At 38.4% G+C, this 50,699-nt stretch carries 38 protein-coding genes, 1 tRNA gene and 1 CRISPR repeat array (1 of these 40 only partly in view); of the genes, 23 read left to right on the top strand and 16 right to left on the bottom strand.

What is annotated here, in order from left to right:
* The 3 genes from ACM5QX_RS17630 to ACM5QX_RS17620 form a co-directional block, all read right to left on the bottom strand.
* Positions 1 to 1,973: hypothetical protein (locus tag ACM5QX_RS17630; RefSeq protein WP_414754712.1), on the bottom strand; the 1,973-nt coding region annotated here is incomplete at its 3' end.
* A gap of 1 nt (position 1,974) precedes the next feature.
* On the bottom strand, positions 1,975 to 3,540 hold the full coding sequence (locus tag ACM5QX_RS17625; protein ID WP_414754711.1) for an AAA family ATPase: 1,566 nt from the start codon (positions 3,538 to 3,540) through the stop codon (positions 1,975 to 1,977).
* A gap of 489 nt (positions 3,541 to 4,029) precedes the next feature.
* Positions 4,030 to 4,332: a hypothetical protein gene (locus tag ACM5QX_RS17620; RefSeq protein ID WP_414754710.1), complete on the bottom strand. Its 303-nt coding sequence runs from the start codon at positions 4,330 to 4,332 to the stop codon at positions 4,030 to 4,032.
* Here ACM5QX_RS17620 and ACM5QX_RS17615 point away from each other — a divergent pair, their 5' ends adjacent.
* From ACM5QX_RS17615 to ACM5QX_RS17595, 5 genes are all read left to right on the top strand, one after another.
* On the top strand, positions 4,333 to 4,518 hold the full coding sequence (locus ACM5QX_RS17615; protein WP_414754709.1) for a helix-turn-helix domain-containing protein: 186 nt from the start codon (positions 4,333 to 4,335) through the stop codon (positions 4,516 to 4,518).
* Positions 4,472 to 4,669 carry a hypothetical protein gene (locus ACM5QX_RS17610; protein ID WP_414754708.1) on the top strand — a complete coding sequence of 66 codons (198 nt, stop codon included), beginning with the start codon at positions 4,472 to 4,474 and terminating at the stop codon, positions 4,667 to 4,669. Before ACM5QX_RS17615 ends, ACM5QX_RS17610 begins: the two co-directional genes overlap by 47 nt.
* Positions 4,670 to 4,672: 3 nt before the next feature.
* Positions 4,673 to 4,807 carry a hypothetical protein gene (locus ACM5QX_RS17605; RefSeq protein WP_414754707.1) on the top strand — a complete coding sequence of 45 codons (135 nt, stop codon included), beginning with the start codon at positions 4,673 to 4,675 and terminating at the stop codon, positions 4,805 to 4,807.
* 302 nt (positions 4,808 to 5,109) lie between these two features.
* A complete protein-coding gene (locus ACM5QX_RS17600) occupies positions 5,110 to 6,120 on the top strand; it encodes an AAA family ATPase (protein WP_414754705.1) in 1,011 nt (336 codons plus the stop codon).
* 19 nt (positions 6,121 to 6,139) lie between these two features.
* Positions 6,140 to 8,656 (top strand): S8 family peptidase, encoded by a 2,517-nt coding sequence (locus ACM5QX_RS17595; RefSeq protein WP_414754704.1) that lies wholly within the window; start codon positions 6,140 to 6,142, stop codon positions 8,654 to 8,656.
* Positions 8,657 to 8,867: 211 nt separating this feature from the next.
* On the opposite strand, the gene ACM5QX_RS17590 is transcribed toward ACM5QX_RS17595, so the two are convergent.
* From ACM5QX_RS17590 to hsdR, 8 genes are all read right to left on the bottom strand, one after another.
* On the bottom strand, positions 8,868 to 9,461 hold the full coding sequence (locus tag ACM5QX_RS17590) for a hypothetical protein (RefSeq protein ID WP_414754703.1): 594 nt from the start codon (positions 9,459 to 9,461) through the stop codon (positions 8,868 to 8,870).
* A 6-nt stretch (positions 9,462 to 9,467) separates the two neighbouring features.
* The gene (locus ACM5QX_RS17585) at positions 9,468 to 12,515 is read right to left on the bottom strand and encodes a dynamin family protein (protein WP_414754702.1); all 3,048 of its coding nucleotides are present in this window, start codon (positions 12,513 to 12,515) and stop codon (positions 9,468 to 9,470) included.
* A gap of 224 nt (positions 12,516 to 12,739) precedes the next feature.
* Positions 12,740 to 14,602 (bottom strand): RNA-binding domain-containing protein, encoded by a 1,863-nt coding sequence (locus ACM5QX_RS17580; RefSeq protein WP_414754701.1) that lies wholly within the window; start codon positions 14,600 to 14,602, stop codon positions 12,740 to 12,742.
* An 85-nt stretch (positions 14,603 to 14,687) separates the two neighbouring features.
* Positions 14,688 to 16,055 carry a restriction endonuclease subunit S gene (locus ACM5QX_RS17575; protein ID WP_414754700.1) on the bottom strand — a complete coding sequence of 456 codons (1,368 nt, stop codon included), beginning with the start codon at positions 16,053 to 16,055 and terminating at the stop codon, positions 14,688 to 14,690.
* Complete coding sequence (locus ACM5QX_RS17570; protein WP_414754699.1) at positions 16,052 to 17,857, bottom strand: N-6 DNA methylase; 1,806 nt, start codon at positions 17,855 to 17,857, stop codon at positions 16,052 to 16,054. Before ACM5QX_RS17570 ends, ACM5QX_RS17575 begins: the two co-directional genes overlap by 4 nt.
* A 5-nt stretch (positions 17,858 to 17,862) precedes the next feature.
* Positions 17,863 to 18,537, bottom strand: coding sequence for a hypothetical protein (locus ACM5QX_RS17565; protein WP_414754698.1), 675 nt, complete (start codon positions 18,535 to 18,537; stop codon positions 17,863 to 17,865).
* The gene (locus ACM5QX_RS17560) at positions 18,537 to 18,986 is read right to left on the bottom strand and encodes a hypothetical protein (protein WP_414754697.1); all 450 of its coding nucleotides are present in this window, start codon (positions 18,984 to 18,986) and stop codon (positions 18,537 to 18,539) included. The genes ACM5QX_RS17565 and ACM5QX_RS17560 overlap by 1 nt, the downstream gene beginning before the upstream one ends.
* A 9-nt stretch (positions 18,987 to 18,995) precedes the next feature.
* Complete coding sequence (hsdR, locus tag ACM5QX_RS17555) at positions 18,996 to 21,389, bottom strand: EcoAI/FtnUII family type I restriction enzme subunit R (RefSeq protein WP_414754696.1); 2,394 nt, start codon at positions 21,387 to 21,389, stop codon at positions 18,996 to 18,998.
* 212 nt (positions 21,390 to 21,601) lie between these two features.
* On the opposite strand from hsdR, the gene ACM5QX_RS17550 reads away from it, so the two are divergent.
* From ACM5QX_RS17550 to ACM5QX_RS17540, 3 genes are all read left to right on the top strand, one after another.
* A complete protein-coding gene (locus ACM5QX_RS17550; protein WP_414754695.1) occupies positions 21,602 to 21,919 on the top strand; it encodes a hypothetical protein in 318 nt (105 codons plus the stop codon).
* Between the two features lie 157 nt (positions 21,920 to 22,076).
* Entirely contained in the window at positions 22,077 to 22,391 is a 315-nt protein-coding gene (locus tag ACM5QX_RS17545) for a hypothetical protein (protein ID WP_414754694.1), read from the top strand.
* A 142-nt stretch (positions 22,392 to 22,533) separates the two neighbouring features.
* On the top strand, positions 22,534 to 24,384 hold the full coding sequence (locus ACM5QX_RS17540; RefSeq protein ID WP_414754693.1) for a DUF262 domain-containing protein: 1,851 nt from the start codon (positions 22,534 to 22,536) through the stop codon (positions 24,382 to 24,384).
* Positions 24,385 to 24,479: 95 nt separating this feature from the next.
* Here the strand turns inward: ACM5QX_RS17540 and ACM5QX_RS17535 are convergent, their stop codons facing one another.
* Complete coding sequence (locus tag ACM5QX_RS17535) at positions 24,480 to 24,635, bottom strand: hypothetical protein (protein ID WP_414754692.1); 156 nt, start codon at positions 24,633 to 24,635, stop codon at positions 24,480 to 24,482.
* A 158-nt stretch (positions 24,636 to 24,793) separates the two neighbouring features.
* Here ACM5QX_RS17535 and cas12k point away from each other — a divergent pair, with 158 nt between their 5' ends.
* Positions 24,794 to 26,701, top strand: a complete 1,908-nt coding sequence (cas12k, locus tag ACM5QX_RS17530; RefSeq protein ID WP_414754691.1) for a type V CRISPR-associated protein Cas12k — start codon at positions 24,794 to 24,796, stop codon at positions 26,699 to 26,701.
* A gap of 1,326 nt (positions 26,702 to 28,027) precedes the next feature.
* On the opposite strand, the gene ACM5QX_RS17525 is transcribed toward cas12k, so the two are convergent.
* Positions 28,028 to 28,099, bottom strand: a tRNA-Gly gene (locus ACM5QX_RS17525).
* 743 nt (positions 28,100 to 28,842) lie between these two features.
* Between ACM5QX_RS17525 and ACM5QX_RS17520 the strand changes: the two genes are divergently transcribed.
* Positions 28,843 to 29,718, top strand: coding sequence for an Npun_R2479 family HD domain-containing metalloprotein (locus ACM5QX_RS17520; protein WP_010995724.1), 876 nt, complete (start codon positions 28,843 to 28,845; stop codon positions 29,716 to 29,718).
* Positions 29,719 to 29,791: 73 nt separating this feature from the next.
* On the top strand, positions 29,792 to 30,910 hold the full coding sequence (locus ACM5QX_RS17515; protein WP_414754690.1) for an ABC transporter permease: 1,119 nt from the start codon (positions 29,792 to 29,794) through the stop codon (positions 30,908 to 30,910).
* 71 nt (positions 30,911 to 30,981) lie between these two features.
* On the opposite strand, the gene ACM5QX_RS17510 is transcribed toward ACM5QX_RS17515, so the two are convergent.
* On the bottom strand, positions 30,982 to 31,848 hold the full coding sequence (locus ACM5QX_RS17510; protein WP_414754689.1) for a WYL domain-containing protein: 867 nt from the start codon (positions 31,846 to 31,848) through the stop codon (positions 30,982 to 30,984).
* Positions 31,849 to 32,230: 382 nt separating this feature from the next.
* On the opposite strand from ACM5QX_RS17510, the gene cas3 reads away from it, so the two are divergent.
* From cas3 to cas2, 9 genes are all read left to right on the top strand, one after another.
* A complete protein-coding gene (gene cas3 / locus ACM5QX_RS17505) occupies positions 32,231 to 34,225 on the top strand; it encodes a type I-D CRISPR-associated helicase Cas3' (protein WP_414754687.1) in 1,995 nt (664 codons plus the stop codon).
* A gap of 3 nt (positions 34,226 to 34,228) precedes the next feature.
* Positions 34,229 to 37,219, top strand: a complete 2,991-nt coding sequence (gene cas10d, locus ACM5QX_RS17500; protein ID WP_414754686.1) for a type I-D CRISPR-associated protein Cas10d/Csc3 — start codon at positions 34,229 to 34,231, stop codon at positions 37,217 to 37,219.
* Complete coding sequence (gene cas7d / locus ACM5QX_RS17495) at positions 37,219 to 38,271, top strand: type I-D CRISPR-associated protein Cas7/Csc2 (RefSeq protein WP_414754685.1); 1,053 nt, start codon at positions 37,219 to 37,221, stop codon at positions 38,269 to 38,271. The genes cas10d and cas7d overlap by 1 nt, the downstream gene beginning before the upstream one ends.
* Positions 38,272 to 38,274: 3 nt before the next feature.
* On the top strand, positions 38,275 to 38,940 hold the full coding sequence (cas5d, locus tag ACM5QX_RS17490; protein ID WP_414754684.1) for a type I-D CRISPR-associated protein Cas5/Csc1: 666 nt from the start codon (positions 38,275 to 38,277) through the stop codon (positions 38,938 to 38,940).
* Between the two features lie 95 nt (positions 38,941 to 39,035).
* A complete protein-coding gene (locus ACM5QX_RS17485) occupies positions 39,036 to 39,647 on the top strand; it encodes a 2OG-Fe(II) oxygenase (RefSeq protein WP_414754683.1) in 612 nt (203 codons plus the stop codon).
* A 28-nt stretch (positions 39,648 to 39,675) separates the two neighbouring features.
* Positions 39,676 to 40,548 carry a CRISPR-associated endoribonuclease Cas6 gene (cas6, locus tag ACM5QX_RS17480; RefSeq protein ID WP_414754682.1) on the top strand — a complete coding sequence of 291 codons (873 nt, stop codon included), beginning with the start codon at positions 39,676 to 39,678 and terminating at the stop codon, positions 40,546 to 40,548.
* Positions 40,549 to 40,734: 186 nt separating this feature from the next.
* Entirely contained in the window at positions 40,735 to 41,325 is a 591-nt protein-coding gene (gene cas4 / locus ACM5QX_RS17475) for a CRISPR-associated protein Cas4 (RefSeq protein ID WP_414754681.1), read from the top strand.
* Positions 41,326 to 41,448: 123 nt separating this feature from the next.
* Positions 41,449 to 42,450 carry a type I-D CRISPR-associated endonuclease Cas1d gene (cas1d, locus tag ACM5QX_RS17470; protein WP_414754680.1) on the top strand — a complete coding sequence of 334 codons (1,002 nt, stop codon included), beginning with the start codon at positions 41,449 to 41,451 and terminating at the stop codon, positions 42,448 to 42,450.
* 29 nt (positions 42,451 to 42,479) lie between these two features.
* Entirely contained in the window at positions 42,480 to 42,752 is a 273-nt protein-coding gene (cas2, locus tag ACM5QX_RS17465) for a CRISPR-associated endonuclease Cas2 (protein WP_011320858.1), read from the top strand.
* Between the two features lie 254 nt (positions 42,753 to 43,006).
* Positions 43,007 to 44,119: direct repeats of the CRISPR family, unit length 37 nt; unit sequence GTTTCTATTAACACAAATCCCTATCAGGGATTGAAAC.
* A 377-nt stretch (positions 44,120 to 44,496) separates the two neighbouring features.
* Here cas2 and ACM5QX_RS17460 read toward each other — a convergent pair.
* Positions 44,497 to 45,081 carry a DUF4231 domain-containing protein gene (locus ACM5QX_RS17460; protein WP_414754679.1) on the bottom strand — a complete coding sequence of 195 codons (585 nt, stop codon included), beginning with the start codon at positions 45,079 to 45,081 and terminating at the stop codon, positions 44,497 to 44,499.
* A gap of 9 nt (positions 45,082 to 45,090) precedes the next feature.
* The gene (locus ACM5QX_RS17455; protein WP_414754678.1) at positions 45,091 to 45,828 is read right to left on the bottom strand and encodes a hypothetical protein; all 738 of its coding nucleotides are present in this window, start codon (positions 45,826 to 45,828) and stop codon (positions 45,091 to 45,093) included.
* Between the two features lie 382 nt (positions 45,829 to 46,210).
* On the opposite strand from ACM5QX_RS17455, the gene ACM5QX_RS17450 reads away from it, so the two are divergent.
* From ACM5QX_RS17450 to ACM5QX_RS17440, 3 genes are all read left to right on the top strand, one after another.
* The gene (locus ACM5QX_RS17450) at positions 46,211 to 48,559 is read left to right on the top strand and encodes a filamentous hemagglutinin N-terminal domain-containing protein (RefSeq protein WP_414754676.1); all 2,349 of its coding nucleotides are present in this window, start codon (positions 46,211 to 46,213) and stop codon (positions 48,557 to 48,559) included.
* The gene (locus tag ACM5QX_RS17445; protein ID WP_414754675.1) at positions 48,556 to 50,385 is read left to right on the top strand and encodes a ShlB/FhaC/HecB family hemolysin secretion/activation protein; all 1,830 of its coding nucleotides are present in this window, start codon (positions 48,556 to 48,558) and stop codon (positions 50,383 to 50,385) included. The genes ACM5QX_RS17450 and ACM5QX_RS17445 overlap by 4 nt, the downstream gene beginning before the upstream one ends.
* Before the next feature lie 114 nt (positions 50,386 to 50,499).
* A protein-coding gene (locus ACM5QX_RS17440; protein ID WP_414754674.1) for a CHAT domain-containing protein crosses the window boundary here: on the top strand, positions 50,500 to 50,699 show its 5' end (the start). Its footprint extends 2,365 nt past the window's final position; the window shows 200 of its 2,565 coding nt (coding positions 1–200); its start codon is at positions 50,500 to 50,502; its stop codon lies off the right edge, out of view.

Below are 50,699 nucleotides of genomic sequence, written 5' to 3'. Positions count from 1 at the left end.
ATAACACTACCATATCTAAATATGTAAAGTTTTATTACGACATTCAACATTTCTGTATTGATTACAATAATACGCTGATTTTCTTGCAAGAAAATCTTTTTAAGATTGTTAGATAAAGATGGTATATTTCGAGTAAAAATTATTTTTTTTACTTCATCACGATATATTTTTTGTAGTTCTTTCCTTGAAGTAAACCAAGTTCTTTTTTTTGATATATTACTAATATAAAATAATTCTAAAACATCCTCATATAACGATTTATCACTTTCTAAATGAATAACGTTTTCTCTTTCTTCACTTTTATCTGGAAAATGTTTTTTTTGAGAAACAAGTTCATAAACAATCACAAAAGGAATGAAAGGAGTAATCAATATAGCTAAAAATATAGCTTGTGTAACAAAAAATAAATAATTTGTAATTAGCCATAATACTCTTATTACCACGACTATAATATTTTTAGATTCTTGTTCATTGATACTAGAAATTTCTTTTATATCTTCCAAATCCCAGACTTTAAGTGTATTACCTTCTAAACTAAAAATTGCATATTTGCCATCTAAGCTGATAGCACTTGCATAGACAGAATTTCTATAATGATTAGGACTAGTATCTTCTTCAGATTCAAGAGATTCAAGACTCCAAACTTTTAGCGTTTTGTCTTTTGAACCAGAAATTAACCACTTGCCGTTAAGGGTAACTGCGGCAGCATATAGTGAGTCATTATGTCCAGTAATGGTAAAAAGTTCTTTACCAGACTCTAAATCCCAGACTTTGAGCGTTTTGTCTAGTGACGCAGAAATTAATTGTTTACTATCAGATGTAACAGCGACAGCAACTATCGGAGCAGTATGACCTAATAGGACGAAAAGTAGTTTTTCCGTTTCTAAATTCCAAACTCTAACAGCATTTGTACTTGAACCAGCAATTAGTAACTTGCTATTGGGACTAATTGCAACTGCATATACTTCATCTGGGTACACCTCATCTGCAAATTGTCCTTCTCGTGGTTCTTTATCTATATTATTAAAGCTAAAATGTTCCCTACCAGTTTTTAAATCACAAACCTTAATAGTCTTATCATCTGAGCCAGATATAAAAAATTTGCTATCTGGATAAGCCACAATTGACCTGATTAAATCACTATGAGGAAAAACGGTAAACTTTTCTTTTCCTGATTCCAAATCCCAGACTTTAATAATATTGGGTACTGAAGCAGAAATCACCCACTTGCTATCAGGAGTCACTGTTAAAGCAACTACTTGAGTACGATGACCAGAAAAAGTAAAAAGTTCATTACCTGTTGCTAAATCCCAGATTTTGAGAGTATGGTCAGAGGAACCAGAAATTACTCGCTTACCATCAGGGGTAACTGCGATAGCATTTACGGACTCAGTGTGACCTATTAAAGTGAATTGTTCTTCTCCAGTTTCTAGATTCCAAACTTTAAGAGTGTTGTCTTTAGAACCAGAAATTACCTGTTTACCATTAGGAGTCACAGCTACTGCTTTTACCCAGTCACTATGACCTACAAGAGTGCGTACCAAGCGTCTGCCTGGTGGTATTAAACTTGGGGTTAAAGAATGCAAGCAAGTATAAGTTTGGCTTTGCTTGACCTTCTCTAAGAATGTCTGAATTTCAGGTATTTCTTCAAAGCCCAGTAATCGTCCTTGTAATTGGCTGGCTAATTGTTTCTTATCTTCTGCTAAAATATGTGCTGATAGTCGCAGGGTTTGTTGAATCAATTGCAGTAATTTAATTTGATTGTTGTCGTCCAGTAAATCATAATCTTCAATTAGTGATTGCACTCCAAACTCAGGATGATTAATCTTCGTGACTATAAAATCGAAATCTGTCAGGGTTTGGTAATACTTTTCTAAATTTCCCGACTTCACTAAATTTGGAGCTAAACTACCCAAGTAAGCACGTTGAAAAGCGGGACTTTGTGCCGCTAATTTGTCTGCAAATTCTCCCATATCACTCCATCTTCGTTACAAGGTAGTCTGCAATGCCTTGATTAACCTCTTGAAATAGCTTCCGTTTAGAATCCAAAACCCGTTTTGCTTTCAAAAAGTCTAAAAAACTAGCGTGATAAATGCTATAGCAGATTTCTCCTTTTATATCCTGCTGCTTCAAATACTCAACCCACTCTTCTAAAACTAATTGCACATCATATTCATCTTCTTTGGCAATAGCTGCTATCATCTCATAAGGAATTGGTGTACCAATCTCCACTAAAATAAACAGGATAAATACTTTTACTTCTTGGGGCTTTGCATCCATCCCCATACGTTCCCAATGAACTTGATAATATTCCTTAAGACCATTGGGTAATTGCTTTAAACTCAGGTCTTGATAGTCACCTTTAGCAATTCCTGGCAAGACATAGCGCAGGTACATGAAATTATTTTCACTCTTAGTTGCTACCTGCTCAACAAAATCATTCTCATCAATTTTGCGGTCTTGAATCCATTGTCTAAGTGCCTTCTTATGGTCTTCATCGACATTCAAAAATAACCCAATATACTTTTTGATATCTTCACGGCTCAAATTAACATAGTCATTTGCCCTTAAATCTAGCTCCTCCATCGGGACATCTGGTGCAGACAAGCGTTTTTTATCTATAGTATATGGTCGTCTAGTCAGCAGAAAATAGACACGTTCTGGTAGCGCCGTTGGTAAATCTAAAAGATTTCCCCCAGCTTCTTGCTCCACTTCATCCAAAGCATCAACTACAATTACCAGACGTTCGCTAACAGGAATTTTTTTACTAACTTGTTCTAGTAAATCAGCTAAATTAGCCTTCTCGACATTCTGCAACTGGTAACGCTTACTTAATTGCTGGCGAATACTTTCAAGAAATAGCTCCGCTCGATTGCTACTAGTTTGGCGAATATTAAAATAGCATGGCGATTTATTGTCCGAGACGTATTTAGCAGCAATGGTACTCTTCCCCATCCCCGCATCACCCACTACTGTAAAATAACCACTGCGATTTTTATTGCAAAATTGCTTAAATGCGTCAAAAACAAACTGACGACCACAAAACGAGCGAATTTTTTCTCTAATTAACGACTTAAATTCTGTTGGATACTCGTCTAAATTCCATTTAGGAAAAGGCTGAAACTCTATTGATTTACTTCTTTTAGCAACCTTAATAAATATTTCCCCGAACTCCTCCAACTCCGATTGCAGTTCAATTTTCATCAATCGGATATCAAATTCTGAATCCTTCCCCTGCAAAAACTTTTCTACTTCCTTGTAAAAACCCAAAGGATCGTTTGAAGTATAAGCACTCCAAAAAGCATTTTTAATTTCTCTTGCTCGAAAAAGATTCAGCAGTACTTCGGGCTTATCTACACCATACTCAATTAAAGAATAAACATAGACACCATCAACATCTTTAGGCGGTTGCACTGGGTCAAAATTGAATTGTTTTAAGGTTCTAACTACAGTTTCATTGCGTTGAGCTTGATTAATAACCAGAGAAGCCGCAGGTTTAGCAATACTTTTAAGTGCATTAACTACAAGGTCAATATTCATCTTCGCTACCAGTAGAAATAATTTTTACACCTATAATTTATCCTAACGACAGATGCCAAAATTAAGCAAATATACAGTCTTATTATAGCGATCGCTCTTTCTTAGATCGTATTTCACGTAAATGAAGTACACGGGTAGGGGTACCACATGTTCCCTAAGATTATCTCCATCTCATTCATTTGCAATCTGCTGTAACCTCTTCCTCAGCCTTCTTTCTCTCTACCTCTGCGATTTGATTTTTATAATCATTTGATAAAGTACGTAGGGCGTAGCACAGCACATCGTAGACATCGCTTTTTGTCATTGATACCTAAAAACATCGCGTATTCGCATAGCTGTTCTAAGTACTAAACTCGCAGTTTAAGATTCAAAAATGCAACTTTCACTCTTAAGTTTAATATTTTGCAATTTTACACAAAACTTTAAATGAGAAAAAGACGTGAGTTTAACCACGTCTCTAGGTAATGGAAAAATAATTTATGCCAGTTTTTACGCTACATCCGCTACTAGCAAACCGTTGACAGCAACAATGAAAATCTGTGCTAACTCAGGAGTGTTACAACAAGGTCTTTCATCCCTATTACAGGGTTGTGCTACCCATTTGCCCTCAAAATTTTGATAAAAAGTTCCTAGAAGCTGAGAACCATACCAAACTCGGTACATTTCTCCCAGATCATCTGGTACTGAGTCGATTTCAATTTCTGGTGCTACTGCATCAGCTAACTCCTCAACGTATTCCTCGAACTCGGATTGTGCCAAACTTCGGTTATCAAATACTTCTTGTGTAATCATGTGAATGACCTCATCAATGGGGTTGCACAAAAGGCGATCGCAGTCTTTCGCAAGGTTGATAAAATACCTCGATTAACCCCAGAAAGGTTAAACGGTATTTGCAAGGCATTGAATTGTCAACCCGGTGAGCTTTTGGAATATGAGCCAGATGACGGCGATCGCAGCGAAGTTTCTCTTGTTGATTGAGCATGAGTGCGATCGCCACAATTTACGCTTGTTAACGAAGTGTGCTAACTGTGAAACTCCATTCCCGATTCCCGCAGAGTGGGTACAAGGTGAATGTCCTCACTGTTTCCTGCCGTTTGCAACAATGGCGAAGCGTCAGAAGCATTGCTAAGAAATGCCATCACTTGCGGGGATAGATTTCTGTCTAATCGGCTTTTTCGACGGCAGTGAAAAGTTTGAAGAATTTTGGCTATACTTGTTGTCTGTAGATGGTATGAGATGTGATTTGCTGAAGTGGACAGAAGGCTAGAATATATTCGAGTGTAAACAGCTTTTTATTCTGAACAGCTTTGTTACGGAATTTTAGTAGCGGTCTAAAATGGTGTCGAGGCGATTGCTATTCAGTTAGTTGAGAATAGTAGCTATAGTGTAAAGCAACCCATTTATTTACCCAGTATAAAAGTAAGTCTTAGCTATATAACTTGAGGAATGATTCCTGCCAAGTGTAATATTTCAGTGCTATGGTAAATAGCTTTTTGCATTCTTCACTTTGATAGTGCAAATGTACTATAAAATTAGGGTACACCGAGTATCCGGTTTCGGTTATAAAATATGGCACGCGGCGAAATTCTCAGAAAACTCTTCAGAAGCTTCTCTCGCAATGAGAGAGAAGAGTTTTTAGCTGCCGCTAAGGAACTAATCGAAGAAGAAAGAAATAAAAATCATATATTGCTTGCTAGGGATCTGGAAAAACTGCTTCAAAACGGGAATGGATACACAAAACCCCTAGCTGCTAACCCTAGCCCTTGGAGTCAGTTTCCTGAACCGCCCAAAGACAAGGATACTGGGCTGGCTTTACTTGAGGTAAAACAATTCGATCTAACCTGGGATCACATTGTCCTCAGCGAAACAATTTTTGATATTCTGCAAGAAATTGTCCTCGAAAACCGTAAGCAAGACATACTCGCAGCTTACAATCTCAAACCCAAAAACAAATTACTATTCTGCGGGCCACCTGGCTGTGGTAAAACCCAAACCGCAAAAGTTCTCTCCAGCGCACTTGGTCTGCCCCTTGTTTACGTGAACCTAACGGCAGTATTCTCTTCTTACTTAGGTGAAACAGCAACGAATCTTCAGAAAATTTTTACCTACATTGAAAAGGGTGAATGGCTTGTTTTGTTCGATGAGTTTGATGCGATCGCCCGCGATCGGGATAATTTCAATGAACATGGTGAAGTAAAACGGTTAGTGAATAGCCTGCTACAACTCATCGATAACGCAACTAATCAAAGTATATTTGTTGCAGCTACTAATCACGAAAAACTCCTAGACAGTGCTGTTTGGCGACGTTTTGATGAAGTGATTTTTTTTGATAACCCGTCGGTTGAACTGCGGACGGCTCTTTTGAGTCGTTATTTATCTGCTATTCGTTATACTGCTATTGATTTGTTTGCTTTTGCTACTCGGCTTGAGAATGCTACTGGAGCAGATATAGAGCGTATATGCTCTGACGCTATTAAAGCTGTGATTCTAAGGGGTGAACGTACCTTGACTGCTGATGATTTAGAAGTAGCAATAGGCCGTTTTGTCACAAGACAAAGTATAATAGCAAACTCAAGATAACTATTTACGTCTAATCACGATGGGTAGTCAGTTTGAACACCTGAAATTACCGAGAATAATAAGCATTGAATTACCTCGGCGATCAACTGGTGGTTTTGGGGGTACAAAACGTACTAATGTCAGTGAACACGGTAAGCTGCTATTAGATCAAATTTCTACCCTAATTGAGCCTGTTAAGCAAAAAACTAGCCCTTTTCGTCTCGACCCAAAACTAATTTTTAAGATAAAAGTTGCTGAAAAACATTCTTTTTCGGACGACTTGGTAACTCAGATAGGACTAAATGTCTTAGCACGAGAACCTAGTAAAGCTATTGTTGTATTTTCATCTGACAATGAGCTAACTGAATTCAAAAAGCGGTTAGAGAGTTACAGCCAGATTAAAGATGGCCCCAAATATGAATACTTAGGGGCAATTGATGAGCTAGTTCCCCTCGAACCACAGGATCGCATTGGTCGTTTGTTACAACTAAAGCCTGTACAACCAGATGAACTTGCAGCCTTAGATTTGGAACTCTGGCATACAGGCTATCCCAAAGAAATGCGAAAGTATTTAGATGGTTTTGCCAAAGATATAGAGGGCTTATCCAGCGATACTGCTCCTATGAGAATGACTGATAGCTACGTTGGCGAATACCTCTGTATTGCTCGAATTAAAGTTACTCAAGAAGTTTTAGAGCTTTTACTAGAATTGCCCATAGTCAAAGAAATTGATCGCCCACCCCAACCTGCTTTTGAAACAACTGCTGACTATAATCTGCCAATTTCTGCTTTTCCCGAAGTTGTTTCCCCACCTGAAGATAATTGCGGTATTCTGGTTATCGACTCTGGTGTACAGCGTGGACATCCTTTAATTGCTCCTGCACTGGGTGAGGCTGAAGTATTTCCAGATGCAAAACGGCAATTCATAAAAGGTGGCCCGGACGATGTACATGGACATGGTACAAGTGTTGCGGGCATTGCTATCTATGGAAATGTTGACAACTGCATTCAACAGCGTTCTTTTGATCCAACAGCTTGGTTATTTTCTGCTCGTGTAACAGATGAGAATAACAAATATGATGAGGATCTTCTTATAGAAACTCAACTTCATGAAGCCATTCGTGCTTTTGTTGAACAGTATCCTAATTGCAAAGTCATAAATATCTCGCTAGGTAACGATGAACAAATTTACCGAGACGGTATGAAGCAGTTTCGATTAGCTGCAAAGATAGATGAAATTGCTTACCAGTACCAAAATAAAAATATTGTTTTTGTGGTTTCAGCAGGGAATACGGAACCACCTCATAAAGAGGCAAAATCAGATGAGCAACTACAGACTGACTACCCAAATTATCTCCTGAACGAAGATGCTCGAATTATCGACCCTGCAACTTCAGCAATTGCACTAACTGTAGGTTCTGTATCATTTGGTCGGGGTAGTATTACAGAACCTTCTGATGTTCGTCGTCAGGCGATCGCCAATTTACCAGGATACCCCTCTCCCTTTACGAGAACTGGTTTTGGAGTGGATGGGATGATAAAGCCAGATGTTGTGGACTTTGGCGGAGATGTTGTATTAGACCTCAAATATCGAGAAGGACTGGATTTACCTAAAGCTAAATTGCGACTCCCAGATACCGTAGCTGGTGTTTCTGTTGTTACCCTCTCCAAAGATTTTAATAGTTCTTTATTTCATATCTGTAGTGGTACGAGCTTTGCTGCACCCCGTGTTGCTAACCTTGCTGCTCAACTTTTTACAAAATATCCAGAAGCTAGTTCTAATTTGATTCGGGCCCTTATTGTTAACTCTGCGGTTATTCCCAAGGAAATCCCGCCTGAATTTCAATGTCACAGTCACCAATCTCAGAGTCAAAAGACAAAGCAAATTGAGAACCAACTAGCTATCTATGGTTATGGACAGAGTGATTTGGAACGTGCAATGTATTCTGCTGAGAATTACGTTGTTTTATCAGAAGACAACATTTTAATTCCAGTAGGCAAGTTTCATATTTATGAAATTCCTCAATTACCGCCCGAATTTTTTGAAGTAAAAGGTACTCGCATACTCTCAATCACCTTGGCATTTGACCCACCAACTCGTCCTACTCGTGGAGACTCATATTTGGGAGTCACAATGGAATTCAATCTTTTCAAGGGTCTTGACCATACAAGTATTGTGAATGCTTATGTAGATGCTAGGAAAACAAATGAGCCTGATAAATTTACAGAAATATCTCTAGATATTTTGAAGAAAAATCATGGTTCTGGCATCTCGGTTGATTTATCTCCAGGTTCTAACCTTCGGAAGAAAGGAACGGTACAAAGGGGACAAGTAAAAATATTTCCTCAGTCCACAAAATATGAGCAAGGGAACATGACTCTGGTTGTGAGCTGTAACCGTAAATGGGCAAACCCAGATGAAATAGAAATGCAACGTTATGCCTTAGTTGCTTCAATTAGCCATTCTGATACTCAAGTTAATTTATACAATCGTATGAGGCTCCAGATTAACCAGAGAAGTGAAAGAGAGCAAGAGCGACAAAGAGCAAGAGTTTAATTGAGAATGAAGTAGAGTAAGCGCATCATTCTTGACGAAAAAAAGTAATTGAAGCTTGGCTTGTTTTTCATGATGCGATAGCGTTTTTCAAGATAAACCTTACAGCATCAAGCTATCCTTCCTAAATTTTTATTCCTAGTATTTGCTTCATCAATAAAGCACATCAAGATATCAGATAAGTATTTTATCTGTATTTAACAGATATTTAAATCTATATATTTTCAAAACCTTCCAATAATTTGAACGTATCCACTCCTAATAAATGCTTAAATTCCTCTTTTATAGAAATTACTTTAATTCCGCTTTTTGCAGCTAGTTCCTCAGCTTGTTTAACCAAAAAGTTATTATTATCAATAATACTTTTCTTGTTATATTCAAAATTCTCATAGACAATTGACTTAAATTTTTCTTGATCAGCTTCATCCAATTCTTTAGCTCTATTTAGAAAATAATTAAGTTGTCTTATCTGCTCATTATTTAAGTCACAAATCTCTTTTCTTTTTGCTAATAGCCAATCGCCAATTTGCATACTTATGGCTGTTTCGCTTCTTTTTGCTAGTATATTTAACTCAACATCAGTTTTTACTATATTTTGCAGGATTTCAAGTATTCCCTTCATTATCAATAAATTATTCTCTTTAGTCTGTCTATCAATTTCTGATATAAGTTGGAGCTTTTCCATTTCTAATCGAGCTTGCTTTTCATATTCAATAATTGCTAACTTTTGTTGTTCGCGGTTATTAAATCCGTTTATCAAGCCACTAATAATATCAAGCCCTGTATTGATAATTGGTAAAAACCACATAAATAGTTACCCTAGCTCTTTGTAATAGTTTTTAGTGACTTGAAGTAGTACATCAAGCGTATTTAGTTTTTCGTCAACTTCTTCAATTTCTAACTCTAATCTGACAATTTCATCTTGAACATTAAAACCTATGGTTTTCTGTTTATTAATAGCTTCATTTAGATTTTGAGTTAGCTTTTTAATTTGAATATTGATTTGATCATCTAAATATCTTATTATTTCTTCTATACCTTCTTCCGTTAACAGAAGTATTTTCTTTTTAGCTTCTTTAACAGCATTTTTAATATTTTCTTTTGATGATTTTTGCAATTGATCTAATCTAACAGAATAAACTGTTTTAGGACTACTACAGCAACCACCCCCAGTTTTCCTAGAATTATATAGAGATTCTACTTTATCTATTACAGAATCTAATTGAATTTTTGGGAATACAAAATTTTGAGTATTTAGTTTTATGTTTAATGTATCGCCAATTTTTCGATTTAAATCGGTAATAATTTTGTTTGCATCATTATATGCTTCATCAAAAATCTTTTGGCGTTCTGCGCTAGCAAATAATTTAAGTTCTACTTCAAACTTCGTAGCCATTTCTCTAGTTGTTTCTGTGAGTATGTCATTGTATGTTTTTAGTACTTTATTTATTTCGTTTTCATTCTTATTATCACCTAAATTTATAATACTGCCAGCAATATTAACAAGTATTTGAAATCTGTCTTGAAGGCTTTTATCCAATTTTAGAAAATTTATAATAAAACTAGATACTGAACCTAATGATTGCGTAATAAGTTCCCAAACACCATCAAATTTATTATTAATTTTGGCAATATCAAAGATTTTATCTATTAAAATAGACAATTCTTCTCCAAAGTTATTGTATTTTTTAATTAGGGAACCTCTAAACTTTTTTTTAGATAGGTCTATTTTTTGATTCAAAACATTTTTATCAGCTTCTGCTTCTTTGAGCCATTGTTTCAGTCTAATAACTATCTCTTCTAACTCATTTAAAGTTTTCTGAGAGTATCCTAAACTTTCCTGTAAGGAACGTTTATAATCTTGAATATATATATTAGCTCTATTGATTGCATCAGTAATTAAGTCTTTAGTTTGATTACTATTTTGCAAATAGCTGATGATAGCATTATCTAATGCTTGAATATTCGAGCTTAAGATAACTTGATTTTTAGCTTGAATTACCGATTCAGGTGTCACATCATCTAAATCTAAAAAAGGAGCAAAAAATTTTTGAAACTCTTTTTTTCTTTCTTTATCTGATAAGCCTTGCTCGTCAATTCTATACAATAACGCAGGTTTGGCTGCAACACCTATAATATGCTTGTCAGGAACTTTATAGCCGTAACCGTTTTGAATACGATGGCGAATGTCTTGTAATTTATCTTCTAAAGTTGCACCTTTGTAAGATTCGTGCATATCAATTTTATTGATCACAAAAAAGAATTTTTCATAAAATTCAGGGTTGAATCTTTCTCTTTGCCTTTTAATTTCTTGTAATAATTCATCTTCACCAGAAATATCAAACTTTGTGAAGTCAATCACATAAATAACTACATTTGCTTTATCAATAAAATTGTATGTTATGCGTTTATGGTCAGTATGGGCTGCTGAATTAGGACCTGGTGTATCTACAAGTTGAATACCATCAAGCTTAATATGATTTTTGAGATAGCGTATTGGCGTATCTATTTTTAGCTCTTGTACATACTTATTATTAATAAAACTTCCTAATTCTACTGCATCAATGTTTTTGATAGATATTACACTCTCTCTTAAAAATAGACGAGCTTGATTAGCATGAATATCGAAGTTTTCGTCAATTTCTTCAAAAGGATTACTAATATAAGTTATAGACTCAATATCTTCTATAACTTCTGAGCAATAAACTTCAGCATTTGTAATTAAGCCACTCTCTAGGTATCTGTTTAAATATTTTTTTAAACTACTTACATCTCTATAAGAAATCACTAAAGTTTTATCTTTAACACTGATATGAGCAACAGTTTCTCCATCACAATGATTTATAAAGGTTAGTCTGCCAGTACAAGATTTTTCTAAGGATGGTAGTAGTTCAAAGCCTAATATTGCATTAATTAAGCTTGATTTACCAGCCTTCATTGTTGCAATAAAAGCAATTTGATATGTATTTTCTTCTATTTTGCTTAGTTCTCTTTGCAATCCATTAGCTGCATCAGTAATTCCTTTTTCGGTTAGAAATATAATTGTTTTTTTTAGTTCTGTAGTTAAATTAATACGAACATCATCCCAAGTTTGTATATTATTCATGATTTCCTCATTCTTAATTTCTGTGATAATTTCTTGATTACGTTCATTAAGCTGCTGGTCTAGATGATTTTCTAAGACTTTAGACGTAAGTTTTAGTAAGTGTTTTTTATACTGTAAATATTTATCTAATTTATCTAATTCTGATTGAATATGTTTTTTTGCTAATCTTTCAGTTTTAACAATTCTTGCGTATTTTTCTAAATCTTGATCATTATACTGAGATGAGGGCTTTAGATTAATATTAGTAAGCAAACTCAAAATTACAAAACGTAATTCTGGATATTGATGAGCTAGTTCTAAAAGTCTTGCTTCAGTTTCTTCCTCAAAAAGTTCCAGGTAGCTTCTAATATTACTTAAGGTGGCAGTTTCGCTGTTTTCCCTATAAAGATTTTGATTAATAATTAAATATAAGTCATTAATAAAGAATGCTTTTTTCTTTTTTATTTCTAAAATAAGAGTATCAACTACTAAATCAAAGACTGCCATTTTGGCAGTAATACAGCCAAATTCAGCCATTTCAGCTATCAAGCTTGTAACTTGCCAAATTTTATTTAGTCCAATATCTATTTCTATCTTACTAATGCTTAAAAAGTAGCTAATGTTTGTTTTATTTAGTAATTTTGAGTTAAGCTGTTGTCTACAATCTTTTAAAAAATCTTTTACTTGACCTCTATATCTAATTAATTCATCATGATTACAAGTTAGATAATCAAAAAGCTGTGGGTATTCCTGGGAAATTTTTCCAAGGTTAATCATATAAAGATTATCGCTTCAGGTTATTTTATTGGCATTTAGTTTAAGTCTTTGCTTATTCTTCCCAGCCCTAAACTATAAATAACTACTATAGAAAAAATATTTGTTAAGTTAAAACATAGCTCATAGTTGCGATCGCACCTCCCAAGCCAAACTCCACTAGTTCAGGCGATCGCCTCCTGAATTGGGCTTCCTAGTACCTGCTTCAATAATAAAGTTACGGTTGACTACGGTTGGTCTATGTTTAGGGAAGATGCCGTTATGTATGCCTGCTGAGGATGACTCAGTTGTTCAGGGTATCGCAGCTTTAATAAGCCTCTATCTAACATGGGGTTTACATAGTGGTTCCGAATGCTGTCAGGTTCTCTTCCCAGTAGTTCAGCTAATGTTCGGAGTGGTAAGTAATGTTCGGAGCAAAGCTCTAAAATAACCTGCTCCACAACCTGTTTACTGGTGCGACCTTTCTCACGAACGGGGGCGGCAATATCTTCTAGTCGCTTGTAATGTTCGGGGCTAGATTCGTAATGTTCGGAGCTTGGCTCATAATGTTCGGGGCTAGATTCGTAATGTTCGGAGCTTGGGAGCAGTGAAAACAAATCAGGTTTAGCTTCCTTATTAGTTAAAGTATAGTTTGTTCCACGACCACGACCAGAACGTTCTAAGCAACCTTTATATACTAAATGCTTAAGACGGTCTCCTATTTCTCTGGGGTGTTCTTCTCTGTAACGTTGAATATCAGTATTACAAATCTCTCCAAATTGATGCGCTAGTACCAAAATAATCCGTTCTAACTCTGTTAGTTCTGAATAGTTATTGCCAATAATCTCTTTTAATTCTCGCTCAACATTTTCCGGAATCAAGCTGACCATTGGTAATGTAAATGATGTCATTTCTAAATCTAATTTTTCTGACACCAAGGGAATTAACCATTGCTGTTCTTTCCAAGCACGGAGAATTTTTCCAAAACCTGAACCTGCTCTTTCACCCAAGCCTAGCATTTGGAACATTTTTTGCAGGTTGGGGTTGCGAGGATCGCTAATTCCACCATCATAAAGCTGTTGAATAGATATTCTCAGGCGACCGGGATTAGAAAAGAAAAAAGAATTTGTAAATTTGGTAACTAGAATAGGGCGACTAGATTGATGATCGGCATGAATTAGGGTATTAACTAATGCTTCGCGCAGTGCTTCATGTACATGAGTTTCACCTCGCCGCACTGCATCTTTGTTAAGTTGAAACGGAACATTGATATCGTTAACTAAACGACTGTAAACACGGTAGTAAAAGTTAAAAAGATTAGGTTCCCATTTGCCATCGAGTGTCAATCTATAAGTCCATCTGGTTTCTGGATCATTAGAAAGTCGCTCCTGATAATCTAATTGGTAGTTAGGAAGTGCGTCTAAAATACTGCGCTCACGACCAAACATGAGTAAGCCTGCTAATGTTAACCCTTCCTTACTTGTCAGGCGATCGCGTTTCCAGCCCCCTAATTGTATCAGCAAGTTTTTATCGTCTAATGCCAGCCAAGGGTGATCGGGTTCTCTGGAAGTAAACCTTTGGCGAAATGATTTAAGAGTTTCTGGATCAAGGTCAGTAAGATTAAATCCTTCTAAAATTTGGATATCTTGAGATTCATGTGCAGCATCCCGTAACATCTGCCGCACTTCATCTTGAGTGCAATGATAATCTCCTTCAAAATTACGTTTGAATGTGCCAGTAATTGGGTTGTTATTGATGTACACAGGACGCTGTTTTGGTGTGGCTCTGGGTACTCTTATAATCACTACATTTTGCGTTTCAACCTGTTGTAGTTGCACATCTGAACTAGAACAAATTGGGGTGCTAAGTTTTTGTAAATTATTATGATTATCCCAAAACTTTTTCAATAATCCATCTGGATTACGTACTCCAGAAATCGCAAGTCCATTTTTACTTTCACTGACACCAAGTACAATGTAGCCTCCATCTGTATTTGCAAATGCGGATACTGTTTCCCAAATATCATTGGGCAAACCACCATCAGCTGACTTAAACTCAAGGTCTTGGTCTTCTCTTACGTTTATGTTTTGGAGTAAATTGTCTAAGTCCATTTACAGACCTCTGTTAGCCCACTTGATGGATTATTGTATGTTTTAATTTATTAAATTAATCTAAATTTAGGATGCTTTTGACTTTTTACAGTTCTCCTTTGAAAGCTTTGTCAAGTATCGAGGGTAACAGGGCATCAAGTTCTTTTATTGTTTCTTCTCTTAGTTTTCTCATTGTGTCTACTTTGGTTTGTAGTTCATCAAGGTAGGCGACAATATGACGTTGTTCACAAAGAGATGGAAGATTAAACGGTGCTGAACGAATTACACCTAATCCTAATGTTGGAACACCAACGTTTGGATTCATTGTACCTATGAGGTAGTTAATGAAAGCTGGGCTTCTTGTATAGTGGAGTAAGTATCCAGGTAAAACTTTATTTCTATCTGGCTGAATTACACATAAAGTGTGAGTCATAGCAAGTTTCATATTAGCCGGATATGGACGAGCATAACCAACTTTACCTTTACGAGAAAAAATAATATCATCTTCCCCTACTCCGAATCTTCCAAGAGTATCTTCGTAAAATGACAAAGGAACGCGCTTTACATTTTTTGTACTAATCTCGTTATTTCCTACAAAATCCACTGTTGAAATTATAGGAATACCATCATCAACATAAATTGGATATCGATGTGAGGGGTTTGGATCAATAACTGTAGATATTGTACCTAACTTGATGGAATCAGCATTCGGAGAGAAAAACTTTTCTTGGGATGCTCCTATAATAAATTCAGTTTCTTTTGCCGCTTTCTGACGTAGCGATCGCACTTCCTCAATCTTCCCCACCAGTTCCTCAACCCGCGTCAGAATCCGTCTTTGTTCCTCTAACATAGTAGGTAACTGGGGTAAGTCTAAGTGCGTTTCGCCATTTTGCCTTTTTTCAACAACCTTTAAAAAATCACAAATATTTTCTTGAAGCTCTTTGTCTGGCAGTGGTAAGCAAGTTTCTCGTAAAATCTTCTGGCTTATATTTGGTTGAGCGCCGCCAAAACTATCATTTAGAAAATCTTGCCTTTTATAACGTAGAAACCAAAATAGAAAATTAGTGCTAATCTTATTTGTCTTAGGTTTAACGGCACAAACCGCTTGATTAGATGCTGCATCAATGCCAAGAATACCAAGTTTTCCAACAGTTGCGCCATACAGAGCAATGACAAGAGTTCCTTTAGGATAAATTTTTGCAGAAGAATTTTTTAATCCCTCATAACTGATGAATTCTTCAGCCTGTTCAATAATTCCATCATTCAATTCACCTGATTTAATCCAGGGAATGTCACCACCATAATAGCTAGTTGCTGTTCGGCTAGGAGTCCCACCCGATGTTGTTTCAGCTAATTCGCTTAAACGATATATAGGAATTTTAGAATCTTCTAATTTGTGAAAAATTAATTGTAAAGCAGAAATTAGCCTAGCATTTTCGATATAGCGTTTTTGAGCGGCTGTTAATTTTGTCATTTATCTGCACCTGCCAATAATTGCTGAATCTCTGCCATAATCTCAGCAATCCGCCTATCCTTTTGGAAAATATCAGCAACTAACTGCTCAGGTGGTAAATGCTCAAAATTTTGCTGATTATTCGGGTTTTTGCGGTCAAGATTATAAATAGGCCAGTAAATGGCATCTCCTTTAGCCTTCTCATCTTTCGCAATTTCGCGCTGACTTTGCTCCTCAGTTTGAGCCTGTTTTACTTCATCCTTAAGTAAATGAATCTGACTTTTAATCTGTGCAACTTCTTCGGGTAGCGAAAAATCCAAAATAGAATTTTGTAAACCTTGGATTTTCTCAGTTAATTCCTTAACAGACTTGGCAAGCTTATTAGCAGCTTCCTCTGCTTTTCTAGCGGCATCCCAATGAGGTGTAGCTTCTTTTATCGCCTGATTATAAGCTTGCCTAAAGTTATACTTCCAAGCCTGTTCATTCTCTTCTCGATTCTTCCACCATGCTACACATTCAGCAAAATCTTCATCTTGTATCGGCTTAGTTTTAGTGAAAGTTTTTCGTCCTTCTGGTAAAGGGATTTCATAATACCAAATTTCATCTGTTTGTCCAGAACGGTCGAAAAATAACAAATTTGTGGGAATGCTGGTATAAGGCGCAAACACCCCATTAGGTGAACGGACAATGGTATGCAGATTAAAATTATTGAGCAAATCCTCCTTGACTTTAGCGCAAATTCCATCCCCAAATAGCACCCCATTCGGAAATACTACTGCTGCGCGTCCTGGTTTGGGTCTTTGTCTGAGACGACGCATAATCAACTGAAGGAATAACAACGCCGTTTCTTTAGTTTGTCTATCTGGCGGAAAGTTATTTTTAATTCTGTCTTCCTCCTCACCCCCAAACGGCGGGTTAGTGAGAATGATGTCCACCCAGTCTTTTTCACCCATTTCGGCAATAGTAAACCGCAGACTATTACCATCATCAATATCGGGATATTCAAACCCATGTAACAGCAAACTCATGTGCGCTAACATTAAAGGCAAGGATTTCGCCTCAGCACCAATAATGCTTTTCTGAAGTATCTGCCAATCCTGTGCGCTACACTGTTTTTTCAGGTATTCATACGCCTCAACCAAAAAACCACCAGTTCCGCAAGCAGGGTCAAAAATGGTTTCTCCCAGTTTCGGTTCCATCACCTGCACAATAAACCGCACTACCGGACGAGGGGTGTAAAATTCACCAGAATCTCCCGCAGCGTCCCGCATTTCTTTCAGCATGGACTCATAGAGGGTGCTGAGGAGGTTCACTTCTTCTGATTTATCAAAGTGAATTTCATTTACCTTACTCAGCACATCCCACAGTAAAGTCCCGCTAGTCATGCGGTTGTTAACATCTTTAAATACCTTGGCGATAACATCAGCGCGATCGCGTCCACTTTTGCTTTTGAGATTCCGCAAATAAGTGAGTAACCCTGCACCTTTTGTGCCATCGGGTAAAATTGCCTCATCATTGTTGATGAAACTTTTCAAGCGATCGCCCGTAAAATTTTCATTAGCAGCCCAATCTCGCCAGCGATAAGGCGTTTGAATAGTTGGTTTATAAGAAATTTCTTCTAACTCTGCTTCCACCTCATGCAGTTTCTCGGAATCATCCAAAAGTTTCAAGAACATAATCCAAGTCAACTGGGGAAGACGGTCTAATTCTCCATTTAATCCCTTATCCGTCCGCATGATGTCACGCGCTGACTTAATCACGCTTCCCAGTTTTTGGGCCGTAGTTACGGGTTTATCGTTTTGTTTGGTAGTGCGTTTGGGCATTCTGGCTAATTATATCTTGCTTTAAAATCTTTAAAATTTCGCTGAAAAGCGTACATTAATCTTTGAATTTCATTTGCTTGTCTAGGGATTATATTATGTTCCCATTTCTTACGATGATTACTTAGCAATTTTTCAATATTATTTGATGTTTTGTTAGATATAAAATATATGTCTTCTTTTACATTTAAATCTGACGCTAATCCAATAAAACTTCTACCTAGATGTAATTGTAAATCTGATGTATAATGCTTACATTCAATTGCTATAATTACTTTTGTATGTCTAGGTTCATAGGATATACTTCTACAGCTTCTAGCCTCTTCTTGTAATAAGACACATAAATCGCATTCATGAGAAACTTGTGAGCGTCCTTGAATTCTAATCCCTACATGAGCTTCTAATATTGGTTTACCGTTAAATTCTATTACAGCATGAGTATAGGGGTGGGTTGAAACATAAATTTGCCCTGGGCTACGACGAAAAATTAAATATTGAGTATCTTGTTCAAGCGCGTTTTGAAACCTAATCTTTGCTCCTTCATTTTGCGCTGCTCTAATCAAAATACTAAAAATATAAGCTTCATATAAATCTGATACATCAGTTGAACTGCCAAATCCTAGCTGAACTAAGCTCCCTATTCTAGTTCTAATTCCTTGAATTAAAGATAAGTTGATCGGCATTATTCTTCAATCTCCCGGCGCAAATCATTCAGTAAATTTTGTAATCTTCTAGCTTCTTGCCAACGCAAATTTATTTGATTATTATTAAAAATAAAATAATGATGAGTATCTTCATCTTCTTCTGTATAAAATTTTATTCTTGGTTCTAGTTGTAAATCACTCATATCTTGCATTAGAAATTTTCCTATTTCTTGCTCTAGCTCTAGAGTATTTACAATTGCTGTCTCAAAAGCTTCCAATAAAAGTAATACCTTTTCTTTATCTGTGTAATCTTCTCGCTTGATCCGAGGAGTTTTTTCTCGATTTTTTTTAGCTAATTTGTCTTCTATACTGACTATTTTTCCTTCATGAATAGAATTATTCACTTGTTCTATAATCCAACCTAATTTATACTGATTAATTATTTCTTCAACCTCATAATATAAGCTTTGATAATCATCGTTATTCATAACTATCCTTTATGCAGTATAAAGTAAGCTTTGTAACTCATTCACTGCTTTCCTAAGTTCTTGCACTCCACCGAACCTTTGAGCAATTTCAGCCACATTTCCATATTTATCAAACTCGCGGTTAGCCTTAAATGTGGTTGGGATATTAAATTCATCAACTCCTTTCTGTGCATACCTGTCCAAAAGTATTTCTAAAATTGCTCTAGCATCTTCCCCATACTGCTCAAAAAAATCAGCCTTGCGTCGTCGTAACCTTTCAGCCCGTTGCTTGCAAGTCAGCACTGGAGCATCAAAGGCAATATGACATAGTAAATCAAAAGGGTCTGCTTCGGGAAGATTAGTAACTTGTTTTAACTCATCAAAATCAATTCCCCGATCTGCCAACAACTCAATAATCTCGGAACGCTGTTCTGGATCTGCCCAGCGTTGCTGTATTTCTATGGTAGAACGATAAAGAATCCTAACTTGCTCTCTGGTGTAGTCAATTAATCGAGACAAGCGCAGTTGATTGTCTGGGTTTAAATCATAAATTCTTTCTTCAACAATTTCTTCGCTACCCCCATCGGCGTAATATTTCCGAGGTGGTGCGTCATCGTCATCTGGGAGTCCCCAAAATCCAGACTTGTCGTCATCATCTTCCAAATCTTCTGCTTCGTCTTCTAACTCTGCTGATTCCAGTTCCTCCTCATGTTCAGAGAGTATTTCCCCCTGATCATCCATCTCTGATTCATTAATGAGGGCGGGTTCTCCGTCAAAATCTCTATCCTCAAACAATACTGTGCTGTTGGTGTAATCCAGTATATTAAAAGACAGCTTACCCCGTTCTTCTCGCACACGAGTTCCCCGTCCAATAATCTGCTTAAAGTCTGTCATTGAACGAATAACACGGGCAAGCACAACATTTTTACAGGTGGGAACATCTACCCCTGTTGTTAGTAACCTAGCAGTTACAGCAATAACGTGAGTTTCATTTAAGACATCTTTAAAGTTGTAGAGATGTCCCTTACCCACATCACCAGCATCAGAGGTAATGCGAGTGATGTAGTTAGGATTGGTTCTGTTGATATCGCTGTTGAGGTTGCGTAATTCCTTGATCATTGCCTTAACGTGCGGTTCATCCACACAAAAGACAATAGTTTTGGCATAGCGATCGCTGCTTTTGAGAAAATCAGTAATGTGTTGGGCGATCGCCTTTGTCCGCGCTTCTCTCACCAATTTCCGCTCAAAGTCCGGTGTCAGATAAACTTCATTAGGAATCGTTCTTCCATAACGGTCAATTTGTCCAGCACTAGGCCGCCATCCTTCCCGATCAGAACGGGTAAGAACCCGATAAACTCGATAGGGAGCTAAGAAACCATCATCAATCCCTTGTTTGAGAGAATAGGTGTAAAGGGGATTGCCAAAGTAGCGATAGGTATCAACGTTATCATCCCGTAGCGGTGTCGCTGTCAGTCCCAACTGATATGCAGGTTCAAAATGTTCTAGAATTTGTCGCCAGTTACTCTCATCCCTAGCACTACCCCGGTGGCACTCATCAATAATAATCAAGTCAAAATAATCAGGACTATATTCCCTGTAAAGTCCAAAGCTATCTTCTCTATCCCCAATAGCTTGATAAATTGCAAAGTAAAGGTCACGTCCTTTTTTTGCTTCCCCCTGAATTTTGTAAATTTTCTCCTGACTAAAGGCAGAAAAATCCTTATTCATGGGGTCATCTACCAATATGTTCCGATCTGCCAAAAACAGAATTCTAGGGGAACGAGATTCACCAGAAGCATTCCACTCCAAACTTGACAGTTTCCAAGCGACTTGGAAAGCAACAGTAGTTTTACCTGTTCCCGTCGCCAATGTCAGCAGTAGGCGTTTTTGACCTTTGAAAATCGCCGCTAGTGCTGCATTAATGGCGTTCCGTTGATAATAACGCAGTGGTTTATCTGGTGTTGGATAAAAGGGAGTTAGCAGTTTTTCGGCTATGTCCTCTCTAATTTTTTCTTTACCTTCCCCTGTTAACCGTTGCCAAAGTTCATCAGGACTGGGGAATGAGTCCATCACATCAGACTGCTTACCTGTGATGAAGTCAAACTCTACAATTCCTTGTCCATTAGTAGAGTAAGCAAACTTCACGTTAAGTATTCCAGCATAGGCGATCGCCTGTTCCAGTCCCTCATCAGGAGTTTCATATTTCCTTTTTGCCTCTACTACTGCCAAGGGAAACTCGCCGTTATACAGTAGCAAATAATCTGCAAATTTCCGTTTACCGCGAGGCTGACGCTTGTTTTTGGGGCGAATCTTGCCATCAGTGAAGTAATACTGCTCAGTATAATCGTGTGGTTCTTGCTCCCAACCCGCATCTCTTAGTTTTGGTTCAACATACTTACGGCAGGTATTAGCTTCATTGCTCATGACTAGCCACGTTACCAGTTACTTTTATAACTTAACAGTTAGTTGCGTCTACTCACAAGTAAATAATGTTACCTCAGATGGAAGTTATAAATATTTCTCAGTGATAATCATCGCTGACATCATCAGTCGTTTCATGGAAAGCGATCGCATTATTTTTTTACGCACATCATGACTCATAATATTTCCTCAATAGTCACGAATCGTGAGTTAAAGTGTCTTTCAAACTAAAAACGCTGATAGACAATAATCCCCAGACAAATGAATATAGAATCGATGCACTCAGTGACTTGCCCTTGGAGCCTTTGGAATATTGCCAACGTTGGGTTGAGATGTCCTCTGATGAACGGGGATATAGAAAAGCCTGTATTGCAGCTCTAGCTGAAGCAACAGGCTTAAGTGAAAGGACTATAGGGAATTGGGGACAAAACTTTGAGAGGCGACCTAACTATGTAGTGCATATATTACGCATGGCAGATATGCTTAACCAAATTAGGAAAATAGTCCTACCTCCTGATTATCCTCAAAAATAATTTAGTCGTGATTCGTGAGTGAAATACTTGTAATGTGACCCGATCTTCCTTAACTTGAGTTCAGCAAGCATAGGATTTCTGAGAGTAAATGTTTAGCTCAGTGGCTTTTCAATACTGCTTACCTCTGCTTGCTTAATCTGACTCACCAAAACAGAAGATGCAGACTGGGAGCAACTCCCATCAGAATAATCATCGAGTTGATATGCTCCGTCAGTTGCCCCTAGAACCGATGGAGTATTGTCGCCGTTGGGTTAGTCAAGAACCAGGACGTAATTATCGCAAAGCCTGCATTAATGCGATCGCCCAAGTTACAGGTACTAGCCCAAAAACCGTTAAGGACTGGGGGACTGACTTTCGCCGACGACCTAAATACGTTACCCGCATATTACGACAAGCCGACCTAATCAACCAATTTAGACAGCTTGTTGCACAAGGAATTGTGACTTTACCTCCAAACTTTCCTCAAGAATAAGCAAAAGCGATCGCTACTCACGACCAATTGCCCCAAAAACCCCTTGCTGTTAACACAAGGAGAATCTTAGGCTGAGGTACATAGGTACTAACTATGACGAACAGTCGCATCTTTCTTGATGACAAAAATGGCAGAACACCAAATGAACTCAATCTCTACTTTTGACATCACTAAGTATTTTCTTCTTGATGTCCTGAAAGATATTAAAACTGGACGCATCCAACTTCCAGATTTTCAAAGAGATTGGGTTTGGGATGATACCCATGTGCGTCGTTTACTTGCCAGCATATCTCTGGCTTACCCAATTGGAGCAGTTATGATGCTCCAACAAAGCATTCAAAGCCGACAATTCAAACCCCGCCTAGTTGATGGAGTCTTAAAACCAGAAAAATATACTCCAAGCTTATTAATCCTTGATGGACAGCAACGCTTGACAACTCTGTTTATGGTGCTGCTATCTGAGCAACCTGTAACGATCAAAGACCAGAAAAGCCAAAAAATTATTAAAAAGTGGTACTACCTGGATATTGAAAAATGCCTCAAACCAGAATGCGATCGCCGTAACGCAATCATTGCCTTACCTGAATCAAAAATTGCCCGAATCTTCACAGGTGGTTTAATTGACTGTTCCACTCCTGAAAAAGAATATCAGGCATTATTGTTTCCCTTATCCAAAGTTTTCTTTTTTTCTGAATGGCGAAGTAAATTTTCTAAGTATTGGCAGTACGAGCCTCAAAAGCTGGAGCTAATTGACACATTAGAACTAGAAGTCCTCAAGAAATTTGAGCATTATCAAATACCTGTGATCCAACTGCGTGAATCCCTTCCAAAAGAAGCCGTTTGCCAAGTATTTGAAGATACAAACACTGCTGGATGTGACCTTAATTACTTCGACTTAATGAGTTCTAGTTATTGCACTACTGACTTCAGTTTGAGAGATGATTGGAAACAGCGCGAAAATCGCTTCCAATCCTTAAAGGTACTGCGTAAGCTACGTAGTACTGATTTTGTACAAGCCGTTACGTTGATGGCTGGTTACGCCAAAAGGATAGAAGCTATAAAACAAGGCTGGAATATGGATAAATTACCAAGCGTTGCTTGCGATCGCGCTGAAGTGCTAAAACTCAGCAAAGAAGATTACCAGAAATGGGCTGACCCAATTACCAAAGGTTTTGAAGAATCTGCTCGTTTCCTTTATAGTCAAAAAATTTTTGATGCAAATGATTTAGCCTACCCCATTCAATTAGTCATCCTCAGTACCATTTTTACTGTTCTAGGAGAGCGTTCCCGCTCTTCTCATATACGTTCTATGCTGGAACGCTGGTTATGGTGTGGAATGTTTGGTGAAGTATATACACGCTGGTATGAGGCACGAGCCGGGCGAGACGTGATAGAAGTACCAGAATGGTTAGTAGGTGGCTCACTGCCGCTTACCATTGTGCAAGCAGATTTTTCTTTTGATAGATTGATTAGCGTTAGAAAACGTTACGGTGCAGTCTATCAAGGTTTAGCGGCTTTACTACGACGTGAGGGGGCAATTGATTGGTGTACTGGCGAAGAAATCAATGATGTGATTTATTTTGAAGAACAAATAGATTCGCACCATATCTTCCCTGTCGCATGGTGTCGCAAAAAAGGTATTGACCCCAAAAAGTATAACTGCTTGATTAATCGCACACCTTTAAGTGCCAAAACGAACAAAAAGATTGGTAGTAAAGCACCTTCCATTTATTTAGGAGAGTTTGAACTTTCTGGGACATCAGTTAGAAGACTTGATGAAATATTGCGATCGCACGCTATATCTCCAAAAAGTTTGCGGCGAGATGACTTTGAAGCCTTTTTCCAGATGCGGGCAAATAATTTGCTGACGCTAATTGGAAAGGCAATGGGCAAAAGCTTAAGCTTTGAATCGTTTCAGGAGTTTGTTGGGGAGCATCATAACGGGAATAGCCGAGAGTATAAGCTTCATCCCGAAATTAACCCGAATTATTAAGCACGGTCAGCATCCTAATCTCTGACTTTACTCAATAGTGGAGTTTGTAACCCAGACATAACTCATAGCCAACACATTCCTCAATTCTCCTACTGTTATTTTTCTGAGGATTCTTTCTTTTGCAACCAATCTCTAATCGCTTCCTCCAAGGCCGCAGTCTGCGTCAACTCCAGACGCGCACAGGCGATTTCAAACGCGATTTTTATGTCTTTAGGGACTCTCCCCCGAACTTCTCTAGTTTCTTCTGCCATCCTAATTTGGAGCCAAAGCTTGCGGCTTTCATTTTTGCACAGCCTCTCAGGAAAAACACATTTGCGTCATTACGCTGTTACGCTATTGCGCTATAATAGAAGAATAAAAACAATAAAAAACCTGTCAGTTTTATTGAATCTGCAAAGCCGAGGACACCATGAGCGTTATTACAATTCAATGTCGCATGGTTGCTGAAGAAGAAATCCTCTGCACACTGTGGGAACTGATGGCTGGTAAAAATACACCACTCATCAATGAATTATTGGCACAGGTAGGAAAACACCCAGAGTTTGAAAGTTGGCTAGAAAAAGGCAGAATATCTACTGAATTACTCAAAACACTTGTTAACTCCCTCAAAACTCAAGAGCGTTTTGCTGGTCAACCTGGACGCTTTTACACAAGTGCGATCGCTCTAGTAGATTATGTATATAAATCCTGGTTTGCTTTACAAAAACGAAGAAAGCGGCAAATAGAAGGTAAAGAACGTTGGCTGACAATCCTCAAAAGTGATCTACAACTCGAACAAGAAAGCCAATGTAGCTTAAACGTAATTCGTACTAAAGCCAACGAAATTCTTACCCAATTTACCCCCCAGTCCGACCAGAATAAAAACCCTAGAAAGAGCAAAAAAGCTAAAAAATCTGCAAATTTACAAAAATCTTCACTTTTTCAAATTCTTTTAAACACTTACGGAGAAACACAAGAGACTCTTACTCGTTGTGCGATCGCATATCTACTAAAAAATAACTGTCAAATTAGTGAACGTGAAGAAGACCCAGAAGAATTTAATAGAAATAAACGCAAAAAGGAAATTGAAATTGAGCGATTAAAAGACCAACTCCAAAGCCGCATACCTAAAGGTAGAGATTTAACAGGGGAAGAGTGGTTAAAAACTTTAGAAATTGCTACAGCTAATGTACCTCAAAATGAAAATGAGGCAAAAGCTTGGCAAGCAGCACTATTAAGAAAATCTGCTGATGTCCCCTTTCCTGTGGCTTACGAATCTAACGAAGATATGACATGGTTTAAAAATGACAAAGGTCGTCTCTTTGTTCGATTCAATGGTTTGGGAAAGCTAACCTTTGAGATTTACTGCGATAAGCGTCATTTGCACTATTTTAAACGCTTCCTAGAAGATCAAGAAATTAAACGCAATAGTAAAAACCAATACTCAAGCAGTTTGTTTACTTTGCGTTCAGCAAGGCTCGCTTGGTCGCCAGGAGAAGAAAAAGGTGAACCTTGGAAAGTAAATCCACTTCATCTTTACTGTGCTTTAGATACTCGGATGTGGACTATTGAAGGCACTCAACAGGTAGTTAATGAGAAAACCACAAAAATTACCGAAACGTTAAATCAAGCAAAACAGAAAGATGGCCTCAACGATAAACAACAAGCTTTTGTCACTCGTCAGCAATCCACGATAGATAGAATTAATAACCCTTTCCCTCGTCCCAGCAAGCCTAATTATCAAGGACAACCCTCAATCCTAGTTGGTGTTAGTTTTGGTCTAGAAAAGCCAGTAACACTAGCTGTAATTGATGTTGTTAAAAATGAAGTTCTAGCTTATCGTACTGTCAAACAACTACTTGGCAAAAACTACAACCTCCTCAACCGCCAGAGACAACAACAGCAACGCCTATCTCACGAACGCCACAAAGCTCAGAAACGAAATGCGCCCAACTCCTTTGGTGAATCAGAGTTAGGGCAATACGTGGATAGATTATTGGCGGATGCGATTGTAGCGCTCGCCAAAACCTATCAAGCAGGCAGTATAGTTATCCCAAAACTGGGCGATATGCGTGAGCAAATCAGTAGTGAAATTCAATCTAGAGCAGAGAAGAAATGTCCAGGTTACAAGGAAGTTCAACAAAAATACGCCAAAGAATACCGCATGAGTATTCATCGCTGGAGTTACGGCCGATTAATTGAGAGTATTAAATCCCAAGCTGCAAAAGCAGGAATTTCCACTGAAATTGGTACACAGCCAATTAGAGGGAGTCCACAAGAAAAAGCGCGAGATTTAGCCGTCTTCGCATATCAAGAACGTCAAGCCGCTTTAATTTAATTCACTAATCCGAACCTTGAAAATATAATATTTGTATAACAGCGCCGCAGTTCATGCTCTTTCGAGCCAATGTATTGTGATAAATCTGGGTTAGTTTGGCGGTTGGAAAACCGTCATGCTTTCTGACCCTGGTAGCTTCCCGCTTCTGATGCTGCCATCTGTAGAATTCTATAGATGGGACAGGTGCGCTCCCAGCAATAAGGAGTAAGGCTTTTAGCCGTAGCTGTTATTTATAACGGTGTGGATTACCACAGTGGTGGCTACTGAATCACCCCCTTCGTCGGGGGAACCCTCCCAAATATTTTTTTGGCAAATCAAAGCGGGGGCAAAAACTCTGGGGACTTGCCAAACTCTAAAAACCCTTGTTTTGTATTGAATCAAGAAATTAATACGTAAATTAATTTAATTTTTTGCTTTTTAGCAGAAGTAGCTTTTTAACAGACTTGTCAATTAGACATCTGAAAAGCTTATTTAACAAGGGTCTAGGCGGGAATAGTTTCAACGACCATTCCAGCTAGGGGTGGGTTGAAAGGCGACTATCGTAGCGGAAGGGGTGAAGCTGAGGGAAGGTTTCAACGACCATTCCAGCTAGGGGTGGGTTGAAAGGCTGGAAAATGCCAACTGTGGCAATGGGTGCAGTTAGGTTTCAACGACCATTCCAGCTAGGGGTGGGTTGAAAGCCAAAGCGACAACTTGACAACTGGGTGCAGCAAAAGTTTCAACGACCATTCCAGCTAGGGGTGCGTTGAAAGAACGTCATTATCTGATCTGAGCATAGGTTTGGCATATAACTGTTTCAACAATCATCCCGGTTATGGGTAGTTTGAAATAACTTAAAGTAGGTTTATCCCAGAAATCGAAAAAGTTTCAACAACTATCCCATCTAAAATTCGTTTAAGAGGGTTGAAAGGAATGTCACCTTCCCAACACTGAAATTTCAAAAGTCATGCTGACTAATGGAAGGTTGCAATAAATAGGTATGGTATTTCCTTGTGAAGACGATATACACCATTTACTTTCCGTGATTAGTTACTTCATTATGAGGTAGGGGCAATTATAAAATTTGCCCCTTGAGATTTGGTGTAGAAAATATTGGTGCGTGAGTTTAATATGGTACTTGCTACGTCAATTAATCCATAATTTTAAGATGGCATTAATTTGTTAGCAGTGGTGTAAACTAATTCGACAAGACTAATCTGTTAACAACGACATTAATTTGCGAAAACATAGCCTAATTAAATTGATTCTAAAAAATAGCCGAAGCGACATTAATTTGCGAAGAACGACATCAATTTGCGAATTGCGACATATAATGTGCGAATGTACAGCGGGCGATGGGACTCGAACCCACGACGTTCACCTTGGGAAGGTGACATTCTACCACTGAATTACGCCCGCATTAACAGGTAGAATTATAACACTATTTTTGGGCGTTGCATAAATGCGGTATGAACTGAGGCTTTTGTACAAAGCAGAATATTGATTCTACCCTTCTCCTTCTCCTGTCGGAGACGCTGCGCGTAGCTTGCTTCCTGTAGGGTACGGAGACGTGAACGGGAACGCTTTGAGCAAATGCGTCTACCCTGCGGGTTCTGCTTACAGTATGCGTGTTAGCGTTAGTGGGGCGTAGCCTGATAAAAATCATCCCACTAATCAGCAACGCCTATTTTTGTAGTGTAGATAATATCTGCATCCCCATCATCTGTTGGCACAATCTCTTATACAAAAAGTGCAGGGTCTCCCAGGGAAGAAAGAGATGACATTCTTCCTACCACAGATCATGGTTCATACTTGCGTCACAATGTTACTGTATTCAGATCACTGTCATACAGTGAAAAGATGCGGAACATAGATAGTGATAAGCTATTTTGCTTTTAAGTTGCACAATCCGTCGTGAGGGCTTTTGACTGTCAACGGTCAACAGTTAACAGTCCTTATTAGTAGTTATGCAATTTAGACGCGCATTAGCTTAACTGCTTAATGTATTTTCCGGCGAAAACATAAATTTAGCTAGCACACACAGTAATACCTGAGTTAAAAAGGATGAATCTGAATTATCTTCAGTTCTAATCGGGTATTTCCTGATTATGTATTTTTGTCAACAAAAAAGCGGGAATTGCTATCCAACTTGAGTAACTAATATGTTCAACGCTACAGAAATTTTAATTGATGCTTTTGTGAACCAAATTCGAGAAGGTTACACTCGGACTTATGGTTGTTTAAAGAATGATTACCAAGACATCATCGCTTGGGCTGGTAGCATGGCTTTGGAAAACATCGCTAATAGTGATGCGCTTTATCACAATGTCGAACATTCAGTATTAGTTACTCTTGTAGGACAAGAAATTTTGCGTGGTAAACACATCCGCGAAGGTGGCGTTTCTAGCGAAGACTGGTTACACTTTATTATTTCTTTGGTGTGTCATGATATCGGCTATGTTAAAGGAGTCTGCCGACAAGACCAAGAACACGCAGGATTATATGCTACTGGTGATAATGGCAGAATGATTTCTCTGTTACCTGGAGCTTCTGATGCTAGTCTGACACCTTATCATGTCGATAGAGCTAAACTATTTATTGATGAGCGTTTTGGCGGCCATAAACTGATAGATGCTGAGGTAATTAAAAGCAATATTGAATGGACTCGTTTTCCTGTACCCACAGCAGAAGACCATCAAGAAACAACTAATTTTGCGGGATTAGTGCGCGCTGCTGATTTGATTGGGCAATTAAGCGACCCGCGTTATTTGAAAAAAATTACATCTTTATTCTATGAATTTGAAGAAACTGGCATCAATAAAGTTTTAGGCTACGAAACGCCAGCCGATTTACGCAAAAACTATGCCAAGTTTTACTGGAATGGTGTTCATCCTTATATTAAAGATGGTTTACGCTATCTATCTCTGACACAACAAGGTAAACAAATTATGGCTAATCTTTACTCGAATGTGTTTGTAGTGGAACATGAAAGAACTCAAGAGGAACATCTCTACCTAGTTGAACAACTCCATGCTTAGATGATAGTCATTGGTCATTGGTCATTGAAAACCGACCCCTGACCACTGACACCAGACAAAAGGCAAATAAATTATGAATTGGTGGCAAAGACTCCAGAAAAATCCTTTAGCACAATTTGGGGCAATTTTACTTTTAATATTTTATTTGGCGGTGATTGCGGCTGATTTTATCGCTCCGTACGACCCTTACACTTCTCAACCGAATGGTTCGCTATTACCGCCAACTAAGATTTATTGGGTTTCAAAAACATCAGGTAAGTTTATCGGCCCCCATGTCTATCCCACAACACAAGGCAATACAGATTTAGAAACAGGCGATCGCCAACTCATTGTAGACGATAAAAAGCCCTCACCTGTGCGTTTCTTTGTTTCTGGGCCAGAATATCGACTGTTACAGCTAAGTCTACCCCTGCCTCCCAAGTGGGAAGAAACCACAATTATCCCTGGTATCCCTTTAAATTGGCATTTATTCGGTGCAGATAATGGGGCAAAACTCAACATCTTAGGTACGGACGAACAAGGCCGCGACCAATTCAGCCGCCTCCTACATGGTGGACGTATTAGTATGTTTATCGGCATTATTGGGGTGATAATTACTTTTCCTCTCGGTTTGCTAATAGGGGGAATTTCCGGCTATTTTGGCGGTTGGACGGATAGCATTATTATGCGGGTTGCAGAAGTGCTGATGACTTTCCCCAGTATTTATCTGTTGGTTACCTTGGGGGCAGTTTTGCCGGCTGGTTTAACTAGCAGTCAGCGATTTTTACTCATAGTTTTGATCACCTCTGTAATTAGCTGGGCTGGGTTAGCCAGGGTAATTCGTGGACAAGTGCTGTCAATCAAAGAACGAGAATTTGTCCAAGCTGCCAGGGCTATGGGTGGTAAGCCAATATATATTATTCTGCGTCATGTTCTGCCGCAAACTGCTACTTATGTAATTATCTCTGCTACTTTGGCGGTTCCTAGCTTTATCGGTTCAGAAGCAATACTCAGTCTCATCGGTTTAGGTATTCAACAACCAGACCCATCTTGGGGTAATATGCTATCTCTAGCTAGCAATGCTTCCATATTAGTGCTGCAACCTTGGCTAATTTGGCCGCCAGCCGTGTTAATTATTTTGACAGTTTTAGCTTTTAATTTACTCGGTGATGGGTTAAGAGATGCCCTTGATCCTCGGAGTTTACGCCGCTAGCAACCCAAGACTTTACCCAGGTTATTGTCCTGGGTAAAAGGCGATCGCAGATTGATAAAAACCTAGCTTTTTTAACTCCTGGTTTCGATGTCATACAACTGACAGAGGGTGAGGAGTTTTTGTTTGAGGCGATCGCGCACATTCTCTGGCGCTACAATCACACAATCAGGGGTATATTGCATAATTTCTCGAATAAACCAAAAGGTACTAGAAACACGCCTGACAACTCGCCGCACTCGTTTTGTATCTGGTAGCCATTCATTGACAATATCTTCTGGTTTGGCTTGATAAGCAAAGCCTAAATTACCTAATAAATGTATTTCTACGTCTATCTCTGCTAACCCCGAACGCCATTCACCAGTAACAGGTAAAACAGCAGCATCTTGTATTCTATCTAAACGCAAACTCCAATTGTGCTGTAATTCTGCCACCTCCAAGTTACCCTCAGTTTCTTCAGACCAGCAATCAAGATATTGACGCTTTTCATGAAGGTTAACTTCAGCGTAACGGACAGTGAAATTCCAGACGTGATGTCTAGCATCTTGATAACTCAGTTGAAACGGCTGCTGGCGTAAGATGTAACGGTCTATTTCTAAACGCCACTGCGGGGGTAGGTTTCCTAAAAAATTTTCGATGTCGGTACGTAGAGGTATTGGTAGTTCACTACGTTCAAGTAATAATTTTGCAATTATCTGCGCTTGCTCATTTTGCCCAATGTCTGCTAGCACTCGCATCGCCCGGTCAAGCGCACGGATACGCGATTCTGACCAGTCATGATTTTTACCAATAGTTAAATGATGACGAGCGATCGCTTCTATTAACTTGGAGATATTCGGGCGATCGCCCCACATCATACCAAATTCCAAAGCTAAGTTTTCTAACTCGGCTTTATCCCGTTCTGATACCGATAGCGTTATGGACTGACCTTTGCGACTCATTAAAAATGTCCGTACACTTTATACTTATAATCTCTTGTCAACTTCTATTCTGCGTGCCATTATAGTTTTTAACAACCAGTTACGGACACTATTTAAGTTTATGTCCCAGAACTAGGAAAAACTCGCACCGTTGGTGCGAGAAATTGACTGGACTAAAAATCTGAGTTTTCCCGTTATCTTTTTGGGGATGTGATTGTTCACTATGTCCCTATCCCAAAATCCCCTAGTTTTTTATCATTTATTCTCATTAAATCTAGATTGTTGAGAATATGCTAGGGTTAAAAACCCTTACTGTCTGTACGTTTTCAGACCACACTAAAAGTCAGATATAATAACTGCCACCAATGGTGGCAGAAATTTAATGGTGTTTATTAAGTAATTTATGAAAATAAAACTGCTTTCCACATGGTCAAAATATTCTCAACTTTCAGTTTCTCACATTCAACTTGTGACTCATCAACAAGAAGTTTGGGAGTCCATAAAAAATTATCAAGTTGTATTTGACACTGCTTTAACTGGTGACGGGAAAACTTTAGCTGCTCTTATTCCGGCTTTTAATGAACGTGGGTTAGGAAAAGCTTTATTCAATTATCCTACCAATGAGCTTATACGCGACCAGGGTAAACAAATAGAAAAATGGAAAAATGAATTTAATCTTGACTTACAAATAGGTGAACTTACAGGAGCTAAATTAGCTTCCTATATGAGTGCTGATGGTTTTAACAAAATTGAGACATTGAAAAATGTAGCCGAAGGTAATAACTTAATTGCAACCAATCCTGATATCTTTACTTTAATTCACCGCTTTTACTATAATCGTAGATTTGGTAATATAGCCCAAATAGCTGAATATTGGCTAACTTATTATCGTTACATCGTATTTGACGAATTCCATATTTTTAGCGCACCACAAATTGCTAATGTCTTGGATGGTCTTGCATTTAACAGAGCAAGTTTAGGAGAGCGTTTTGCAGCAAAATTTCTTTTTCTTTCTGCGACACCAGATAATATTTTATTAAGAGTTCTTGACAAAGCAGGGATTACGACCAAAGTTATTAAAGGTGAGTATGATCATGATTTAAAACAAAGTGATACTCATCGTAGAATTCTACACGAAGTTAAGTTAGATTTGGTCAGTTCTGAGCAAAGCAATGGGGGAATCGAAAATTGGGTTTTTGAAAATTTAGAATACATCCAGCAATTCTTTTCTCAATATCCTAAATCTAAAGGACTTATCATTGCTAACAGTGTATTTGCTGCCAAGCGAATAATCAGAGCTTTAGAGAATGCTAATTTGGGCTTAAGCATAGGAGAAAATACAGGTCTCACTGGTGCAAAAATTAGAGAAGATGCAATGAATAAACAATTGATTATTGCAACTTCTACAGTTGACGTAGGTGTAGACTTTGCCATAAATTTTTTAATCTATGAATCTTTAGATGCTGGTACATTTATTCAGCGTTTAGGCCGACTAGGAAGACATGACGGATTTACCAATTATCAAGCAATAGCTTTAGTTCCAGATTGGGTAAAAGATAAGTTTTCTGAGCTTTATAGTAATGAAACCGAAGCAGACAGAGAAAGTTTTTTTGCAAATGTTAGAGAAAAAGTCTATCAACAGCCTCAAAAATTTGACCGATATTTAAACCGTTGGGGTTGTGTCCTTTCTACAATTAGGTTTGGTTTGCTTAATCAGCAAAAGAATCAATATCAAACTCTGATTGAGCGTTATTCTCAGGAAGCTACACGGCTTGTTGGTGCAACTCCCAAATGGTGTCGCCTGAACGAACTTAAAGAACACAAAATTATTATTAAGGATTTGGAGACTTTTCGAGGTGCAGGACAGTTAGATATATGGATTAATGATCCAGATACAAATGCAGTCAGGAGTATTAATTTATTACGTTTACTTGCAGGAACAGATTTTGAGCTTATTTCAGAAGATGAAGCTCAAGAAATTAGTCGAAATTTAAATGAACCCTTTTATAAAAATAATTTGGGATTATATGCACGAATTACACAATATTTAAGTAGCTATGAACTCGTAGACGTAACTTTTACCGATTATTTGGACAGGTTGTTTCTCAATATAGCACAAGAAAGAAAAGGATTTTTTATACAGAGTCGGCATAGAGAAATTAAGAAAATAAATGAACAACTTGAATATTTACCCCTTACAACTTGCGTTGCAGACCCTAGTAAATACGATATTAAAGGATTGCGTCGTATTTATAGATTACCTGCCTTATTTGAATTACACAAAGTAGTAGATTTGAGCCGAAAAGAGTATCCTGTGGCTTTTGGATTAGATGCACTACTTTTGGATAGTCTTCTTTATTGGCAAAAAACAAATGAAATATTTATAGCAGAAGAGTAAAAAATGACAGATGATTTTGATTGGTTACTACCTGATAGCGATAGTTATGGAAAACCAGTTATACCTGAAAAAGAACCTCCTTTAGTAGTTCTAGCATTGGATACTTTGAATAATGCTGAAGATAAAGTTTTGCGAGATTGGATAGACAAGGTATTTCCTAATATTCTTGATTACTTCAGCCTCAAGCCAGCAAAAGGTATGAGTTTAGAGGCTGCTGAAAAGTTAGCTGTTAATGCCAAAACAGAGAAAAAAGAAAAAATTATTAGTAAATTGGTTGAACATAAAGACCAAAGTTTAGCTATACACCTCTTAAATGCAGCAGTTGGTGGTTGGACTCTAGTTAAATTAGCAAATTTAGATGAGTTAGAACAACGATTATATTTAGCATCTGTTACTCTGCACGACCTCAATAAAATTGTACTTACACAATTAGGTAACGTGCGGATGGATGGTAAAGAATGGAATAAATACCATCATTATTTCAATATTTGGGCTGAAACTTTAGGACTATGGAAATTTATTAGTAGTGAATATTGGCAAGATATAGCCTTTCTTGCCCAAAATGCGGAAGATGCTAGAGGCGCAAATTTAACTCTGGCTAACTTCCAAGATATACAATTACCTCCTGAGCATTTGATGGACTTAGCTGAGTTTGTTCGCTTTGCGGACTTAGTAGCTTCTATAGCTCATCGTCCAGATAGTTTATATCAAGAAAATATTCGGGCGATTGTACAACGCAGGTTAAAGAATAAATATGTTATTCGTCATCATCGTACTATAGAGAACCGAGGATTATTAACTCAAACAATTCACAATGCAGTATTACAGAAAGCAAGGAAAGTTGGATGGATAGCTTTTTTATTCTTCCCTGATGGAGTTACATATTTTGCACCAAAGGATAGTAAAAAACCAGATTTATCTAATCTAGCTGAAATAGTGCGATCGCATATCTTAAGAACTGCTGCTAAGGGTTTGGGTAGTTTAATTTATCGTCAACCGAAAGGTATTATCAGTTGTAAACCAGATATGAAAGAAGTAGCTGATGTTGAACTTGCAGCAGAAACTCTTATCCGTCAGGTTTTTAATATAATTGGTGACAAACGAACCCCTGTGACTGGCGAGAGGAGAGAAAAAATCAGATTACTTCCTGAATTAATAGATTTAGATTGGAATTATCCAGCTAGTTTACAGGTAGATAGATTAGCAGAAGGAGTTAGAGGATTAGTAGACATTCTTAATGAATACTATGAAGTAAGTGAAGAAAAGGCTATCCAAGCTTTACTTAATGCTTTGGATATGAATGAATATTTAGAAACTTTACAGCGCATACCTGCTCTTGGTGGTGTACCTCATGGTTGGTATTTTTTAGCTGGACATTATATTGGTAAAAATGGCAACTTAAATGATGCCGAACTTGAAAATGTAATGATGAAAGCTACCCGCCAAGTAATCGCAGAATGGGGTAAACCAGAACAGTTAACAGCGTTTGCTTTTCTCGATGCTTATATTTCTCAAATATTAGATATCAGCGATAGTGATAAACATCATGATTTTGAAAAAGAGTTAAATCGTTACCATCGTAATAAAGCCAATCGTAAACGTGAACCAATATGTGCTGTTTGTAATAGTGCCTTTGATGTACGAGAGGAATTTTCTAGTTATACTAACAAGCGAGTGACTAGCCTTTCCAAAGAATCTTTACGTGGTATTTGTGCAGTTTGCCAAGCAGAAAAACTGCTTCGTAGTTACTCTTTACGCCGGAGTTTAGAAGCAGATGATGATGTTGTTTATCTGCATCTTTATCCAGATTACTACTTCACTCCAGAAACGGCTCTTATAATGAATCGAGCCTATCAAAGCTTTGCTCAAAATGTATTTTCTGATTTAGATAAAGAATTAGCTAAACATAATTATGATCCAAAATATATTCCTCGTGCAGATGTTTTTAGAGTAGGCAGTGATTCTAAGGAAAATGAGAAACGGCGGCTTGAAAAAACAGAATATCTAGAAGGACAGATGCACGGCTATTATCTCTTAGGAGTTCCAGCATTATTTAAAAAACCAACTGATACAGAAGTATGGCATATACCTGCACTATTAACGCTAATTGCACCTTTAACCTTTGGGGTTAAAGTAGTTGCAAGTCGCTCAACTCTTCCACCATACGACTCAGGAGCAGATTTTAAAGAAACTGCGGTTTTGGATGGTGTACATACATACTGGCAACACAGCATCGGAAAATCTAGTTTCCGCCTTGATGAGTTGTTAACTGCTATTCCTGCGGCTTTTGCTGTCTATGCTCTGACATCCCAAGCATACCGTGATAGTAGAAGCTTTCCTGTATGGAATGCTTTAAATAATGTTTCTCAATCTTTAGATACTAGCCCTTTGTATGTGTTTCATTACGCAGATCGCATACTTGAAAATATTAAAAAGGAGGAGCGTAAAAAGAAAACAAATCAACTTAATGAGCCATCAATTATTGTTGCTGCAAAATTGCTAAATTATTACCAACTGTTAATTGATTACTACCAATGTCCTAGCCCTATGAAAATGATTGAAGAATTAGTAAATAAATATGCCCAGTTTTATCGAGCTTCAGGTAAAAATTCCTCAGCGTACACAAGACTTAGACCTTTGAACATAGCTGCAAGAGTTATTTTAGAAAGTCAGCCTAATACGGCTGAAGATGACCTTCAATTAATGATAGAAGGTTACTTATTTTCTTTAGTAGATGGTGTACTAAATAACAATAATGAAGGTTATATACCATCGGATGTGGTGAAGGATAAAAACCTGCGTCAAGCTGTTATTGAAGAGTTTGCTAAATATTTTGTCAAAGAAGTATTTAATAACTATTGTAGGTCTGAAAGATCACTTCTAAGACAAAATATCAATCTTATTCGTCATGCGGCGGAGGCTTGGTATATCAAACAGTACATCAAAAAGCCTGAAGAAAAAGCGCAAAAATCAGAAAATAAGGAGTCAAATTAATGTTTGAAAAATATAAGAAACATTTTCAGGATTCTATTCCTCGCATTCCAGGAGCTAAATATGCTCACTTTATAATTCTGCGAGAAACTGACTCTTATGCAGTATTTAAAACTGATGGAGAACTAAATATAGCCAGAGTTAGAGCCGGAATCAATACTCCACAAGTAATTAGTCGTTTAGTTTTGTTTAAACGTAAGCAAACCACTCCTGAACGTTTAACAGGACGTGAATTATTACGACGTTATGAAATCTACGACCAGATCAAAAGCCAATATAAAAAGGATTGCGCTTACAATGAAAATCCTTGTGGAGTATGTCCTGACTGTGTTATTTACGGTTATGCAGTAGGTAAAGGTGGTGCAGATAATTCTGGTTCTGAGAAATCCAAAGTTTTTATAGATTCAGCTTACGCTGTTCCTAAATATGAAGAATCTCACGGAACTTTTACCCTTAACGCACCCTATGAAGATGGGACAATGACACAAGGAACAGACACCACTAATCGTTTTAGTGAACAAGATCATGTGTTACCTGAAGTTCCTTTTCCCAGCGTAGTTACATTACGTGACCCAACACCAAATACTTTTTTATATGTGTTGAATAATTTGTACCGTACCAAACGTTACGGCGCACAGACTACACGCACTGGACAAATGCGAAATAAGGTTGTAGCAATAATATTTGCTGATGGTGAAATTTTCAGCAATCTGCGCTTAACTCAAAAAATTTACGACATTCTCGGAGATATTTTACCTCCTTACGGACTGGATGCTCTTAAAGAAGCTACCGAGCAGGCTGTGAATGAGTTAATTCATGAAGACGGAGTTTTTTATGAGTTAATTGCAAAAGAAGCTCTTGTATCTCTTCAAAATGAAGCTCAGTCTATTCTTGCAGATGAGGCTAGTTTCCAACAATGGATGAATTCATTGACAGAAGAAACTCTAAACTATGCAAAAGTAGCAGGTGTTCTGAAAGAAGAAAAATCAGAAAATACTAACAGCAGCAGAAGTAGAAGGAATAGAAATAAGACAGATGAAGGGGAGGACTCATAATGTATGCAAGTTTATCGTCTTCTCCTGACATTGCAAGACCCACTGTATTTTGCTACTCGTGAACTAGGTAGACTTTATGTAACAGAGCAATATTTACATAATTATGCTCTTACTTACGCTCTTGGTTTAGCAAAAAGCAGCTATTACGATGCAGAGCATATACCCCATTATGAAAGAGATTTAGAACCTCTCAATCAGGAAGGTATTTATATTACGCCTGCACGTCCTTTAGAAGCTGCTTATGTGACTCACACCTATAAATTTGCTAATCTCTCTTATCATGTCAAAATGGATAAGATTAGCAAAAATATCCCAACTTTTGGACGTATTAGAGAGTTAGCACCAGAGAGTGAATTTGAGTTTTTTGTCATCTCCCAAAAAGAACTTAAATTACCAAAGTGGATTCGTTTGGGTAAGTGGATGAGTAAGGCTGAGGTGACAGTTGAACAGTTAGCAAAACCTAAAAATACTGAAGGTGTATTTACTTGCACTCATCCTCTAAATCCTTTGGATGTGATGTTTACTAATCAAGTGATTAGCTACGATGTGGTAAATATGCCTCCAGTTAGTTTAATTCAAAATGTGCAGATGCGAGGGCAATATTACTATTTTGATGATGTGAAGAATTTGAAGATTCCGGCTTGTATGGAATATCGTTTTCGTGGTTAGTTTGATTTTTGATCACGCACCAGGCGCAGAGAGGAAGAGGGGTAAAATTTGAGATACGCTAATTTAACGATCGCCCCTCCCATTCTCCTACACCTGTGAAACACTATCAACAGCAAGCAAACGCCTTCCCTGGCGACTACCTGAACAACCTGTGGGGAGAAATCCACGCTTGTCCTTACTTTGCAGTCAACAACCTTAACCGCGATTTTGTGGGTACAAAAGGCTTTTCTGTGGTGTTCAGGCGATCGCATATCTCCACAGTAGAGCAAAAGTTTCCCTACTTCAAACCCTACCTGGATTTGGCTCTCCATGCTAATTGTAATGCTTTTTACCTCAACCCTTTACTCCTCAAAGAAGGTTCCCGCGTTGATCCACATATAGATCGTTCTCTGCGTTCTTACTGCAAAACCATAGAACCGCCTATGTTTGTCAGTGTCCTATATGTGCGTGTACCGGAAAATATGGACGGGGGAGAACTGGTACTCAAATCCCACAAACGTCAACTAGGGCAAATTAAACCACAAATGAACACTTTACTTTACTTTCAAGGTGATTTAACCCACTCTGTTAACGCTGTGAAAACGCCAGGAAATCGTTTGAGTTTAGTTTGTGAACAGTATAGTTTAAGTGAGGAAGAACTCGCAGATATCCCAGAATTTACCATTGAATCTAGAGTTGCTCAACCTACCACTAAAAAACGTAAGTAAGCTTAATTTTGAATTTTGAATTGTTAATATGCCCCATAGCTTAGTTTTAAATTTGCTTCCCCAATCTCCCATTCCTCCCCAATATCTCACGGGTAGACATTTACACGCCTTATTTCTCACCCTTGTTAGTTCTGTTGATAGCACATTAGGCGATCGCTTGCACGACTCCACCGCCGATAAAGCCTTCACCCTTTCCCCCTTGCAAATTCAGAGAGAGGAACGGGGTAGATATAAATCGAAAATCCCTCATAGCTACTCGTTACAATACTTTCATCAGCAAGCCATCCCCGCCGGAACGCCTTGTTGGTGGCGTATATCTTTACTTGATGACACCTTATTTAGCCAACTAACGCAACTATGGCTCAACCTTAATCCCAGCCATCCTTGGCATCTCGGCCCGGCTAACTTGTATATTACCAGCATTCAAGGCACACCCCAATCCACCCAACCTTGGGCAAATGCTATTACCTATAGTCAATTGTATGAGCAAGCTGGTGAGAATAGTGACCTGCGATCGCTCGCAAACCATCGCACGCTAAATTTTACCTTCACCACACCCACCGCCTTCCGCCAGGGAAAATTTGACACCACCCTTCCCACTAGAGAATGTGTGTTTAATTCCCTCCTTTCCCGATGGAATAAATATAGTGGTATAGAATTTTCTGAAATTGCTCTTGAATCAATATTTCCCTCATTTCTCAATATTCATACAGAAATATTAGCCGATTCTCGTAGTAAATTTATTGGCATTCTCGGAGAAATCAATTATCGAATTTTAGGTGATATAGAGCCAATTCAAATTAAGCAAATCAATGCCTTAGCAGACTTCGCCATGTATGCAGGAGTAGGACGTAAAACTACAATGGGAATGGGTATGATTAGGCGCTTATATTCTTCATGATAGAAGCAAATCATGACTATATGACTTACGCAACTGGCATATTTTTCCTGTAGGGTGTGTGACGCAGCGAGAAGACGGGAACGTAGTTATGAAACTTATAGCGTCACGCACCAACTACCAATTGTGATGATGAATCTTGTACAGACTTTGCACGGCAATTTCTGCAATAACTAATAACTAAAAACCATGAATATTGAATACATTCCCATTGCGGCATTAAATCAATATGCCTATTGTTCCCATCGCTGTTGGCGGATGTTTTGTGCAGGCGAATTTATTGATAATCAATACACTATCGAAGGTACAACTTTACACGATCGCGTCCACACTACCAGCGAAAATCAGCGAGAAGAAACTTGGCAAGTTCGAGCCATTTGGTTGAAGTCAGATAAGTATAAACTCATTGGTAAATCTGACTTAATTGAATCCGCCGGTGGTCAATTTTATCCTGTGGAATATAAGCGCGGACGTAAAGGCGAATGGGATAATGATGAATTGCAAGTTTGCGCTCAAGCTTTATGTTTGGAAGAAATGACAGGGCAAACTATTACGACTGGATATATCTATTATGCCCACTCTCACCAACGGCAATTAGTAGAGATAAATCAGGAGTTAAGAAAAAGTGCGATCGCTACAATTGAAGCAGTCACAAATTTACTCACCACAGGTACAATGCCCATACCAATTTATAGCAAACGCTGTCAAGGATGCAGTCTGAATTTGCAATGTTTACCCAAGGCTATTGATAGAGTGAAAACTTATCAAGAAGTGAGTTAATTGAGGCTGAATTTTAAACGCAGAGGGGCGCTGAGATAGGCGCAGAGGGGCGCTGAGATTTAGTTTCTAGTTAATAATATTTTGTACTGACGAATAATCTTCACATCTATTGTAGGTGAAATCATGGGAACTGTTTACGTTACACAGGATGATTCATTTATTAGCAAAATTGATGAACGTCTGAATGTTAAATTTGAAAAAAAGGTAATTTTAGACGTACCTTTGATTAAAGTTGATGGATTAGTTGTGATGGGAAGGGCTAGTATTTCCCCTGCGGCTATTTTTGAACTCATAGACAAGAAAATTCCCCTCACATTTCTCACTAATAACGGTAAGTATCTTGCTAGTTTAGAGCCAGAAATGGGTAAAAATATTTTCGTCCGTGCGGCTCAATGGAAAGCTGCTGGAGAGTCAGACCAAGCAATTCATGTTACCCAAGGTTTCGTTAGAGGTAAGCTGAAAAATTACCGCCATAGTTTACTAGAAGCCCAGCGCAGATATGAGATTGATTTAAATAGTAATATCAGTCAATTATCCCATGCGATCGCCTCCATCGACAAAGCCAATTCAATTAATACAATCAGGGGTTTAGAAGGTGCTGGTAGTGCTGCTTATTTTGGTTGCTTTAATCAACTAATCCGAGTAGATAATTTCAGCTTTCATACCCGCAACCGTCGCCCACCCATAGACCCAGTAAATTCGCTCTTGAGTTTAGGATATTCCTTACTACGTCACGATATTCAAGGAGCATTAAATATAGTCGGTTTCGACCCCTATTTAGGATATCTACATACAGAGCGATATGGTAGACCTTCTCTAGCATTAGATTTAATGGAAGAGTTTCGACCATTAATAGTTGATGCTGTCGTTCTCACAGCAATTAATCGCCGGATGCTTTCCCCAAAAGACTTTATTACTGAACCTATAAGCAACGCTGTTTCACTGACTAAAGAAGGTTTACATATTTTCTTGAGATTATATCAAGAAAAGAAACAAAGCCAATTCAAGCATCCTGTTATGCAGAAAAAGTATTCGTATCAGGAAACTTTTGAAATTCAAGCTAGACTCCTCGCTAAATACCTGCTGGGAGAATTAGACAAATATCCTCCTTTGGTCATGAGGTAGTTGATAAATTTTGAATTTTGAATGGACTCATGTATTTAGTAATTTCCTACGATGTACCAGAAGATAAACGCCGTACTAAAATTCACAAGGTTCTTAAATCTTACGGACAGTGGATGCAGTATTCCGTTTTTGAATGCGACCTGACACCTACTCAGTATGCTAAACTGCGATCGCGCCTAGCCAAACTCATCAAACCAGACCAAGACAGCATCCGTTTTTATCACCTCTGTGCTTGCTGTCAAGGAAAAGTTGAGCGCATCGGCGGCGAAATGCCAATAGACACTACCGTATTTTTTGCTTAACTCGCGCGTCAACCTATAGGTGTTGGGCAAACAAACTAAAATTTATCCTCCCAAACCCTTACCAATCATGCTTTTGAACCCTCCAACACCACAATTGAGGTTGACGCAAACACCCCAAACCCTCACCATAAATACTTTTGCACCAATTTTCTCCATTTCACTCTTGACAACTCAGCTTCCGAAAAGCTACCTTAATCTGAGATTGACGAAACAGAACCTTGAAAACCAAATACAGCAAGCTTTTCAGACCTGGGGTTTCTATTAACACAAATCCCTATCAGGGATTGAAACAAAGATAAAACAGCTTATAAATCCTTAGGAACGTTTCTATTAACACAAATCCCTATCAGGGATTGAAACGTTATACTGAATAACAACATCACCAGGTTGAAGTTTCTATTAACACAAATCCCTATCAGGGATTGAAACGAGGTGGAAATTTTTTTTGTTGGTTGCAAGCCTTGGATTCTATTAACACAAATCCCTATCAGGGATTGAAACGAGAACTCCTGCAAACTTCTCTGCATTAGATTCATTCTATTAACACAAATCCCTATCAGGGATTGAAACGTCCTGTTCCATATTGAAATAGTAAACGCATGGTTTTCTATTAACACAAATCCCTATCAGGGATTGAAACCTTGTTAATCCAAATCAACACGGTAGAAACACAGCTTAAAGTTTCTATTAACACAAATCCCTATCAGGGATTGAAACTTTCTTTCTTCAGTTAGCCAAGCAAGAAAATCCCGTTTCTATTAACACAAATCCCTATCAGGGATTGAAACTTTTCCTTGGTAACGATGGAATACTTTTCGCAGAGTTTCTATTAACACAAATCCCTATCAGGGATTGAAACAGAACGAGAATACAAAACAGAGTTGCGACGAGTTTCTATTAACACAAATCCCTATCAGGGATTGAAACGATAATTACCAGAATGAAAATCATAGGCTTGAGCTAGTTTCTATTAACACAAATCCCTATCAGGGATTGAAACCTACCATCATGTATACCTATTGCAAGTTTGCCGTAAAGTTTCTATTAACACAAATCCCTATCAGGGATTGAAACCAGAAGACAAAATATGGCAGCCAACTTATGCTGATGTGCCTGGTTTCTATTAACACAAATCCCTATCAGGGATTGAAACTATTCGCGCTGCTAACGGTAAATCCGCGCCTTTGGAGTTTCTATTAACACAAATCCCTATCAGGGATTGAAACAGACTGATATCGGGTAGATGTATCTCATTTAATGTTTCTATTAACACAAATCCCTATCAGGGATTGAAACTTATCCGTTGGTAAATCTCTCGCCTGTCTACTTTGTTTCTATTAATACAAATCCCTATCAGGGATTGAAACCTAATAAAATTGTTTTTTCTAGCAAATCACCTGAGGTTTCTACTATAGCCTTTCTTAGTCTGCTGAGGTACAAATCTCTGCGTACCTCTGCGCTTTACTCCGCGCCCCTCTGCGTTTTAAAATATTATCTGTACCTCACTTAACTGGGAATTGCAATAACACAAATCCCCATAGCATTCCCTAGCTACTGAGGCACAAATTTATCCGCGTTTATCTGTATCCATCTGCGTTCAATTAGTGTCGTTTGTACTTCACTAAGATAAGAAAAACCATATTAACGATTGAAACAATAGAGTTGGGATTTGCTGCGTAGTTTGCGCTAGTTTCTACTAACACAAATCCTTATCAAATCTTTCAAATCTGTCAACAGTCAACAGCTATATCTTACTTTCTTTGTACTCTTTCACATTATCTTGTTTGTCATCATTACCATTTTCTTGCTGTTTCTTCTCTTGCACAACCTGAGTAGCATAAACTTCTACATCTCGCTGAATAATTTCTTCCACTTGATTGGCAAAAGAACTAAATGCTTTATCGTGAGTTTCATAATTCACATAAGGCCCAGTTAATTGAAAAAATTGCCAACCTTGAGTTTTCAAAGATTCTGCCGTGCGGCGATAGTGTCGCCAGCGTTCTCCATAGTGGAAAAATTCCTCAACTGCTGCGCTAATTGCTACAACTTGGCTAAGAGAAAAAGTAGCCCAAACAAAAATTTCCCGTACCTCAGAACTGTTAATATTGAGACTTACTAAAGCAGGGAGAACCACACCCCCAATAATTGTGATCAATCGTAATCTGTAATATCTATTCCGTGATTTACCTGCTTGTGCTTCCATCCACAGCATTTGATCTAACCAACGCGAAAACAGAAATTGTGTTTGTAATTCCGAGAGATTTAACGAATCAATTAAACTCGTAAACTTTCCCTTAAGAAATTCTTGATAATCATCCTTATTTGCCATCATTCACTCCTAATTTAAAAGTAAGTTTGTCATCGTATGGATTAATTCTTCTGGCGGTGCTTCTAAGTCAATCGTTTGTATATGACCAGATGCTACTAATTCTTTAGCTCGTTCATCAGTTGTATCTCCATGCAAAGCAGAAGCAATTTTATCTGCCGTTCTCCCACTACCAGCAATCACTATCACTAAGCGTCCAGCAATCACACTATTTAAGGCATCAATAAAGCTAATTTCACCACCATTAATGAGGACAGTAATCGAAGGTAAGCCATTAGCTAAAAGAGTTGCCACCTTTACTATCCAGGGAGATTCATCACCCCATTTACTGCCGGGAATTAGCACAAAATGAGTATGATGTGGCTCCAGAGGTGTAGCATCATCAGCCAGGACAATGGTTTGATTGGGTAGAATGACTTTTGCTGTGGGCGCTACACCAATTAAAGGAAACTGGCCATTGATTTGGCTACGGGCATCACCCATCAATCGCATCACTCCCGCATCCGTTCCACCATCTACTACATAAGCCCCCAAGCTTTGGGCAATTGGCGCTAGAACTTTCACAAATAGGCTTTGGATACGCAAAAAGTCAGCTTCGCTAATCTGACTAGCACCCCCTACAATGACTAAAACGGGACGGGAATTACTTAGCCCTAATTGCTCTAGCGCCTCCGGTAACTCTGCGGTTTCGGATACCGTAACTGCTGCTGCTTGGTTGGAGCTAAAATTTAGCCTGAAAAAATTTACCATTTATTCGCAGTAGAAGTTGCAACAACTTAAGTATTTTACGTAGTAATTCTCGGTTTCATGTCTAATCTGCAATTCATAACCTTTATAACTTAATGTATTGAAATTGACATTAGATTCAGTTACATAGTAAAAATAACCAATTTTTCCGAGAATGAGTAGAGCTATAGCAAAAATTCTTGTAACTACTTCTGATAATAGGTTTATCTCTATTAACCAATAATTACCTACTACTATTCCGGAAGCATATATAAAAATTGATTACAAAAAACTATACATTAATCTAAAACAATTACTATGTAAATTCTTGACAAAGTGTAGTGTATCGCTTTTAATTGGTAACAACTTATGCCCAGTCTTTAAGTAACATAACTTCAATTCCAAAGTGAATAACAGCAGGAACTTTGCTCAGTCTCAGGCTGGATTGCTCCTAGCAAAAGGAACCATCATCTCAATATCTGTAGTATCAATATTTACCAATAATATTAGCTCGGCACAAATTACACCGGATACGACTTTGGGTAATCAAAGCTCCCGTGTTACGACTGGTGTCAACATCAAAGGACATGAGACTGACTTAATTGAAGGTGGTGTCCAACGAGGAAGCAGCCTGTTTCACAGTTTTACAGAATTTAATGTCAACAACGGACAAAGAGTATATTTTGCCAACCCTACAGGCATTGCAGATATTTTTAGTCGAGTTACTGGGAGTAACGCTTCTCATATTTTGGGTACTTTGGGCGTAAATGGTGCAGCTAATCTATATCTGCTCAATCCCAATGGTATTATTTTTGGTACAAATGCCAAGTTAGATATTCAAGGTTCTTTGTTTGCTACCACAGCCAACAGTTTTCAGTTTCCTGATGGTAGTGAATTTAGTGCTACTAATCCTCAAGTACCACCACTGTTAACAATGAGTGTACCTGTAGGTGTGCAGTATGGTTTACAGCAAACAGCAAGTATTATTAATCAAGGGAATTTGGTAACAGGAAAAAATTTGACGCTCAATGCTGGAAGTTTGGATTTACAGGGCAAACTCGAAGCTGGTGGTGATATTTCCCTGAACAGTCAGCAAGGAACAATTGATATACATGGAGATATTATATCTACAACTCCCAATGGAATTGCTGGCAATATCACAATTCAATCTGTAGATGATATTCGTATCTTTAAGAATATAAAAGCCTCTAGCAACAGTAATATTAATCCCAATAATGATCAGGCAGAATATAATATTATCGCCATTAATTCTACCAGAGGTTCTATTTATTTAAATGGTTCTCAATTAAATGTTACTAACTCTGGTTCCGGCTTTGCTGGAGATATCATGATTAACGCTAATGACCAAATATCCATTCTCAATGGTAGTAAGATATCTAGTAATGGAAATATGGGACGGATATTTATTGGCGTTGGCGATAGTAATAAAATTACGCCTAAAAGAGTTAATATTGATAATTCTGGTCTGAATGTAGATAATTATTCATCTGATGGTAATACAGGAAGTATAACTATTTACAGCTTTGAAGAAATTTCGATTAAAAATAGTTATATCTTAAGTGGCAGAGGCAGCATAGCTAGTAGCCGTAATGATGACGGCAGTGGGGCAAATGGTGGCACTGTAAGTATTGAATCGCAAGGCTTAGTAAGTTTGGACAATTTAGTAATATTAGCTGATGTTTTTTCTTCAGACCAAAATGGTACTGGAGGTGACATTAATATTTCAGCACGCTCACTAATTATCAAGAATGGGTCTAAATTAGATACTTCCACATCTGGTACAGGGAATGCGGGTGATGTGACTATTACGGCTTCAGATTCCGTTTTGTTAGAAAATAGTCAAATTTCCAGTAGTCTTAGTGGCATGGCAACAGGTAAGGGTGGAAATATTAAGATTGAAACTAGTTTTTTGACTGCTGATAAAGGAATAATAGAAGCTCAGAGTCCGGGTAAAGGAGATGGTGGCGATATCAACATCACAACACTAAATTTGTGGCTTCGTCGCCAGAGTAGAATTTCCACTACAGCAGGTGCAGAAGGATTGGGTGGTAATGGAGGTAGCATCAGGATTAATGCTAAGGGTGGATTTATCGTAGCAGTACCATCAGAAGACAGTAATATCGTTGCCAATGCTTTTGGTGGTAATGGTGGCAAGATTAACATTAGTGCCAACCGTACTCTAGGATTTCAAAATCGGGGAAAGTTGAGTCCAAATGAACTAAACGCGATTATTACCAATGGTACTAGCGAAATTAGCGCCAGTTCTGATTATGGTGAAGACGGAGAGGTAGCGATTGAAACCCTGAGCATAGACCCCAGTCAGGGGCTAGTTGAATTGCCGACACAGTTAGTAGACCCTTCTCGATTAATTGCCCAAGGCTGTGGCTCTCCTAACAATAGGGTTGCTAAAGGGCAGAGTGAATTTGTGATTACTGGACGTGGGGGACTACCGCCTAGTCCTGATGATATCCTCAAGCCTGGGATTATGTCGCCGGAATGGGTAGTAAATAATACGAGAAATTATAGTAATAATTCTGAGAATATAACTGTCAAAGAGATGGATTTAAAGCAATTATCGTCAAATACTTCCAACCCTCTAGTAGAAGCAGTGGGGATGGTTCACAATGCCGATGGAGATGTTGTTTTGACTACTCAACCAACAGTCACTACTCTGCTACAGTCGGGGTTATCTAGTAAAGTCTGTGGTCTGATTCAAGGGAATGTCAGAGAATGAACCGCTTGCTGGATAGGCGATCGCCTAACGCATTTCCATACTATTCAGATCCATTCACAAAGCAAGCTCAAAACCTTGTCAGGTGTGACAATCTTACAAAATCTATCAGTCAGATTCTTTTAAGAAATGGCTCTAATACATTACTCTTGCTCACAGGGTTAATTCTGGGCTTTTATCCACAACGGTTGGCGGCTCAAGTAATTCCCAATGAGGTGAAACCGCCTTCAGCACAACCATTACCGCAACCAGAACCGCTACCAGCTTTACCTCCTCCAGAACAACTCCTACCTACTACACCACAGTCACCAACTCAGCCAGATGTTAGTCCGCAGACATTAGCGGAAACATTAACAGTAGAGAAGTTTGAGTTTGTGGGTAACACGGTTTTTAGCGCCCAAGAACTAGCAAATCTGACGGCTGGTTATCTCAAACGCCCTATTACCTTTAATGATTTATTGAAGATCCGTTCAGAGTTGACGAAATTTTATATAGATAAAGGCTATGTCACCTCTGGGGTAATTCTTCCGCCGCAAACTGTGAAAGCAGGGGTAGTAGTGATGCAGGTGGTAGAAGGAAGTTTAGAAAAGATCAATGTCACAGGTACGCGCCGCCTTAACCCCAGCTATATTCGCGATCGCCTGGCGATGGCTGCGGGTAAACCACTATCACGCGATCGCCTACTCACAGGACTGCAACTATTACAACTCGATCCTTTAATTAAAAGCATATCTACAGATTTACAAGCCGGCATCCGTCCAGGTACAAATATTTTAGAAGTTAAAGTTACTGAAGCTGATTCTTTTAGCACTCAACTAACGCTAGATAACCAACGTAGTCCCAGTGTGGGAAGTTTTCGGCGGCGCATTCATGTTAACGAAGCCAATTTGTTAGGGCTGGGAGATGGTTTAAATATCGGCTATACCAACACTGATGGTAGCAATGGCTTTGATGTGAGTTATAGCCTACCAGTTAACCCGCGCAACGGTAAGCTGATTTTTAGCTATGGCAATACTCACAGTAACGTTATAGAAAGTCCTTTTAACTCTTTGGATATTACATCCCAGTCCAGCTACTACGAATTAACCTTCCGTCAACCCCTGCTGCAAACTCCCAGCCAAGAATTTACATTAGGAATTACCGCCAGCCACCAAAGAAGTCAAACATTTTTAGGTTTGGAAGATATCGGGCCGTTTCCTTTAGCGGTTGGTGCTGATGACGAAGGAAACACCAGGGTTTCAGCTATCAGGTTTTTTCAGGAATGGAGTCAACGCAGTAGCCGACAAGTCATAGCAGCGCGATCGCAATTTAGTTTCGGTTTGGGTATTTTAAATGCCACAATCAATAACGATGAACCAGATAGCCGTTTTTTTAGCTGGCGTGGACAAGCTCAATGGTTGCGTCAGTTAGCGCCTGATACTTTACTACTGTTGCAAGCTGATATGCAGTTAGCAGATAGAAACTTGTTGGGGTTGGAACAGTTTGGTATCGGTGGACAAACAAGTGTGCGGGGATACCGTCAAGATCAGTTGTTAACAGATAATGGTGTGCAAGCAACCGCCGAAATTCGCCTACCGATTCTCCGCGTTCCTCAAGGAGTCTTGCAAATTACGCCTTTTGTAGATGTCGGTACAGGCTGGAATCATAACGGCGCAAATGCTGATAGTAATACTTTAGTCAGTACGGGTATGGGTTTGCTGTGGCGACAGAGTAATAATTTCACTGCGCGTTTAGATTGGGGTATTCCTCTAACATCTGTTGATTCCCAGAGGAAGGAAACATGGCAAGAAAACGGTTTGTATTTCTCTATTATTTATAGGCCTTTTTAGTTTGGGGATTGGGGATTGGACATGAGAGATGAGGATTGAGGAGTGATGTTAGGATTCAGGAAATTTTTTTGGAAACAGCGCCGGAAATTCAGGTATGGAATTTTGGCTTTTGTGATGGCTTTACTTTGTATATTTGTTTCGCCTGTGGTGGCTCGTGATACGGGAAGTCTAGGGTTGACTACATCTGTGGTTGCTTCTGTTCCTCAAGAGGAAGAAGCTAAAAATTTATATGCAGCAGGGCGATTTGCAGAAGCAGTAGAGCTATTACAACAAGTTTTGCCAGCTTACCAAACAAGTGGGGATACGGTAGCCCA

This window comes from Anabaena sp. CCY 9910 (genome assembly GCF_963920875.1).
GTDB classification, from domain to species: Bacteria; Cyanobacteriota; Cyanobacteriia; order Cyanobacteriales; family Nostocaceae; genus Trichormus; species Trichormus variabilis.
This window is presented reverse-complemented; position numbering and strand designations above follow the sequence as displayed.

Coding starts and splice junctions, on each gene's coding strand:
- ACM5QX_RS17625 (WP_414754711.1), bottom strand. CDS start 3,540: ATGAATATTGACCTTGTAGTTAATGCACTTAAAAGTATTGCTAAACCT.
- ACM5QX_RS17620 (WP_414754710.1), bottom strand. CDS start 4,332: ATGATTACACAAGAAGTATTTGATAACCGAAGTTTGGCACAATCCGAG.
- ACM5QX_RS17610 (WP_414754708.1), top strand. CDS start 4,472: ATGAGCCAGATGACGGCGATCGCAGCGAAGTTTCTCTTGTTGATTGAG.
- ACM5QX_RS17605 (WP_414754707.1), top strand. CDS start 4,673: ATGCCATCACTTGCGGGGATAGATTTCTGTCTAATCGGCTTTTTCGAC.
- ACM5QX_RS17600 (WP_414754705.1), top strand. CDS start 5,110: ATGGCACGCGGCGAAATTCTCAGAAAACTCTTCAGAAGCTTCTCTCGC.
- ACM5QX_RS17595 (WP_414754704.1), top strand. CDS start 6,140: ATGGGTAGTCAGTTTGAACACCTGAAATTACCGAGAATAATAAGCATT.
- ACM5QX_RS17590 (WP_414754703.1), bottom strand. CDS start 9,461: ATGTGGTTTTTACCAATTATCAATACAGGGCTTGATATTATTAGTGGC.
- ACM5QX_RS17585 (WP_414754702.1), bottom strand. CDS start 12,515: ATGATTAACCTTGGAAAAATTTCCCAGGAATACCCACAGCTTTTTGAT.
- ACM5QX_RS17580 (WP_414754701.1), bottom strand. CDS start 14,602: ATGGACTTAGACAATTTACTCCAAAACATAAACGTAAGAGAAGACCAA.
- ACM5QX_RS17575 (WP_414754700.1), bottom strand. CDS start 16,055: ATGACAAAATTAACAGCCGCTCAAAAACGCTATATCGAAAATGCTAGG.
- ACM5QX_RS17570 (WP_414754699.1), bottom strand. CDS start 17,857: ATGCCCAAACGCACTACCAAACAAAACGATAAACCCGTAACTACGGCC.
- ACM5QX_RS17565 (WP_414754698.1), bottom strand. CDS start 18,537: ATGCCGATCAACTTATCTTTAATTCAAGGAATTAGAACTAGAATAGGG.
- ACM5QX_RS17560 (WP_414754697.1), bottom strand. CDS start 18,986: ATGAATAACGATGATTATCAAAGCTTATATTATGAGGTTGAAGAAATA.
- hsdR (WP_414754696.1), bottom strand. CDS start 21,389: ATGAGCAATGAAGCTAATACCTGCCGTAAGTATGTTGAACCAAAACTA.
- ACM5QX_RS17545 (WP_414754694.1), top strand. CDS start 22,077: ATGCAGACTGGGAGCAACTCCCATCAGAATAATCATCGAGTTGATATG.
- ACM5QX_RS17540 (WP_414754693.1), top strand. CDS start 22,534: ATGAACTCAATCTCTACTTTTGACATCACTAAGTATTTTCTTCTTGAT.
- ACM5QX_RS17535 (WP_414754692.1), bottom strand. CDS start 24,635: ATGGCAGAAGAAACTAGAGAAGTTCGGGGGAGAGTCCCTAAAGACATA.
- cas12k (WP_414754691.1), top strand. CDS start 24,794: ATGAGCGTTATTACAATTCAATGTCGCATGGTTGCTGAAGAAGAAATC.
- ACM5QX_RS17520 (WP_010995724.1), top strand. CDS start 28,843: ATGTTCAACGCTACAGAAATTTTAATTGATGCTTTTGTGAACCAAATT.
- ACM5QX_RS17515 (WP_414754690.1), top strand. CDS start 29,792: ATGAATTGGTGGCAAAGACTCCAGAAAAATCCTTTAGCACAATTTGGG.
- ACM5QX_RS17510 (WP_414754689.1), bottom strand. CDS start 31,848: ATGAGTCGCAAAGGTCAGTCCATAACGCTATCGGTATCAGAACGGGAT.
- cas3 (WP_414754687.1), top strand. CDS start 32,231: ATGAAAATAAAACTGCTTTCCACATGGTCAAAATATTCTCAACTTTCA.
- cas10d (WP_414754686.1), top strand. CDS start 34,229: ATGACAGATGATTTTGATTGGTTACTACCTGATAGCGATAGTTATGGA.
- cas7d (WP_414754685.1), top strand. CDS start 37,219: ATGTTTGAAAAATATAAGAAACATTTTCAGGATTCTATTCCTCGCATT.
- cas5d (WP_414754684.1), top strand. CDS start 38,275: ATGCAAGTTTATCGTCTTCTCCTGACATTGCAAGACCCACTGTATTTT.
- cas6 (WP_414754682.1), top strand. CDS start 39,676: ATGCCCCATAGCTTAGTTTTAAATTTGCTTCCCCAATCTCCCATTCCT.
- cas4 (WP_414754681.1), top strand. CDS start 40,735: ATGAATATTGAATACATTCCCATTGCGGCATTAAATCAATATGCCTAT.
- cas1d (WP_414754680.1), top strand. CDS start 41,449: ATGGGAACTGTTTACGTTACACAGGATGATTCATTTATTAGCAAAATT.
- cas2 (WP_011320858.1), top strand. CDS start 42,480: ATGTATTTAGTAATTTCCTACGATGTACCAGAAGATAAACGCCGTACT.
- ACM5QX_RS17460 (WP_414754679.1), bottom strand. CDS start 45,081: ATGGCAAATAAGGATGATTATCAAGAATTTCTTAAGGGAAAGTTTACG.
- ACM5QX_RS17455 (WP_414754678.1), bottom strand. CDS start 45,828: ATGGTAAATTTTTTCAGGCTAAATTTTAGCTCCAACCAAGCAGCAGCA.
- ACM5QX_RS17445 (WP_414754675.1), top strand. CDS start 48,556: ATGAACCGCTTGCTGGATAGGCGATCGCCTAACGCATTTCCATACTAT.